Source organism: Sphingomonas sp. PAMC 26605 (genome assembly GCF_000241485.1).
Lineage (GTDB): Bacteria > Pseudomonadota > Alphaproteobacteria > Sphingomonadales > Sphingomonadaceae > Sphingomonas.
Genome location: NZ_JH584241.1, coordinates 2,325,275 through 2,382,945 on the forward strand (window position 1 = coordinate 2,325,275; position 57,671 = coordinate 2,382,945).

The following is a 57,671-nucleotide window of genomic DNA, read 5'->3' on the forward strand; positions in this document are numbered from 1 at the left end:
TTCGTGGTGTTCGGCGCATGCCTCGTGCTGCCGATCCGATCGGTGCGATGATGCGGTTGATCGACGCCCACCAGCATTTCTGGTCGCTCGCCACGCCGGGCACGACCTGGCCGACCGCCGCCGAAGCCGAGATCCATCGCGACTTCGGCCCCGAAGACCTGATCGCCGCAACCGCCGGTCTGCCGCTCGACGGCACCGTGCTCGTCCAATCGCAGCCGAGCGATGCGGATACCGACTGGATGATGGCGCTGGCGGAGCGCACCCCGCTGGTCCGGGCGGTCGTCGGCTGGGTCGAGCTGGCCGACCGGGGTGCGCCCGAGCGCATCCGGGAGGTCGCGCGGCATCCCAAAGTCCGCGGCGTTCGGCCGATGCTGCAATCGATCGCCGATACCGACTGGCTGCTGCAGGATTCGCTGACCCCGGCGCTCGAGGCGGTTCAGGCCTCGGGATTGCGGCTCGACGCGCTCGTCCAGCCGCGGCACCTGCCGATGCTCGCGCGCTTTGCCGAACGCTGGCCCGACCTCCCGATCGTGATCGATCACGCCGCCAAGCCCAAGGCGGCGGATACGATCCTCGACCCATGGCGCGACGATATCGCGCGGCTCGCGGGGCTTGGCCTGCACTGCAAACTGTCGGGCCTGCGCACCGAACAGGCGCCGGGGCAGCCGGCTGCGGACCTGACGCCCTATGTCGAACATCTCGTGCGCAGCTTCGGCGAGCGCTTGATGTGGGGCAGCGATTGGCCGGTGCTGCTGCTGTCGGGCGACGACTGGCGGCAATGGCATGACGATGCGCGGGCGCTCGCCGAGCGGGCCGGGGCCGATGCCGCGCGCCTCTTCGCGGGCGCGGCGACCGAGTTCTACGCTTTGGAGAGTGCGGATGCGTCCTGATCGGCTTGTTCTCGCTGCCGTCTGCGCGATCGCCGGCGTCGCTCCGGCAATGGCGCAACGCGCCGACCCGTCCGACATCCCGGTCTATGTGGCGCCCGTCGTCAGCAAGGAGCAGACCGCGGGCAATATCCATATCTCGAGTCGGCCCGCGCCGGTGCCGGTGGTGCTGGCGGTGTCGCCGCACGGGTCGGACGAGGGCGACGGCACGGCGGCGCACCCGTTCGCAACGCTCACCCGCGCGCAGGCGGCGGTGCGGCGGCTTAACGCCGATCATGACGTGACGGTGCTGCTCGGCGACGGTGTCTACCGGTTGCGCGCGCCGTTGCGCCTGACCGCGGCGGATGGCGGCCAGAACAGCTATACCGTGCGCTGGGAAGCCGCACCCGGCGCGCATCCGGTGCTGTCGGGCGGGACGCCGGTGACGGGCTGGACGCTCGCCGACCGCACGCGCGGCATCTGGAGCGCCGACATTCCGCGCGGGATCGATCCGCGGCAACTCTGGGTCGGCGGCCATATGGCGCCCCGCGCCGCGGTCCGCGCGCCGCGTAGCGCCTTCACCTTCGACAAGACCGGGATCACGATCGTCGATCCGGCGTGGCGCGCGCTCGCGAAGCTGCCCGACCAGAGCCGCATCGAGGTCGAGGCGACCGGCTGGTTCACCGACCGCCATGCGATGGTCGCGCGGATCGACGGCGACCGCATCGTCATGCAGCAGCCGGGCTGGCGCAACAATCTCGTCGGCTACGACACGCTCGCGCGCTCGGTATGGGGCGACAATGCCGGCCTGTTCTTCGTCAACGCGCGCGCCTTCCTGCGCGATCCGGGTCAATGGTATGCCGATCCGGCGGCGGGGAAGCTCTATTACAAGCCGCTCGCGGGCGAGGACATGCAGCGGATCGAGGTCGTGCTGCCGCGCCTCGAATTCCTGCTGTCGATCGCCGGCAGCTATAACGCGCCGATCAAGGACCTGCAGATCCGCGGCCTGAGCTTCCGCCACACGAGCTGGCTGCTGCCATCGGGGCCCGAGGGCTATGCCAGCCAGCAGAGCGGATCGTTCCTCGCTGGCGACTGGAGCGGCTATCCCGACGATCCGATCCGCGATTGCTCGTGGGGCTGCTGGCCATTCGAGGCGATGCGCAACCGCTGGCGTCAGCAGCCGGCGGCGGTGCAGGTCGCAGCCGCGACGCGGGTCGTGTTCGATCATGACGAATTCACCCAGCTCGGCCAGATCGCGCTCGGCATCGGCAACAATCCCGATGCCAATGACAGCGGCGTCGGCCTCGGCACCAGCGCGATCGAGGTGCGCCGCTCGCGCTTCACCGATCTCGCCGGCGGCGCGATCATGGTCGGCGGCGTGCGGCCCGACGCGCATCATCCGTCGCGCCGCGAAATGGGCGTGCGCGACATCGTAATCAGCAACAATCTGGTGCGCACCGTGTCGCAGCATTACCGCGAGCAGGCGGCGATCCTCGTCACCTATGCCAGCGGCGCGGTGGTGTGGCACAACGACGTGTCGGGCGCGCCGTATGACGGGATCGACATCGGCTGGGGCTGGGGCGCGAACGACCCCGGCGGCAACGCGGCCTATTTCACCCCGAGCCGCGGCTATTACAACCAGCCCGGCAATCTGGTGTACGACACGCCGACGACGCTGCGCGACACCGTCGTCGTCGGCAACCGCGTCCACGACGTCAAGCAATGGTTCCCCGATGGCGGCGCGATCTACCATCTTTCGGCCGACCCAGGCGCGCTGATCGCCGAGAATTACATTTACGACGTGCCGGGCGGGATCGCGATGTATCTCGACGAGGGATCGCGCTACGTCACGCTGCGCAACAATGCGATCGGGAATGTCGGCGTGTGGCTCAACCTCAATTCGCAGAACAATCTCGCGCCGCGCCGTACCGCGATGGACAATCTCGCGATCGCCAACTGGCATGATTCGGGGCGGCGGACGGGGGCATGGACGCCGTATCTCAACAATCGCGATGTCGACACGGTGGTCGTCGCGAACGGCGCCTGGCCCGATGCCGCGAAGGATGTCATCGCGCATGCCGGGATCGAACCCGAAAAGCCTTGAGCGACCTGCGCGCCCGACTGTCGCCCCACACCGAAGGAAACCAACCATGCCCCGTCTCGCCGAAAAGCGCGTCCTCGTCACTGGCGCTGCCCAGGGCATCGGCCGCGCCATTGCCGAATTGTTCGTCCGCGAGGGTGCGTCGGTGATCGCGCTCGATCTCAAGGCCGATGCGCTCGCCACGTTGACGGGATGCGAACCGCTCGTCGTCGATCTGCTCGATCCGGCGGCGGTGGCGCATGCCGGAGCGGCGGCGGGGAGGCTCGACGTGCTGGTCAATTGCGCGGGCTATGTCGATTCGGGCGATCTGCTGAGCGTCACCGAGCGCGGGCTCGATTTGTCGTTCGACCTCAACGTCCGCGCGACGATCCGGATGACGCAGGCGGTGCTGCCGGCGATGCTCGCGGCGGGGCGCGGCGCGATCGTCAATATCGCCTCGGTCGCGGGCGCGATGATCGGCGTCCCCAACCGACTGGCTTATTGCGCGTCGAAAGGCGCGGTCGCTGGGCTGACGCGCTCGATCGCACTCGATTATGTCGGCAAGGGCATCCGCTGCAATGCGATCTGCCCCGGCACGGTGCAGTCGCCGTCGCTCGATGAACGGCTCGAGGCGACCGGCGACGCAGCCGCCGCGCGCGCGGCCTTCGTCGCGCGGCAGCCGATGGGGCGGATCGGCACGGCCGAGGAGATCGCGTCGCTCGCGCTCTATCTCGCCAGCGACGAGAGCGTCTATGTCACCGGCAGCGCCATCGCGATCGATGGCGGATGGACGATGGCCTGACCGCATGAGCATCATCGCCGCGATCGACGATTTCCGGGAAGCCGCGCGCCGCAGGCTGCCACGCTTCCTGTTCGACTATGCCGATGGCGGCGCGATGGGCGAGCACACCATGCGCCGCAACGGGGCGGACCTTGCCGACATCGCGCTGCGTCAGCGCGTGTTGCAGGACGTCGCCGAGATCGACCTTTCGACGCAATGGTTCGGCGAGCGCGTGCCGCTGCCGGTCGCGCTCGGGCCGATCGGGATCGGCGGGATGTTCCGCCGCCGCGGCGAAGTCCAGGCGGCGCGTGCGGCGGCGCGGCAGGGCATTCCGTTCACCCTCTCGACCGTGGGGATCTGCCCGCTCGCGGAACTGCGCGCCGGTGCGCCCGATGCGAACCTGTGGTTCCAGCTCTACGTCGTGCGCGACCGCGGCTTCATGCGCGACCTGATCGCCGAGGCGCGCGCGCAAGGGGCGACGACGCTGGTCTTCACCGTCGACATGCCGACCCCGGGAATCCGCCACCGCGACCTCCATTCGGGCATGTCGGGCCCGGGCGGTCCTGTCCGGCGCGCGCTGCAGGCGATGGGCAAGCCGCACTGGGCGTGGGACGTCGGCCTGCGCGGGCGGCCGCACCAGCTCGGCAACCTCGTGCCGGTGCTCGGCGCGGACAGCGGCATGAACGATTACATCGGCTGGCTCGCCGAGAATTTCGATCCCGGCATCCGCTGGAAGGATCTCGACTGGCTGCGCGACGCATGGGACGGCCCGGTCGTCGTCAAGGGGATCCTCGATCCCGAGGATGCGCGCGAGGCGGCGGCCTATGGCGCGCAAGGGCTGGTCGTGTCGAACCACGGCGGGCGCCAGCTCGACGGCGTGCTGTCGACAGCCCGCGCGCTGCCCGCGATCGCCGATGCGGTCGGCGACCGGATGACGATCCTCGCCGATGGCGGCGTGCGCTCGGGTCTCGATGTCATTCGCCTGCTCGCGCTCGGGGCCGACGGCGTGCTGCTCGGCCGCGCCTGGCTGTGGGCGCTCGCCGCCGCGGGCGAGGCCGGGGTTGATCGCATGCTGGCGATGCTCGAGAAGGAAATGCGCGTGACGCTGACGCTCGCCGGCTGCAACCGGGTCGAGGCGCTCGACCGAACCATTCTCGCCGACGATCGGTTCGGCCTTTCCAGAAGGACATCCTGATATGAAGCTTTGCCGATTTGGCGCGCCGGGTGCCGAGCAGCCGGGCGTGGTCGATGCGACCGGCCGTATCCGCGATCTGTCGGGCGTCGTCGCCGACATCGACGCCGGCGTCCTCTCCGGCGAGGGGCTCGCGCGATTGCTCGCGCTCGATGTCGAGGCCTTGCCCTTCGCCCCCGAAGGCGCACGCTATGGCGTGCCGGTCGCGGGAACGCGCAAGTTCATCGCGATCGGGCTGAACTATGCCGATCACGCCGCCGAATCGAACCTGCCTATCCCGTCCGAGCCCGTCGTGTTCAACAAATGGGTCAATTGCCTGCAGGGCGCGAACGACCCGGTAGCCATTCCGCGCGGCTCGACCAAGACCGATTGGGAGGTCGAACTCGGCGTCGTGATCGGTGCGCGCGCCTACAACGTCTCGGAAAGCGACGCGCTGGCCCATGTCGCGGGCTATTGCGTCGTCAACGACGTGTCGGAGCGCGCGTGGCAGCAGGAGCGGGGTCCCACCTGGGACAAGGGCAAGGGGTTCCCGACCTTCGGTCCGGTTGGCCCGTGGCTCGTCACGACCGACGAGATCCGCGATCCGCAGGCGCTCGGGCTGTGGCTCGAGGTCAACGGCAAGCGCGTTCAGAACGGCAATACCGCGACGATGGTCTTCCCGGTGGCCGAGATCGTGGCGTATTGCTCGCAGTTCATGGAGCTCGAACCCGGCGACATCATCACCACCGGCACGCCGCCGGGAGTCGGCTTGGGGCAGAAGCCCGCGCCTTGGTATCTCAAGGTCGGCGACAGCATCCGGCTCGGCATCGATGGCTTGGGGGAACAGCGGCAGGAGTGTGTCGCGACCCGCGGTTAGCCAGATCGAAGGGTGCGGCGTGGGTTTCTCACGCGGCGCCCTTCGCGACATGGCTGGCCATTCCCGCGACCAGCGCAGCGAAGACGATGCGCATGCGATGGGTCGAGCGCAAATCCTCGTGCATCGCGATCCACACGGGCAGGTACGCGACGAACGTCTCGCGCAGCACGGGCACGAGCATAGGGTCGCGCGCGGCGATCGGATCCTGCATCACCCCGATGCCAAACCCCGCCCGCACCGCGGCGAGTTGGGCGAGCTGGTTGTCGGTGCGCAGCGTGAAGCGCGGCAGGTCGGGCCAGACGGCCTCGATCGACCGCAGCGACGCCGAGTCGCGATCGAACCCGATCACCGCGTGATCGCCGAGGTCGGCCGGGCGCTCGATCGGCCGCGATCGCGCGAGATAGTCGCGTCGGGCGTAGAAACCGAGCCCGATCCGTCCCACCGACTTGACGAGCAGCGCCTGCTGCTTGGGTTGCGTCATCCGGACCGCGATGTCGGCATCGCGGCGGAGCAGGTCGGAGGTGGTGTCGGTGAGCAGGAGTTCGAGCGTCAGGCCGGGATGCGCGCGGTGCAGTGTCGCCAATATCGGCGGCAGCACTTCGGCACCGATCACCTCGCTCGCGCTGATGCGCACGACACCGCTGGCCGCGTCGGCCGGGGCCGAGGCGGTGCGGACCAATGCGGCGGCGGCCGCCGCCATCGCCTCGGCATGCGGCGCCAGCGCGCGCGCAAGCTCGGTCGGCTGGAGACCGCGCGCGGAGCGCGTGAAAAGCGCACCCGTTTCGAGCATCGCCTCGAGCTCGGCGATATGCCGGCCCATCGTCGGCTGGGTGAGGCCGAGCGCGCGCGCCGCGCGCGACAGGCTCCCCATGCGCATCACCGCATCGAAGGTGCGCCATAGCTCCCAGCCCGGGCCCGCTGTGTCCATGCGCTTTTGTATAGCAGACCTGCAGCTTTCGGCAATTTTCGTTTAGCGCCGAAGCGTTCATCCCTGCCTCCAGCAGCAAAGAGGTGAGACATGACGAACGCAACACAGACGGCGCTGGTGCTCGGCGCGACGGGTGGCATCGGAAGCGAAATCGCACGGACGTTGCGCGCGCGGGGCTGGGCGGTGCGCGCCCTCCATCGCGACCCGAACCGCGCCGCGCCGGGCAATCCCGATCGGGAGTGGGTCGAGGGAGACGCGATGGACGGTGCGTCGGTGCGCCGCGCGGCGGACGGGGTCGCGGTGATCGTGCATGCGGTCAATCCGCCGGGCTATCGCAACTGGGCGGGGCTGGTCCTGCCGATGCTCGACAGCACGATCGCCGCCGCGGTCGAGAGCGGGGCGCGGATCTTGCTGCCGGGGACGGTGTACAATTACGGCGCCGACGCGGGCGCGGCCGTCGACGAATTAGCGCCGCAGAATCCCGTGACGCGCAAGGGGCGGATTCGCGTCGAGATGGAGCGCCGTTTGCAGGAGGCGAGCCGCCACGGCGCCAAGGCGCTGGTGGTGCGGGCCGGCGACTTTTACGGGCCGCGGTGTGGCAATAGCTGGCTGGCGCAGGGGATGGTGCCGACCGCCGGCCGGGTGAAGCGGATCTTCAATCCGGCGCGCGCCGGGATTGGGCATGCCTGGGCATATCTGCCCGATCTCGCCGAGACGATGGCGCGTTTGCTCGAACGGCCCGAGGCGCTCGCCGACTTCGACAGCTTCAACTTCGGCGGAACCTGGGTCGAAGACAATCGCGCCTTCGCCGAGGCGATCCGCCGCGCCGTGGCGCGCCCGGGGGTACCGATCTATCGTTTTCCGTGGCCGGTAGTGCACGCCGTCGCGCCGTTCAACGAGACCATGCGCGAAATGCAGGAGATGCTCTATCTGTGGCGCCGCCCGCTGCGGCTCGTCGACACCAAGGTCCGGGGCTTGCTCGGCGACGTGCCGGCAACGCCGCTCGACGATGCGGTGCGCGCCACCTTGCAGGGGCTTGGGCGGTCCTGACGGCGCACGGCTAGGCGGGATTCGCGGCCCGGTCCCCGCCTTTGCGGTCCAGCGTCGCAAAGGCCGCGATGCCCGCGGCAACCGCCGAAACGGCGGCTGCGAGCGCCGCGATCCGGAACCCGCCGACGAGCGCGGCGCCCGACGCGGTGATCACCGCGCCGGCCAGCGCGGTCGCGATCAGCCCGCCGGTACGCGCGATCGCGCTGTTGAAGCCCGATGCGGTGCCGGTATGCCGGTCATCGACCGACGAGAGCACCGCCGTGGTGAGCGGCGCGACCGCGCCCGCCATGCCGAGCGCGACGATCGCGATGCCGGGCAGCACGCCGGTCCAGTAGCTCGCGGTCGGATCGATCCGGCTCATCACGACGAACCCCGCGCCGGTGACGATCGGCCCGATGGTGAGCGGCAGGCGCGGCCCGATCCGCTCGGCCAGCCGCCCCGCGAGCCGCGACGCGACGCCGATCACGATCGAGAAGGGCAGCAGCGCGAAGCCCGCCTGGCCCGGCGAATAGCCGCCACCGACGATGAGCAGATAGGGCAGCAGCACCAGCAGCCCGCCGAGCGCGCCGTAGAGCAATAGCGTGAGCAGCGTCAGCCCGACGAACGGCCGCGATGCGAACAGCGCGAGCGGCATCATCGCGCGCTCGCCGGCGCGATGCTCGGCCCACAGGAAGGCGGCGAGCAGCGCAAGCCCGGCGCCGAGCCCGACCCAGCTGCCGGTCGACGCAGCGTGGCGGCTCGACCACAGCGTCAGCGCCCAGGTCAGCGCGCCGAGCGCCGCGGTCGCCAGCAGCGCACCGGTCCAGTCGAGCGGCTGATCGCCGCGCTTGCTCTCCGCGACGAAGCGGCGCGCGACGATGATCGCCGCGAGCGCGACGGGAAGATTGAGATAGAAGATCGCGCGCCAGCCGACCGTCCCGATCAGCCACCCGCCGAGCGGCGGCCCGATCGCGCTGGCGATCGCGCCGGCCGCCGCCCAGGTGCCGATCGCGCGCCCGCGCGCTTCGCCCTCGAACGAACTGCCGAGGATGCCGAGGCTGTTGGGCATCAGGATCGCCGCGCCTACGCCTTGCGCCGCGCGCGCGCCGAGCAGGACGGGCAGGTTGGGCGCGAACGCGCACCCCGCCGAGGCGAGCGCGAAAAGGGTGATGCCGAGCGTCAGCATGCGACGGCGGCCAAAATGGTCGCCCGCCGCGCCGCCGAGCAGCAGCAGCGCCGACAGCGGCAGCAGATAGGCGTTGATGATCCACGGCACCGCCGCGGGATCGCCGCCGAGCTCATGGCCGATCGCGGGCAGCGCCACGTTCGTCACCGAGCCGTCGATAAAGGCGAGGCTCGAGGCGAGCATGGTCGCGGCGATCGTCCAATTGGGATGCGCGACCGATCCGCCGCCTCCGGCATGTGCCTGGCCACGATCGCATTCGGTGGTGAGCGCGGGATTCATGCGACGCGCCCCTGGTGACCGCGGAAACAATCCGCCGTATGATCGTCGACCAGGCCGCATGCCTGCATCCAGGCATAGACGATCACCGGACCGACGAAGCTGAACCCGCGCGCCTTGAGCGCGGCCGACAAGGCTTCGGACTCGGGCGAGCGGGTGCGCGGGGTCACGCCGTCGCCGATGATCGGGCGGCGATCGACGAAGCTCCAGCAGAAATCGGCAAACTCCTCCCCCGCGTCGCGCATGGCGAGAAAGGCGCGCGCATTGCCGATCACCGCCGCGATCTTGGCGCGCGACCGCACGATCCGGGCGTCGCCGACGAGGCGATCGATATCGGACGAGTCGAACCGCGCGACGCGGACGGGGTCGAAACCGGCGAAGACCTCGCGGAACGCGTCGCGCTTGCGCAGGATCGTGACCCAGGCGAGCCCCGCCTGGAACCCGTCGAGCATCAATTTCTCCCACAGCGCGCGTGCGTCATATTCGGGCACGCCCCATTCGGCATCGTGATACGATGCGAGCAGCGGGTCGCCCTGCGCCCAGCTGCACCTTGGTCTGTCGAGGTCGGGCGGCTCGGTTTCCATGCTAGGCACGCCTGTAGCCGCTTCCGCAGCAGCGGCCCATGCCGATTGTGCGGCGCCCGCCCACGAACGATCGATCGCGCCGACCGCAGCGTGCCGCGTCGCGGTGCGCCTGCGTCACGCCGTCGCAGGCGCGCGCATATACAGGAGCAAATGGGCGGCATAGTCGGCCTTTCCGAGCGCGATGCCCTGCGCCCGCAAGATCGAATAGGCCGTTCCGACATGAAAGTAGAATTGCGGCAGCGCCCAGTCGCGCGCGTACTGCTCGGCCGTGAAGTCGAGGATCATTCCGCTCGGCAGCGCATGCGCGATCGGTGCGCCAGGGTCGACCGCATCGTCGGCCGCGGTCACGGCCGCGATGACCGACAGCGTTTCCGCGATGCGGGCCTGCGCGTCGGCGAGCGTGCCGGGCCGTTCCCCGCCATTGCGCCCTTCGTCGATCAGAATTTGCGACAGGGGCGGGAGGTCTCGCTCCGACAGCCGCGATACCCCCTCGAGGGCTTGCCGACACGCGAAGCGAACCTGCGTTGACAGCGGAAACATGTCGGGCGCGAGCCGCGCGGCCATCAACGCGTCCGCCTCGCCGGCCGGCTGTTGCGCCTCGGCCTTGGCGAGCCATTGCGACACCGCTCCGAGCATCTGCACGTAAGTCGGTACGAGAAGATCTGACAGGGTCATAGGAGACGGCTTTCCGTAGCGGATCAGAGCGCCACCCAAGCCCGCGCGCGCACGAGCGTCAAGCGATCCGTGGCGGGCGACCTCAGCCCTTCTCCGGCATAGGTGCCCGCGGCGCGGTCCCTGGCGCGCTCCTAAATGGAAAGACGGGGGCCGGGGGCTCGAGGATTGGCTCCCGACCCCCGAACCCCCCTCAACTCCGCCGCAGCCGCGCCCGCGACAGGCGCCGGTCCTCGAGCGAGTAATACAGCCAGATCTCGCCGTCGCGGCTGGTCACCGAGGCGGCGAACGCGATGTCGCTCGCGGTCCGGTCCGGCACCGGCGGCGGGGTGATCAGCGGCTCGATGCAGCGGTCGATCACGCGGGTCAGCTCGCGGTCGAACGCGACCCAGCCGATCCGCCAGCGCGCATCGTGCGTCGCGCCGTTGTAGAACATCACCGGCAGCTCGGGATCGTCGAGCAGCATCGGCCCGGTCGAGAGGTGCCAATTGTCCCATCCGTCCTCGCGCGGCATGAACGGCGTCGGCTGCTCGTCCCATGGCCCATCGACCTTGGGGCCGATCGCCAGGCCGACACGGCTCGCCTCGTCGGCGGCATATTCGTAGAACAGGCTCCAGCGGCCATCCTTCTCGCGATCGACCGTCGCTTCCTTGGTGTTGCCGAGCGACTTGGTCGAGGCGAGCGCGACGCCGGCCTTGACCAGCGCATCGACACTCGGCCCGGTGGCGTAGAACATCTCGCCATGCGCCATGTCGGGCTCGACGCCGGTATAATAAACGACGTAGCTGCCGTCTTCCATCTTGACCACGGTGGGGTCCTCGACCCCGCCCGAATCCTTTTCACCCGCGGCGCCGGGGAGGATCGAGGGCTGATCGAGCATCGTGAAACGGACGCCGTCATCGCTCCATCCGGCCCAGATGATGCCCGTATCGGTCATCGGCTCGCCCGGCCGCGTGACCGCGCGCACCATGATCCCGAACCGGCCGTCGGGCTCGAGCCAGACGTACGGGCTCATCAGATCGCGCGCCATCACCTGCGGCGGACCCATCAGTTGGATGTCCTGCAGTTCCTGGACGTTGAAATCGACCACGCCCGCCGAGGGATAGAGGAGCACCTTACGGTCGCCGGTCACGCTGTCGGCGGCCAACCGCGAGCGGACGATCGGCACGCCGGGCGTTATCTCGGACTGGTTGGTCGCCGCGGCTTTCGACGACGGCGTCGCGGGCTTGCCCCCGATCATGCGCCGATCGCCTGCATCAGCGATAGGCCGCCGTCGATCACGATCCGCGCGCCGGTGATGTACGACGCCTGGTCCGAAGCGAGGAACACCGCGAGATCGCCGACTTCCTCGGGCCTCCCCGCGCGGTCCATCGGGATGTTGCTTTCGAGCGCCTGGCGATAGGCGGGGTCGGTACTGGCGCGCGCGTTCATCGGCGTCAGGATCATGCCCGGTTCGATCGCGTTGACGCGAATGCCGTTGGGCGCCTCCTCGATCGCGAGCGTCTCGATAAGATTGGTGAGGCCGCCCTTGGCCGCGCAATAATCGGCGCCACCCGCGCGCACCGCATAGGCATGGATCGAGGAAATATGGATGATCGCGCCGGGCGTGTTCGCCGGCCGGTCTCGCACGAAGCGGCGCGAGGTGAGGAACGCGCCGGTCAGGTCGGTGTCGAGCATGCGCTGCCATTGCGGCAGCGTCATCTGCCGCACGGGCACCCCCGCCATGTTGATCCCGGCCGAGTTGACCAGCACAGTAACGAGCCCGAACGCCCGCTCGGCGGCGGCGAATGCGGCCTCGACCGCGGCTTCGTCACCGACGTCGCACTGCACCGCGATCGCATCGCCGCCCGCCGCCTTGACCTTGGCGACGGTGTCGCTGCCGTCGTTATGGGCATCGTGGAACAGCACCACGACTGTGTCGCCGAGCGCGCCGAACGCGATGGCGCACGCCGCACCGATCCCGCTTTCCGCGCCGCTGACCATTACGCACCGTCCGATTGCCATCGCATTGCCTTTTCTAGTCCTGGCCAGTCGTATCGGCGCGCGCTCCGCCGCGCGCAAATTTCATCTTTGTCATGTTGCGAGCGCGGGATTGCTTCCGACTATACCGCGCGAGCTTCGCGCAATCGGCGGATACAGATCGCCCGCACGGCGCTTCGGGCGGGCTGGGACGGTCGATCCGAAGCTGTGCGTGCAGTCGATCCGAAGTATTTCGGCGACATCGACCTATCTCGCGCGAAACGCTCGATCTCGCTGTCAATGAAAATGCGATCGTGGCATGTACAGATCGGTATTGGCGATCGAGTCAGGCTGTATCGGATGGGCGAGATATGGAACCGCGACATCAATCCGCCGCAGCAGCTCATGACCACGAGCGGTCTCGACGCGCTGATCCATAACGAGCGGATCGCGGCGGCCTTCGACACTTATGAACGCCGCGCGAACCACTGGAAGCGCGCCTTCCATGTCGGCGGCGTCATCACTTTGGTCGCGTCGGTCGTCGGCATGGGGCTGGTCGGGTATCAGGCCGTTCTGGCGCCGATCGCGGGGCCGTTGCCGCTGGCGCCGGTGATCGGGTTTTTCGCAGGCGCGGTCGGCATCGCGGCGACGGGTTTTCTGCTGCTCGGGCATCCGCGCGAACGCTGGCTGTCGGCACGGCTCGGCGCCGAGCGACTGCGCTGTTTCAAGTTCCGACTCTTTCTGTTGCTCGCGCATGGCGCCGAGGCGGACACGCTGACGTCGCGGATCCGGCAGGAGACCGATCGCACGCTGGCGCGCTTCGACTTTCAGATGGGCGGCGGCTTCGCGGTGCTCCATTATACGCCGTCCAGCGACGAGAGTGCGGTGCCACCGCTTGCCCCCGGCGCCGCCACTCACCCGGCCTGGCTCGACGCGGCCAAGACGCTGTACGCCGATCTGCGCATCAACGTGCAACTCCAGCATTTCGCCGCCCGGATGGAAGACCGCGATGCCGAGCTGCGGCCGATGCGGCGGTTCGGCGATCTTCTCTTTGCAGCGGGGTTGCTGCTGACGATCGCACAATTGCTGTTCGACGGCGCGCATTGGGCGCTTGGCGGAACCGGCATCTCCGACGCCGCGGCGGCGTCGATGACCTTTCTGTCGCTCCTGCTGTTCACCGCGAGCGCGGCCTTGCTGTTGCTCGAGCGCGGGCGCAACGTCGAAGTCGATCGCGAGCGCTATGCGCGCTACCATGCCGAAATCGCCGCCTATGCCGATGCACTGCCCGCGGCCGATCTGGCGGGCTTCCTCACGTTGATCCACGATATCGAACGGCTCTGCCTTTGCGAATTGCGCGATTTCGTGCGGGACATGCGCGGCAGCAGCTATTTGTCGTGATCCTTTGCCGGACGCGCCTGCGCGGCGCCTGATGGCGCGGGGGGCGGCGGCAAGGCCGAAGGCGACGGTGACGGCGTCGTCTGGAGCGGCAATGCCTTCACTCCGGGCGATGCCGCGCTCTCGACACGATTAACCGGCGCCGCCGCTTGCGGCGCGGCGACGCTGTCATCCCCGAGAAACGCTTGGAGGTCGAGCGGTATCCTGGGGGATTGGGGCGGTTTCGCGGGCTTCCTGCCGGGCGCTATCGGGGCGGCGACGGTCGCAGCGGAGGTCGGTATTGTCGTGGCGGAGATCGGGGCGACGGCGTCGCGCGCGCGTGGATAGCCCTCGCGGCGGACCGCCGGCGCGGTCGGCGTCACCGTCGCGGGGGATCGCGCGCGCATTCGCATCGCGGTTCGCTCGGGGGCGGTGACGATGCTCCATCCCGCATAGCCGAGCGAGACCGCGCCGCCGACCAGCAAAAGCCCCCCGATCACCGGCCGCACGCGCCGCGGACGCGACGCGGGGTTGCTGCATTCGACGACAATGATGGTGCAATTGTCCTGATCGGGCGATGCCTGCGCCTCGACCGCGGCGAGCAGCGCTTTTGCCTGCCGCTCGGGGTCGAGCCGCGACGTTTCCAGCAGGGTCTGCAGGATCGTCGCGGGGGTGAGCGTCAGCAGCCCGTCGCTCGCCAGGAGGATCCGCGTTTCGCCCGCCTGCGGATAGCGGCGCTCGTCGATCAACGCGATCGGCCCGCCGGTCAGCGCCGAGCGCAACAGGTGCCGTTGCGGGCTTTCGCCGTCCAGCGCCGCTGCGCCCTCGATCAGCGGCGCCATCGAATGATCGGCATTGAGCCGCTCGAGCGCGCTCGGACCGACCCGGAGCAACAGGCTGTCGCCGACGCTGATCATCCACAGGCTATCGTCGTCGAAGATCGCCGCGACCAGCGTGCAGCCCATGCCGCGATAGCGCGGCTCCTGCTCGACCTGCGTGGCGATCGCGTCATTGGCGATGTCGAGCGATGCCCGCAGCGTCTCGGCGAAGGTCGGCCAGCGTCCGCTCTCGGCAGCGCGCAGAAACGCGCCGATCGCGACGCGGGCGGCGATCGCGCCGCCGACATGCCCGCCCATGCCATCGACCAGCACCGCGAGCTTCGCGCTGTGGCCATTCGAGAGCAGGGCGAGGCCTGCGGAAAAGGCGTCTTGCTGCTCGTCGCGCGCGCCGGTGATGGCATCGCCGCCGAGCCGCACGCGGAAGTGCGTCATCGCCCGACGATCAAGCGGTCGGGGTCGTCGGCCAGGCCCAGTCGCTGCCGCAGAGCGCAACGAAGCGGAGCTTGGTCGCGCCGACCGCGAGCTCGGCGCGATCGGCGAGATCGAGCGGGCTCAGCAACGGCGCCCCCGCGACATAGACGAGGTTGGTGCCGCGCCCCGGGACAAGATGGAAGCGCCGATGCGTGCCGTCATAGGCAATGCGAAAATGATCGTCCTGCGAGATTTGTTCGTCGCCGAAATCGAGCACGACGCGGTTGGATGCGCCGCGCCCGACGATGTTCATGCCGTAGCCGAGCTCGATCGACCGACCCAGGCCCGGCCCCTCGGTCACGACGAGCCATCCGGTCACCGGCCCGCGCGCGCCGACGCTCGCCGCGTCGGCATCCTGCTCCGCTATCAGGGGCGCGGCGAGTCGTGTCCCGCTGCCGCCGACCGGTCCGGCGAGCGTCGTCCCGCTGCGCGCCGGCTTGCCCGGCTCGCCGATCAATGTCGTTCCCATCGCATCCTCCTCAATCGATCGAGACTTGCAGGACGATATCGGCCAGTCCGACGGTATCGCCCTTCATCAATGTCGTCGGGACCTGTACCGCCAGCTTGCGGCTGCCGATCGTCGTACCGTTCAGCGACTTGTTGTCCTCGATCGTGAAATGCTGCCCGTCATAGCCGAGCCGCGCGTGCAGCCGCGATACGCGGTGATCGGCGCGGTTGTCGGGGATGCGCACATCGGCATTGCTGCCGACGCCCAGCATTACCGGCTTGGCGGCAAGATCGGCCGCCCAGAAGCTCAGCTCGATCGGCTCGCCCGCCGGGCCGCGCCCGTTGAGGCGGAGCGTCTGGCCTTCGAGCTTGCGCGTGCCGGTATCGCCGGCAACTGCGGTCGCCACCGGGGCGACCGCCTCGGTCGCCGGGCGGCTGGCGGCGCGCTGCGATCCCGGGGCGACGTCGGCGACCACATCCGCCACCGGTTCGTCGCGTCGCGTCATCGTGTAGATGCCGAACACCACCGCCACCGTTCCGAGCAAAGCGAGCGCCACCAGGAACATGGTCGAATGCAGCAATGCGCCGAGACCGCCGCTGCCGGGGATGATCGCCCCGGGTGTCGGTGTCGGCGCGGGCGCGGTGGCGTGCGCGCCAGGCGCCGTGTCCGACGCCGCCGCGTCCGGAGCTCCCTCACAGCCGGTGGCCGCAGCGAATTTGACGCCATATTGATTGGCCGCCTTGACGACTTCGTCGAACTTGAGCGCGTTCATCACGCGCGCCTCGGTCTCGATCCGCAGCAGCCAGCGCGGCACCACCTTGCCGCCGCTCTTGACGTTCATGCCGACCAGTCTGCCACAAGTGTCGAGCAACGGGCCGCCCTCGAATCCTGGCAACATCGGCGCATCGTGTTCGAGCTGGTTGACCGGCGCGCGCGCCTCGGTGCTGATCGGCCCCTGGAGTTCGCGCGACAGGCTGCCGCGCACGGCCGAGGCGTTCGCCGCCATCTTTTCCTCGCTGTCGTCGGCCTGGCGATTATAGCCGAGCGCGAACACGACCTGCCCGATCTGCGGCGCGGCGTGCGCGATCGGGATCGGCGCCAGCGGCAGGTTCTTGACCTCGAGAAAGGTGAGGTTGCGGTCGGCATCCGAATTGAGCACGGTCGCGGGATAATCGGTGCCGGTCTTGGGATCGCGCACGAAGATCTGCTTGGCGCCGTCGATCACCGCGAGCGAGGTGACCACCACCGCCGCGCCGGCGCGATTGTCCTTGTCGATCGCCTGGATGACCCAGCCGGTCGAGGATTGCCCGGTCGCATCGCCGCGGATCCGCACGGTGCTGTCGATCGCGCCGTCGAGGTGCGTGTCGTCGCCCGGCTGCCCCGCGGCGGGTGCCATCGCGAGGAGTGCGGCGCCCATTGCCGCAATCCCGAGACGCAAGATGTTCCAGCTCTTCATCGATGCCCCCTTTGAAATCCCGATCGCGGCGCGATCACGCGACGTTCTTCGCCCCCGAACACGCGCTTTGATGGTCCGACTTGCCGAGCGCGGTCGCCTGAATGTTCTTGCACCGCGTCGGCGCGGCGAACGCGACCTGGCGGATCGGCGCGCTCGGCGCGGTCGCGACTTGCAGCGGAACCGGGGCCGGCTTGGTGCGGCCGCCGTTGCCGCGCGTCCCGACACGCGGCGCGACCTTGGCCTTGGGCTTTGCCTTGGCGATCTGCACCGGCGCGGCGCGTGGCAGATTGAGCTGCGGTGAGAGCTGCGCGGTCCGGACATAGCCGATCACCAGGTCGCTCGCGTCCGCCTGCGGCTCGCTGAGATACGTCCATTCCCCGTCGTTCGTCGTGCCATAGGCGCGCACGATCTCGTTCGTCGCGAAGTCGCCGATGACGTTGTCGCCGTCGGTCAGCGACGGGCTCGAGCGCAGCGAAACCGGCGCGGTGACGCGCATCTTGACGATCGCGACGCGGATGTTGGCGGGATCGAAGGCGACGCCGCCGGCGACGCCGACCTGGTGATCGATCGGCTTGTAGCTCGTGTCGAGCGTCTTGAGCATGATCGGCTGCCCGGATTCGGGCGCGGTCCAGCTGTCGGTCGCCAGATCGTCGCGCTCGGCATAGTCCGACGCGACGTAGCTGGTCAGCTTCTTGCTGTCCTGCCCCTTGAGCGCGGCACCGAGCGCCCAGCCGGTAACACAGCCTGCCGCCGCGCCGCCGAGGATCGCGCCGGTGCTGCCTCTGCCGAGCAACCACCCGGCGACCGCGCCGACCGCAGCGCCGCCGAGGCACGCCGCGACCTTGTTGCTCGTGTCGCTTTTCGGCCGCGCGGCGCGCTCGGCGTCGCGCCTGGCCTTATCCGCGGCCTTTGCCGCCTCCTTTTCGGCTTTAAGCCGTGCCTTGCGGGCGCTCGGCGTCTCCTCGACGACCGCGGGCGCTGGCGGCGGCGGCTGGAGCGCCGCCTGACGCGCGGCGGCCTCGGCTGCGGATTGCGCATTGGCCTCCGCCGCGGTCATCGGCTTGCCCGATTGGGCGCTCGCCGGCACCCCGGCGCTGGTCAGGGCAAGGCTGAGCACGATCGTCGAAACGGTCCGAAATACCCTATCCCTGCGCATGTCCGCCCCCCTGGTTTCGCCTGTTCATTGCAATCGCCCGAGCGTCAGCACGAGATCGTTCGCCCCCTGGGTGGCGAGCCCGAGCAGGAAGCCGGTTCCGTCCGGGCGCAGCGCGATGCCGCTACCGCTGCCGCCCGCGCCGGCCGGCGTCGCGTCGAGATCGTCCCACACCAGCGTCCCGTCGGCCGCGATCTGGCTGATCCGCCGATGCCGCGGGTCGCCCGCCCAGCCTGCGAGGTACAGCGCCGGGCTGTGCTCGCCGAGCGTCGCGAAGCCGCGCCCCGACGATGGCGCGCCGGAATAGTCCCATCGCCGCCAGATCTTCTTGCCCTGGCGATCGAGCCGCATCAGCAGCAGTCGATGCGCCGCGCCGTCGCTGCTGGTGCGGCCGGTGACGAAGATGTCGCCGCCCGCCTCGATCAGATCCCAGCCCTGCGCGACGCCGAGGCCCGTTTCGGCGACGCGCCACTGTTCCTGGCCCGTCGCGGCGACTTCGGCGACCCACAGGCTGGCGCCTTCGCGCGCGGCGCCGCCGATCGTGCGGGTTTCTAGGCGCTGGCCGAGCACGATGATCGCGCCGTCGCCGAGCTGCACGATGCGCTGGACCGAATCGCCCTGCCGATCGAGCAGCGTCACATCGCTCTGCAGCGCCCCCGCGGGATCGAGGAAGAGCAGCTTCGCGCTCCCCGAACTCTCCGGCCCTTCGAGCCCGGCGATCACGCCGTCCGCGTGGTTCATGATCGAGCTGATTGACCCCGCTTGATACGATCGCAGCCAAAGCTGCCGCCAGTCGCGGTCGAGCCGGACCAGCGCGGCTTGCCCATCGACTTCGCCGCCGACCAGCGCGCCGCCGTCGGCCATCGGCAGAATCGCATGCGCGCGCGAGCTCGGCCGGTCGAGCACGAAGCTGCCGCGCGCGCCGCCATCGTCGCCGATGCGCAGCGCGAGCATGTGCTCGGTGCCGTCCTGCAAGCGGTGCGCGGCGACGAGCGCGGCGTCGGCGGTCGCCACGATCGCGCCATAGGGCTCGTTGTAGAGCGGCGCGATCACCTTGCTCCATCCCGCCTTGAGCGGTCGCGCGCTCGCATTGACCGCGGTGTCGCGCGTCCACAGCACCGCCGACGCGCCCCCGGCGAGCACGAGCCCGGCGCCCGCGATCAGGATCGCGCGCCGGTTCACCCGCCGCCCGGTCGCATCGACCACGACGGGGATGTCCTTCGCCTCCGCGAGCGACGGCATCATCTTCAGCCAGGCGTCGATCGTCTGCGGGCGATCGTCCGCCTTGAGCGCGAGGCCGGCGTCGATCGCGGCGAGCACGTCGGCGGGAAGCTTACCGTGCAGCGCGGTCGCGATCGGTTCGAGCGCATCCCCTGCCGAGCGCGCGGCGGAGGAGGGGGGTATCCGCGCGGTCAACAGGAAATAGCCGGTCGCCGCGAGCGCATAGATGTCGGACGCAGCGTTCTGCTCGCGCTCGCGCGAATATTGCTCGAGCGGCGAATAGCCGTCGGTCACCAGCGCGCTGAACCCCGCCTTGCGCTGCGTCGCCAGATCGCGCGCCGCGCCGAAGTCGATCAGCACCGGCGTCTCGCCCTTGATGACGATATTGGCGGGTTTGATGTCGCGGTGCAGGATGCCGAGCGCATGGATCGCCGCGACCCCGTCGAGGATCTGGCGAAACACCGAAAGGAACACCGCGGGGTCGAGCGGCCCGTCGCGTTCGACCAGCGTCTCGAGGTTGATCCCGTCGAGCAGTTCCATGACGATATAGGCGGTGCCGTTGACGCCGGTGACGAGCCGGACCACGCGGACGATGTTGGGGTGGTTGAACTGCGCCAGCGTGCGCGCCTCGTCGGTGAAGCGATCGAGCCCCCAGGCAAAGGTCGGCGTGGCCTCGGCATTGCGCGAGATCACCGCGCCCGTCGCATCGCGCCGCGCATAGTCGACCGGCATATATTCCTTGATCGCGACGCTGCGCGCGAGCGCGACGTCGTGCGCGCGATAGGTCACGCCGAAGCTGCCCGACCCGAGCACCGTATCGATGCGATAGTCGGCGACCATCCCGCCGGGCTCGAGCGTGTCGACCATCTCGCTCACATCGCGTTGTCCGACGGTTCGCTCGCATCGTCGCCGGGCGGCGTCGCGGTGGCCGCGGACATCGTGTCGGTGTTGATCGTGTCGGTCGTATCATTGTCGGCGGCGAGCGCGGCGTTGAGCTGCGCCGCCTCGATCGCGTTCTGGATGTCTTGCGCGTGCTGGAGCGCGGCCTGGACCGGATCGGGATATCCGATCTTGGCGCCGCCGCTCTGCACGACCGACACGGCATTCGCGGCGAGTGTGGCTTCGGCAGGCGCAGTCGATTGCGGTTGTGGCAGGCCGCGTTGCACCGCCACCGCCAGCACAGCGACCAACGCGATCGCCGCGCCCGACATCCAGAGCGATCGCGCCGCCTGCGTCGGCGCGCGACCCCGCACGAGGACCGCGTCGATGTGCCGCCGATACACCGCCGACCCCGCCGTCGCGGTGATCAGCGCCGCGAGGAGCCAGCTGGCGACGAGCCCCGCCAGCGCGCCTTCCGCCGAGGCGAGCGCCTGCGCGCCGAGCGCGATGATCACCGCGACGAAGGCGACCAGCACGAGGCCCAACCCGATCATCCCGCGATAGAATGGCCAGATCGGGCCGCCCAGAAAGGCTTCCCACGTCCAGACGAGCCCGGTCCGGCGTTCGTCCATTCGTTTCCACTGCGTGATATACTCGCGCGCGCCCGGCCCGATCGCGCGCGCGATCGCGGCCCAATCGGTCCCGCTATGCTGCTGCGCGCGTGGCTTGCCTTTCGCGACCTTTGCCACGACGGCATCGACGAAGCGATCAAGCCCTTCGCCGCGGCGCGCGCCAAAGGCATCGACGCGGTGGACGATGCTGAGGAACAGCCGCAATCCCCGGTCGAATTCGATATCCTCGATCCGCAGCGGAAAGATCGGGATCTTGTAATTGAACGCCTGCTCGGCTTCGGCCTTGACGAAATGCGAGGTGTTGGTGTGGCGCGACAAGATGATGGCGAAGACGGTCGACTGTTCGATCGCATCCATCACCCGCACCGCGTAATCCTCTCCGACCACGATATCGCGCGGTGCGATCCAGCATCCGACGCCGAGGCGTTCGATTCGGCGGCAGACATCGTTCGCGACATCGGCATCCTTCGCGCAATGGCTGATGAAGACGCGGTGGCGCATGATCGCTAGCCGGTTCGAAAAATCATACCGGGTGCGAGTGTTTCTCTAAGACGAGATCGCGCATGTGTCCGCAATGTCGAGGCCCCCTCCGAATCGCTATAGAAGAGACTAAAGCAAATCTTCGGTATTTCTACCGTATTTCGCGAATGGGATGTCGGGCATCCGGTAAACTATTTGATATATTGATCGATGAATACTAATTAATATCTTTGTAATAATGATTATGTATATGAACGCGACCCGCGCACTCCGTCGGAGTGTCAGGCCGGAAAGGCAACGGCATGGCCAGGATTGTGATCGCCGACCCGCCCACACGGCATCGGGTGCGGGAAACCGGGCGTGCGCATGCTGGGTGAGATCGTGCGACCCGGCATGGTCGGCGACAGGATTTGCCGATCGAGCACGGTCTCGTTCATCAGCCCGGGCCGGCGCGACCCGCCGCCGGCATCAGCCGCCGAGCGATCGGCTGCCGATGACGGGCAGGGTCGCCGCGCGGCGCGTCATGCGGTCGTGTGCGACCGCGTGCGGCCCAGCGCTTCCTGCCATCCCTCGAGCAGGCCGGTGCGCTGTTGCTGGTTCATCGCGGGTGTGAAGATGCGATCTTCCTTCCATGCCGCGGCGATGTCGGCCGGGCCGTTCCAGACGCCGACCGCCATGCCGGCGAGGAAGGCGGCGCCCGCCGCCGTCGTCTCGATATTGGCGGGACGCACGACATCGGTGTCGAGCACGTCGGCGAGGAACTGGCAGAACCAGTCGTTCGCCGCCATCCCGCCATCGACGCGGATTTGCCGCGCGTCGCGCGCGCCGTCGGCGACCATCGCGTTCATCAGATCGGCGGTCTGATAGGCGACTGACTCGAGCGCGGCGCGCGCGATGTGCGAGCCCGTCGCGGCAAAGGTCAGCCCGGTGATCGACGCACGCGCGGCGGGGTCCCAATGCGGCGCGCCGAGCCCGACGAACGCCGGGACCATGTAGACGCCGTCATTCCCGTCGAGTTTGGTCGCCATGTCGTCGGTGTCGGCGGCGCGGTTGATCAGCCCGAGCCCGTCGCGCAGCCACTTCACCGCCGCGCCGGCGACGAAGATCGAGCCTTCGAGCGCATAGGTGATCTCGCCGTTCAGCTGATAGGCAATCGTCGTCAGCATCCCGTTTTTGCTGGTCACCGCCTCGGTGCCGGTGTTGAGCAGCACGAAGCAGCCGGTGCCATAGGTCGATTTGGCGTCGCCGCGCTCGAAACACGCCTGGCCGACGACGGCGGCCTGCTGGTCGCCCGCCATGCCGCCGATCGGCACGCTGCGGCCGAGCAATTCGGGCGCGGTCTCGCCGAAGATCGTGCTGTTGTCCTTGACCTCGGGCAGCAGGCTTTCGGGGATGTCGAGCAGCTTGAGCAGATCGGCGTCCCACGCGCCCTTGTGGATGTCGAACAGCAAGGTGCGCGAGGCGTTGCTCGCGTCGGTGGCGTGGACCTTGCCGCCGGTCAGCCGCCACAGCAGGAAGCTGTCGATCGTGCCGAAGGCGAGCTCGCCGCGCTCGGCGCGGGCGCGCACGCCGTCGACCTCGTCGAGGATCCATTTGAGCTTGGTGCCCGAGAAATACGGGTCGAGGATCAGCCCGGTGCGCGCGCGCACGAGCGGCTCGTTGCCGTCGGCCTTGAGCTGCGCGCACAAGGCGGCGGTGCGGCGGTCCTGCCAGACGATCGCGTTGTGGACCGGCTCGCCGGTCTTGCGGTCCCACACCACCACCGTCTCGCGCTGGTTGGTGATGCCGATCCCGGCGATCGTTCCGCCATCGGCCTCGGCCGCGGCCTGCATCGTCGCGAGCGTGTCGCGCCAGATGTCCTCGGCATCATGCTCGACCCAGCCGGCTTGCGGATAATGCTGCTCGAACTCGCGCCGCACGGTCTGCCGCGGCACGCCGTCGGTGCCGAAGGTCATGCTGCGGGTCGAGGTGGTGCCCTGGTCGATCGCCAGGATGATGGTGTCGCTCACGCTTGCTCTCCTAGATTATTGCGGACCCGCCGCGGGCCGGTTGCGCGGCAGGAAGGGGCGGATCAGCAGATGCTGCGCGCCGCCGCCGATCACCGCGCCGATGAACGGCCCCGCGATCGGCACCCACCAGTAATTGCCGGGGCCGGGGAAGGCGGATTTGTCCCATCCCATCAGCCAGGCGAAGAAACGCGGGCCGAGATCGCGCGCCGGGTTGATCGCCCAGGCCTCGAGATAGCCCGCCGAGGCGCCGATCACCGCAACGAGCAGCCCGATCACGATCGCGCCGAAATTGGCCTGCGGCGCCATGGTGTTGAATTCGTCGGTGATCGCGAAGATGCCGAAGATCAGCAGTGCGGTGAGGATGATCTCGTCGATGAAGCCCTTCATCGGCGTGATCGCGAGGCCGGGAGCGGTGAAGAACACCCCCGCGGCGCCGCCCTCGGCGCGGGTGAGGTGCTGCGTCAGGTTGAAGTGATCGATGACGGTGTAATACAGCGCATAGACGATCGCAGCGCCGACGAACGCCCCGACCAGTTGCGCGGCCCAATAGGGCAGCACCTTCTTCCACGAAAAGCCGCGATACAAAGCGAGCGCCAGCGTGACGCCGGGATTGGCGTGCGTGCCCGACACCGCGCCGGTCATGTAGATCGACAGCGAGACCGCCATGCCCCAGGTGATGCAGACGCCCCAATAGGCGGTCTTGTACGGGCTCGGATCGTAGAGCGTGTACATCGCGGCGACCGACAGGCCGAAAGTCATCACGATGCCGATCGCGACCGCTTCGGAGATCAACTCGCCGAGAAAGGCCTTTTGCGACGGGGTCATTGGCGGTCCAAGCGCAACGGAAGCGCGACAGGCCGGCGCTGGGAGCTCGACTGTTCGGCGTTTTCGACTGGCATCATGACGCTCTCCGCGGGTGCAGCGACGGTATGCCCGCACATCTGGACTTTTCCCCCGAGTGTCTAGGGCAACGCGATTCCCCTGTCGCTGCTTATCGCACCCGCAGCCTTGGAGTGCAGCGCGACCGGTCGAAACGCGCGGCGAAGCGAGGGCTCGGTCGAAATACGCGCAGCCCGCCTCGCGGTGGAACCGTAACGCTGGCGTTCCGTTCAACAGGCCTCAAGGGAGATGCGACGATGACCACCACGCACGTGCACAGCGAGACCTCTGGCTGGGTCTGGGTCCTGGCGTTCGGGATCGGCGAGATCCTGCTCGCGATCCTCGCTTTCGCCTGGCCGGTCTCGGCGTCGATCACCGCTTCGATTCTCGCCGGCCTGTTCGTCACCGCCTCGGGCATCCTGGCGCTGATCGCCGCCTCGCGGCATCGCGGCGAGCGGCGGATGTACGATTTGCTGTTCGGCGTGCTGTCGCTGCTGGTCGGCCTGTACCTGCTGTTCGCGCCGGCGAGCGGGGCGATCTCGCTGACCTTCCTGATCGCGATCTGGCTCGGGGCGCGGGGCCTGCTCGAACTCTATTGGGGCTTCGCGCGGGTGCGGCGCGGACGCGGCTGGCTGATCGCGATGGGCGTCGTCAACGTCGTGCTGATGCTGTGGATCGTGTCGTCGCTGCCCGTGTCGGGGCTGATCCTGCCGGGGACGCTGCTTGCGATCAGCCTGCTGATCGGCGGCATCGGCGCGATCGCCTCGGCGATCGCGATGCGCGACGGGCAGCCGGCGGCGACTTTGGTCTGACACGATGGCGTTCGCGGCGCAGCCGGTCGATGAAACGGGTACGCTCACCCGCGACGGCGCAGCGTTCATCCTGCAGCGCGATCGCGGCGGGTGGTACACGCTGCATCTCCAGCGCGTGCCGGTCGATCACGTCGAGAAGCGCGTCCGCCTGATCGGGACGCTGATCGCGGAGGGCGTGGTCAGCGTCGAGGGCGTCAGCGCCCTCTAAATCTCGCGCTTCGAGGATCGATTTGGGTCTGGTCGTCGGTTCGGGCGTTGATGCGTGGACAGACGAGGAGAGAGAATGATGTCCGACGATCGTAGCCAGCCCGCCGCGGATGCGACCGATGTCGCGGTCGAGCAGATCATTCCGCCCGAACAGCCGCCGATGGACGATGCCGCCGGCGGCCCCGCCGCGCCGCGCGAGAGCGATCGGCCCGAATCCGCAGCGAGCGGGGATGGCGAGTCCGACGCCGAAGATATCGACGCGGTTTCGACCGATGATCTCACGGTGCAAGGCGGCAGCTAGCGCCTGGCCGGAGGGCGCGCGGCAGACGGCGAGCGTGGGCCGCCGCCGCTGACTTCGATCAGCGCGCCCAGCCTGGCTCCGCGGGAACGAGCGTTTCGAGAAACGCCGCCGCGCTCGACCGATACGCCTCGCGCACCGCAGGGGTCATCCGGTCCCAATTGGCATACATCGTCGTCATCCGGCGATTGCGCCGGAAGCGGCGCTCGTGCCGCACGAGGAAATCCCAATAGAGCGCGTTGAACGGGCAGGCGTCGGGGCCGGTCTTCTGCTTGACGTCGTAGCGGCAGCGCCGGCAATGGTCCGACATGCGGTTGATATAGGCGCCGCCGCCGGCATAGGGCTTGGTCGCGAGCCGCCCGCCATCGGCATGCTGGCTCATGCCGATCACGTTGGGCAGTTCGACCCATTCATACGCATCGGCATAGACGACGAGGAACCAGTCGGCGACGTCCTGCGGCCGCACGCCCGCGAGCATCGCGAAATTGCCGAGCACCATCAGCCGCTGGATGTGATGCGCATAGCCATTGTCGTGCGTGTTGCGGACCGCTTCGGCGAGGCACAGCATCTCGGTCTTGCCGGTCCAGTAGAAATCGGGGAGGGGGCGCGTCGCGTCGAGCGCGTTGGCGCTCGCGGCGTCGGGCATTTCTAGCCAGTAATAGCCGCGGACATATTCGCGCCAGCCGATCACCTGGCGGATGAAGCCTTCGGCGGCGTTGAGCGGCACGGTGCCCGCGGCGTACGCGTCGGCAGCGGCCTGCGCGACGTCTAGCGCGGTAAGCAGCCCGAGGTTGAGCGCGGGGCTCAGCCAGCTGTGGTAGAGCCAGTCCTGCCCCGTCACGAGCGCGTCCTGATAGGTGCCGAAATCGGGGAGCGCGGTGCGGACGAAATGGGCGAGCGCCTCGCGCGCCTGCGCCGCGGTGACGGGCAGGCCGAACTGGTCTAGCCGCCCGAAATGGCCCGCAAAGCGAGCGGCGACCAGCTCCATCACCGCGGTTGTGCAGGCATCGGGCGCGAAGTGCAGCGGTTGCGGATAGTTTAACCCACCGCGCGGCGGGGCGCGATTGTCGGCGTCGAAATTCCATTGCCCGCCTTCGGGCTTGCCCTCGGCGGTCATCAGCAGGCCGGTCTTGCGGCGCATGTCGCGGTAGAAATATTCCATCACCAGATCGTTGCGCGATTGCGCCCAGGTCTGGAATTCGAGGATGCCGCAGACGAAGCGATCGTCCGGGCGGATATCGACGGCGAGGCCGAAGCGCTCGGCCCAGCCGTCGATCATCGTCTTCACGCGCCATTCGCCCGATTCGACGATCCGGATCGAAATGGGGCGATGCCGCTCGACCGCACGCGCGACTTCGCCGGTGAAGCTGCCGCTATTGGCCGGATCGTCAAGCTCGACATAATCGACCGTCCATCCGTCGGCGCGCAGTTCGTCGGCGAAGTGTCGCATCGCCGACAGGATCAGCGCGATCTTGCGCTTGTGATGGCGGACATAGGTCGTCTCGTCGGCGACCTCCATCAACAGCACGACCGCGTCGTCCTTCGCGACGGATTGGAGCGAAGCGAGACCATGCGAGAGCTGATCGCCGAGGATCGGAATGAGAATCGTCATATGCCCGCCTCAACGCCTCGCGCGACCAGCGGATGCATCGCCCAGCGGGTCAGTCGGCCCCTACATATTCGGCATCGCTGACCTGTTCCAGCCAGTCCACGACCTTGCCGTCGAGCGCCTCTGCGATCGCGATATGGCTCATCGCGCAATCGGGGGAAGCGCCGTGCCAGTGCCGCTCGCCGGGTTCGAAGAACACGCTGTCGCCCGGGCGAACGTGCTCGACCGAACCGCCCTCACGCTGCACCCGGCCGAGCCCGCTCAGGATCAGGATCGTCTGGCCGAGCGGATGCGTGTGCCAAGCGGTGCGCGCGCCGGGCTCGAAGGTGACGGTCGCGCCGCTCAAGCCGCCGCTGCCCTTGAACGGCGCGTCGATCCGCACGTGTCCGGTGAAATAGTCGGCCGGGCCGGCGGCCGAGGCGGTGTCGCCGCTGCGGGTGATCTGCATGGTGGTACGCTCCAAAGGGTTCGCGGAGAATAGGCCGCCCTGCGACGCGCCGATAGGGCGTGTGCCGCTTATTGAACGAACACCATCGCGAGCACCGCCGCGGCCATCACGACGGTCGCGATCCAGCCGAGCGCGTAGAGCCGCGGGCCGATCGTGAACTTGCCCATCGTCCGGCGGCGCCGCGCGACGAGCATCATCGCCGCCATGATCGGCACGGCGACGACGCCATTGATCACCGCGCTCCAGAACAGCGCCTTGATCGGATCGATCGACGACCAGTCGATCGCGATGCCGAGCAAGGTCGCGAGCCCGACCACGCCGTAGAAGCCGACCGCCTCCCACGGCTTGTGTTCGAGCCCGCATTTCCACCCGCGGCTTTCGCCGATCGCATAGGCGGCCGAACCGGCGAGCACCGGTACCGCGAGCAACCCCGTGCCGATGATGCCGAGCGCGAACAGCAGGAAGGCGAACTTGCCGGCGACCGGCTTCAGCGCGGCGGCGGCATCGGCGGCCGAGCCGATCGTGGTGTGGCCGCCCGCATGCAGCGTCGCGGCGGTGCCGATGATGATCGCGAGCGCGACGATATTGGAGATCGCCATGCCGGCGAGCGTGTCGATCCGCATCCGGCGAAATTCGCGACGCGCCTGCCACGGCGCATCGACGAGCGGCGCGGCGTCGTCGGATTGCGCGACTTCCTCGACCTCCTGCGCGCTCTGCCAGAAGAAGAGATAGGGGCTGATCGTCGTGCCGAAGATCGCGACGACGGTGACGACCGCGCTGCGTCCCTCGATCCGCGGCACGACCAGCCCGGTCGCGGCGGCGGCCCAGTCGATCTTCACCATGAACACCAAGGTGACATAGGCGAGCAGGCTGAGCGTGATCCACTTGAGGAAACTGGCGTAGCGCCGATAGGGAATGAACAGCTGGAGCAGCAGCGACAGCAAGGCGAAGCCGATCGTCAGCAGATGGCCGTTGGTGCCAACCACCAATTGCCCGGCATTGCCCATCGCCGCGATGTCGGCGCCGATATTGATGGTGTTGGCGGCAAACAGCAGCATGACCAGCCCGGTGACCAGCCAGCGCGGGAACAGGTCGCCCATGTTCTTCGCGAGGCCGCAGCCGGTGACGCGGCCGATATGCGCGCTGACCAATTGCACCGCCGACATCAGCGGATAGGTGAGCAGCATCGTCCAGAGCAGGCCGAAGCCGAATTGCGCGCCGGCCTGCGAATAGGTCGCGATGCCGCTCGGATCGTCGTCGGCGGCGCCCGTCACGAGACCCGGGCCGAGCTGCTGGAACAGCGCGATCGAGCGCAGGCGTCGTTTGAGGTTCATCGTTCCGCTCGTTCTCAGTCGTTACGGACGCAACCGTGGCAGCGGCGGCGGGCGAGGTAAAGTCGCGCCGCCGCCGTGCGTCGGTTAGTTGCCGGTCGAGACATTGCCCTTGAAGTCGAGCCCGACATGGACCGAGCGGCCGCCCTTGCGCGCGGTGCCGCGCCATACGCCGGCCTGGTCCTTGGTCAGCGCCGAGACGCCGGTAAAGCCCGACTTCGCGATATGCGCGCGCGCCTGCGCCTGGGTGAACGAATTGGCGCCGCTTTGCGCGCTTCCGTCATTGACGGTGTGCGCGTCCTTGATCGCAATGTTGTTCTTGGCCGGCGCGGTCTGCGCGAGCGCGGGGGCTGCGAGCAGCGCCGCGCCGAGCAGAAAAGGGGTCGAGATACGCATGATGTGTTCCTTCGTGTTCGGTTCAGACGCGGTCGTAGCGGGCGCGTTCGGCAGCGATTTCGGTTTCCGAATAGGCCGGCGCGGTGTCGTCGAAGCGGTTCCAGCCCTGCGACCGGTACGCCTCGCGGCGCTCGCCGAGGTTGACCGTGCGGTCGTCGCTGAGGATCTGGCGCGCGGTCGCTTCGAGCGGCGCGTCGACCTTGGCGGTGACGAGCGTGCCGCCGCGGCGGATGCCCTCGGCATAGACGTGCGCGTCTTCCTCGGGGACGCCGGCATGCGTCAGCGCGCCGACGATACCGCCGGCGGCCGCGCCGACCAATGCACCACCGGCTGCACCCGCTGCGGTCGCGGCGAGCCAGCCGGCCGCGACCACCGGGCCGATCCCGGGAATGGCGAGCAGGCCGAGCCCGGCGAGCAGGCCGCCGACGCCACCAACTGCGGCGCCGATACCGGCGCCTGCGCCCGCATCCTCGGCAGCGGGGTCGGCGACATCACCAGCGGGATTGCGCTTGTCATGGCCGACGATGCTGATGTCGCGATGCGCGACGCCGGCGGCTTCGAGATCCTGCACCGCGCGGCGTGCGTCGTCGTAATTGTCGAACAGGCCTGTGAGGGTCTGGGTCATGATACGCTCCTGTGTCCGGCCGTGGATCGGCCGGGTGTGTGGGGGGAAGGTCGGGGAAGGTTCAGCGCGTCGTGCCGCGCACGACGAGATGATAGAGCACCAGCACGACGATCGCGCCGATGACGGCGACGACGAGGCTGTAGACGTTGAGGCCGGTGACACCGGCGGCGCCGAACTGGTTGAACAGGAAGCCGCCGACGACCGCGCCGACGACGCCGAGCACGATGTCGAGCAGCACTCCTTCACCCGATTTGTTGACGATCTTGCTGCCGATGAAGCCGGCGACGAGACCCAGGATGATCCAGGCAAGAATGGACATGCGAATTCTCCTCTCACACCGGACGACTGTCCGGGACGCTTAGGAAATTAGGCATGCGCGCGGGGGCGCCAAAGATGCGCGGGCACCCGATCGATAGGTGCATCGGCACCCATTTCGACGATTAGTTCGACGTATCGAGTCCCAATTGATGCCCGCGATCGCGCGCCCAGATGATCGCCTCGGCGCGGCTGTGCGCGCCGATCTTGGCATAGAGGCGCGCGACATGGTTGCGGACGGTGGTGCGTTTCAGCGCTAGCGCCGATGCTATTGCATCGTCGGCCTTGCCCTGGGTGATCAGCGCCAGCACCTCGCGCTCGCGCGGCGTCAGCTCGACTGCGCGGGTCGAGGATTTCGTCTCGCTGGTGCCGCGGCGCAGGTCGGCGAGGCGGTCCATGATCTTCTGGCTGAGCCAGCTCGAATCCTGCATCGCGCTTTCGATCGCGGCGATCAAATCGAGCTCGGTGCGCTTGCGCTCGCTAATGTCCTGGAACGCCGCGAGGATGCAGTATTGGCCATTGATCGACACCGTCTCGGCCGAGGCGAGACAGGTGACGAGCGCGCCGGTACGCGTCTTGATCTGTACCTCATAGCCGCGGAACGACCCGCTTTCGGCGACCTTCTTCTCGATCTCGCGCCGCGTCGCGCTGCTTTCGAACAGTTCGATCTCGGCCGGCTTGCGCCCGACCACGCTGTCATGGCCCCATTCGGTCAGCGCGAGAAAGGCGTGGTTGACGTTGAGCATGCGGTGCCCGTCGAGGCTGGTCAGCACCATCGGTACCGGCGCGAAGCGGAATGCGGTGGCGAACCGCTCCTCGCTCTGGCGCAGCGCCAGTTCGGCGCGGCGGCGCGGCTCGAGATCGGCAAAGGTGAAGATCATGCACGGCTCGTTATTGGGCATCTCGGCCGGATGCCCGGCGAGCAGGACGAGCTTGCCGTCGCCGCTCGGCAGCGGAAGGTCGGCCTCCATCTGCGGGATGCAGTCGCCCTTTGCCAGTCGCGCGGTTGCCTTGTCCTTCTCGGCGGCTTGGGCGAGGATGTCGAACTCGTACATCGAGCGCCCGACGATCTGGTCGCGCTCCCATCCCGAAAGCTCGAGAAAGCCCTCGTTGACGCGGACGTAGCGCAGATCGGCGAGCCGCACGATCAGCGCGGGCGCGGGGTTGGCGTTGAACATGCTCTCGAAGCGTTCCTCGGCCTCGAAGGCTTCGGTGGCGTCGCCGATGATCAGCACGAGGCAATCGGGCTTGCCGTCGCGATCGAGCACGAAGCCGCGCTCGCGGTGCACCCAATCGGGCTCGCTCTGGTGCGTGCGGCGGACATCGACGATCACGTCTTCGAAGGATTCGCCGCGGCACAGCCGGGCCATCGGATAGGCGGTGGCGGGGAGCTTATGGCCGTCGCGGAGGCGCAGCTCGAAACGCTGTTGATAGGCCTGTATCGTGTCGCCGAGCTCGGCGGTCCGCGTGCAGCCGTGCATCGCTAACGCGGCGGCGTTCGCCCAGACGATGCGCTCGTCGGGCTCGATCAGGATGACGCCGTCGCTCAGGCCTTCGACGATGCGGTGGAGCTGCTGCCGATCGGGCTGGTCCTGTTTCGCCGCTGCGGCCATCGCATTTGCCTCGTCCTTCGGTTGCGGAGCCCCGACAACGCGACCGCCGCCGAAAAGTCCAAATCGCGTCACGATATCGGCCGCTGTGCCGAATGGCGGGCCCTATCGTGCGGGCGGAGGCCATCGGCGCCGCCTGCGCCGGCATAGTCGAGGTGGCGCGGGAAAAGGGCCCGGATTTAACCGCCCAATTTCCCGAAGACCGCTTCATAGCCGGCGCGGTCGCCTGCGCTGAGCAGCGTGGCCTGTTCGATCCATCGGTCGCGCGTCATGCGGCCCTTGAAGACGCCGAGCCTGGCATCGAGCGCGGCGGCGTCGTCGGGTGTCAGCGCGGCGATCTGCTCGACGCGCGTGATGCCCTGCTCCGCGAGCGTTGCAGCGAGCTTGGGCCCCAGCCCCTTGATCTGCGTGAGGTCGGTCGCGATCGGCGCGGCGGCAACAGAAGAAGGAGCGGGGACAGGGGCGGGAGCCGGAGCCGGAGCGGGAGCCGGAGCCGGAGCCGGAGCCGGAGCCGGAGCGGAGATAGGTGGAGCAGCGGGGACGGGAGCCTGCGGCGGAACCTCGACTGCAGCTGGAGCTGGTGCTCGAGCGGGGGCGGGTGCCTCGGCGGGGGTAGGTGCGCCTCCGCGATCCTCTTTCGCCGGCACGTCGGCCGAAACCGCCGGCGTCCCGTCGATCGAGGCGGTCCCCGGCTCGGCGGTCGCGCCATGTTCCTCGGCGACCGCGAAATTTTCCTCGACCTGTTTTTCCGCATTCTTGCGGCGGCGGTGGAGCAGCGTGCCGTACCACAGGATCGCCACCGCGGCGGCGGCGAGCACAATCATCAGGATGACGTGCGAGATGGTGATCGGCACCATCACGTCGATCGCCTGGTTGGGATTCTCGGGGCCGGAAGACATACGCTACTCCTGAATTCGGCAAAGGCTAGCGCAAGACATCAGCCCGCGTCGCGCGCAATTTCGCGCCAGCCGATGTCGCGGCGGCAGAAACCGCTCGGGAAGACGATCTGGTCGACCGCATGATAGGCGGCGGCTTGCGCTTCGGCGACGGTAGCGCCGAGCGCCGTCACCGCGAGCACGCGCCCGCCCGAGGCGACGAGCTGCCCGCTGTCGAGCCGCGTTCCGGCCTGGAAGACGAGGGCGCCGGTTTCCTCGGCTTCGGCAATGTCGTCGATCGGCCCGCCGGTCACAGGGGTGCCGGGATAGCCCGTGGCGGCGAGCACGACGGTGAGGGCGGTCTGCTCGACCCACTTTGCCGGACCGCGCTCGCCGAGCGTGCCGTTCGCCACCGCGAGCAGGATTTCGAGCAAATCCTCGTCGAGCCGCGCCATCAGCACCTGGCATTCGGGGTCGCCGAAGCGCGCGTTGTATTCGATAAGCTTGGGGCCGTCCGCGGTCAGCATCAGCCCGGCATAGAGCACGCCCGAAAACGGCGTCCCCGCGGCGGCCAGGGCTGCGACGGTCGGCTTGACGATCTCTTCGATCGCGCGGGCCTCGAGTTCGGGCGTCAGCACGCGCGCCGGGCTGTACGCGCCCATCCCGCCGGTGTTGGGGCCGATATCGCCTTCGCCGACGCGCTTGTGGTCCTGCGCGGAGCCGAAGCTGAGAATGTCCTTGCCGTCGGTCAGCACGAACAGGCTGGCTTCCTCGCCCTCGAGGAATTCCTCGATCACGGCTTCGCCGCCGCGCGCTCCGAACAGATCGGCGAGCGCGCCTTCGGCTTCCTCGCGCGTCATCGCGACGGTCACGCCTTTGCCCGCCGCGAGGCCATCGGCCTTGACCACGACGGGGACGCCGAAACGATCGAGCGCATGGCGCGCTTCGGCGCGACTGGTGGCGTGGACATAGCCCGCGGTCGGAATGCCGGCGCTATCGCACAACGCCTTGGTGAACGCCTTCGAGCCTTCGAGCTGCGCCGCCGCCTTGTTCGGTCCGAACACCGCGACACCAGCAGCGCGGAGGCTATCGCCGAGACCATCGACCAGCGGCGCCTCGGGGCCGATCACCACCAGCTCGACCGCGTTCTCGGCGCAGAACGCCACCACCGCAGCATGATCGGTCAGCTCTAGCGATACGATCTGCGCATGCGCCGCAATGCCCGGATTGCCGGGTGCGGCGAACAGTGTACGCAGGCGCGGCGATTGCGCGAGCTTCCAGCCCAGCGCATGTTCGCGACCACCCGAGCCGATCAACAGGACATTCAATGGCGGACCCTTTTCTAGAGATTGCGCGGCGCGAGGGGATGGGCGCCGGATTGGGCGGCCTCGTAGCCGAGCCCGCTCCCGGCGACAACGCCGCGCCGATGAGTGTCGGGGAACTCGCCGGAAAGCTCAAGCGCGTCGTCGAGACCGAGTTCGGCTTCGTCCGCCTGCGCGGCGAGATCTCGGGCTACAAGCGCGTCGCGTCGGGGCACGCCTATCTCAGCCTCAAGGACGACAGCGCGGTCATCGACGGCGTGATCTGGAAGGGCAATGTCGCGCAACTCGGCTTCACCCCGCAAGACGGCGCCGAGGTGATCGCCACCGGCAAGATCACGACCTATCCCGGCCGCTCGAAATACCAGATCGTCATCGACCGGATGGAGCTGGCGGGCGAGGGCGCGCTGATGGCGCTGCTCGAGAAATTGAAGGTCAAGCTGGCGGGGGAGGGGCTGTTCGCATCCTCGGCCAAGAAGCCGTTGCCCTTCGTGCCCGCGCGGATCGGCGTCGTCACCTCGCCGACCGGCGCGGTGATCCGCGACATCCTCCACCGGCTCGAGGATCGCTGTCCGACGCATGTGCTCGTCTGGCCGGTCAAGGTGCAGGGCGCGGGGGCGGCGGAGGAGGTCGCACGTGCGATCGCCGGGTTCGATGCGATGTCGCCCGAGACGCGCCCCGACCTCGTCATCGTCGCGCGCGGCGGCGGGTCGATCGAGGATCTGTGGGCGTTCAACGAGGAAGTCGTCGTCCGCGCGATCGCCAAATGCAGCATCCCGCTGATCTCGGCGGTCGGCCACGAGACCGACACCACGCTCGCCGATTTCGCTGCCGACCTGCGCGCGCCGACGCCGACCGCCGCCGCCGAGATGGCGGTGCCGGTGCTTGCAGACCTCCGCCTGACGCTCGCCAGCTATGGTACCCGCACCGAGAAATGCGCGCGGCGCTACGCCGAGCGCGGGCGCGAGCGGCTCGATGCCTTGGTCCGCGTGCTGCCGCGCCGCGACGCGCTGCTCGGGCCGCAGCGGCAGAAGGCCGACGATCTCGGCGCGCGGCTCGATCGCGGGCTCGAGCGCCGTGTCGTCGTCGCGCGCGGGCAGCTCGATCGCTCGGCGGGCGCTTTACGGTTGTCGACGCTCGACCGCCAGCTCGAGCGTGGCCGCGACCGGCTGAGCGCGACGTGGCGGCTGGTCGAATCGCTCGGACCCAACGCGATCCTCGACCGCGGCTATGCCTTCGTCTCGGCCAGACCTTCCGGCGCCGTCGTCGGGTCGGCGAGCGCCGCGCGCAGCGCCGGCACCGTCACGCTCCACTTCCGCGACGGCGAGGTCGACGCCAAGGTTGAGCGCGGCGGCACCAAGGCATATGGTGCGCCACCGCCCGAACAACCCACTCTCCTCTAGAATGAGCCGCGCCATGTTGATGTCCAATACCGATCGTCCCGCGCGGCTGCACTTCATGGCTAACGGCTTTCGCGTGCTCGCACCGGGTGACCATGTCGTCTGTGCCGTGAGCGGCGCGCGGATCGCACTCGACGATCTGCGCTATTGGAGCGTCGCCAAGCAGGAGGCCTATGCGACCGCCGCGATCGCGACCGAAGCGATGACGCCCGCGTGAAGGCCCGGGGGGGCATTTCGACCATCCCGCGCCGCACCGTCGGCCTTGCCCTGATGATCATGCTGGGCAGCTGTACGACGCCCGAGCGCCCCGCCCCCCCGCGGTCCACCGTGCAACAGGTCACCGCGCCGCCGGTGCGCCGTCCCGCGACGCAACAGCCGCAGCGTGGACCATCGCCCGTCAGTTTCAGCTATTCGGGATCGATGATCCAGGGCGGCATCGTCATCGGCATCGCGCCGGCGGGCACCAGCCTGTTGCGTTTCAACGGGGCAACGCTCCCGATTGCGCCCGATGGCCGCTTTCTGATCGGCTTCGACCGCGACGCCGGCCCGAGCGCGAGCCTTGCCGCGACGCTCGACGACGGGCGCGTGGTACGCGACACGCTGACGATCGCGCCGCGCGCGTGGGACATTTCGCGCCTGGCGACGCTCCCCAAGCTCCCGCTGCCGCAGCCCGACTTTGATCGCCTGCGCCCCGCCGAGCTCGCGCAGATCAATGCCGCGCGCCGCATACAGACCGATTCGCAAGGCTGGCGGCAGACCTTCCTGTGGCCGACCACCGGGCGCATCTCGACGCTGTTCGGCTCGCAGCGGATCTACAAGAACGGTGAGGCCGGATCGTACCATTCGGGACTCGATGTCGCCAAGCCGCAGGGTTCGGTGATCCTCGCACCCGCCGATGGGGTGGTGATTCTGGCCGCGGATCACCCTTTCACGCTCGAGGGCAATCTGCTGATGATCGATCACGGCAACGGCCTCAACACCGCCTTCCTGCACCTTTCGCGGATCGACGTACGCGTCGGCGAGCGCGTCCGCCGCGGGCAACCCGTGGCGCTATCGGGGATGACGGGACGCGCCACCGGACCGCATCTGCATTGGAGCCTCAAGTGGCGCGAGGCCAAGATCGATCCCCTGCTGGCGGCGGGGCCGATGCCGCGTTCCGAATGATCGGGACGCGATGACGCTGCGAATGAACCGTCAAAGCGGTATCATTTGAAATAGTGTTGCATTGCAGCGACACTCGGAAAAGTTCCATCCTGGCCTCTTTACAATATTGCGAGGCCGTCACAGTCTCCAGGCATCGCGACGGGTCGGGGGGTCCGAGGCCGTCGCTAAACAACAGTGCCACTGGCACTTCTGGGGAATCTTACTTGATGCAGTCCTTGCAAGCCCGCGCTGTCGCGCGTCTTCGTTCCACCGCCGCTCCCTTCGCTTTGCTCGTTGCGCTTTCGGCCGGTCCGGCCTTTGCGCAGACCACCCCGGATCAGCCTGCCGCGCCCCTGCCAGCCGATTCGACGCCGACTCAGGCCGCCGATGAGGGCAAGGACATCGTCGTCACCGGCTCGATCTTCCGTCGCACCAATTCCGAGACGCCTTCGCCGGTCACCGTGCTGACCACCGAGACGCTCGCACGCGCGGGCATCACCAACATCAACGACGCGGTCCGCTCGATCTCGGCCGATGGCGCGGGCTCGATCTCGACCGGCTTCACCAACGGCTTCTCGGCCGGCGGCGCGGCGGTCTCGCTGCGCGGCCTCGGCGTTTCGTCGACGCTGGTGCTGATCGACGGGCTGCGCTCGACCAACTTCCCGCTCAACGACGACGGCCACAACGCCTATGTCGACCTCAACTCGATCCCGTTCAGCGCGGTCGAGCGCGTCGAAGTGCTCAAGGACGGTGCATCGTCGAGCTATGGCGCCGACGCGATCGGCGGCGTCGTCAACATCATCATGAAGAAGCACTTCACCGGCGTCGCGGGCACGGTCGAGGGCGGCCTGACCGAGCGGGGCGACGGCGCGCGCTATCGCGCGAACCTCACGGCAGGCTATGGCGACTATGATGCCAAGGGCTGGAACTTCTACGTCAACGGCGAATATCAGAAGGACCAGGCGATCGGCGCGACGACGCGCGGTTTCCCGTACAACACCAACGATCTGAGCTCGATCGGCGGTCTTGACAATAACACCGGCGACAGCTCGCTGACGACCCAGTCGACCAACGCCGTCGTCCGTCGCGCGCCACAGACCGATCTCAATAATCCGTTCGCCGGCGGCGTCGCGTCGGGTACCTACACGTTGCTCGGCGGTACCGCACAGTGCACACGCGGCACCTTCACCGTCGCGGGCGCCGCAGGCGGCACCGGCTGCGCGCATGATTATGGCCAGGAATACGGCACGCGCTATAACGACATCCAGCCGGCGCAGGAGCGCTATAGCTTCACCGGCCGGTTGAGCGTCCGCCTCAGCGATGCGATCGAAGGCTATGCCACCGGCAGCTATTCGCACAGCCAGGTCACCATCGGCCGCCAGCCGAACGGCATCCGCCAGACGCAGCCTTATGGTGCCTCGCCGACCCAGTCGTCGAGCAACCCGGGCATCGTCCTGCCGGTGTATATCTGCGCGAGCGGCGTGAACTGCGTGACCGCGGCCGACCGCCGTCTCAACCCGAACAACCCGTATGCCGCCGCTGGCGCGCTTGATCCGGCCAACAACGCGGCGCGCATCTATTACGCGTTCGGCGACATCCCCTCCTATTCGATCCGCAGCAACGAAGTGATCCGCGGCGCGGTCGGCTTCAACGGCGACATCGCCGGCGATTATCACTGGAAGGTCGATGCGGTCGGCGCGCGCGACAATTTCTCGCTCGCGAACTACGGCGTGCTCGACATTGCCGGGCTGAAGCAGGCGATCAACACCGGGGCGTACAACTTCGTCGACCCGTCGCAGAACACGCAGGCCGTCCGCAACACGATCGCACCGAGCTATACGACGCCGTCGCACACCTCGTTGATCTCGGTCGATGCCTCGGTCGCCAAGGATCTGTTCGCGCTGCCGGGTGGCAATCTGCAGGTCGCCGTCGGCGGCCAGTTCCGCCACGAAACAGAAGTCAACAACAGCAACAACCCCGGCCTGACCAAATACGCCAACACCTCGGCCGCCTTCGGTACGCATGACGTCTATGCCGGCTATTTCGAAGTCAACGCGCCGATCCTCGACACGCTCGAGGTCAACGGTTCGGGTCGCTACGATCATTATTCGGAAGGCTTCAGCCACTTCTCGCCCAAGATCGGCGCCAAGTGGACGCCGATCAAGCAGCTCGCGATCCGCGGTACCTATTCGAACGGGTTCCGTGCACCGACCTTCGCCGAGAACAACCCGGCGTCGAGCTATGCCGGCTTCGTGACGGTGACGCCGCCGGCAAGCTTCCAGCTGGCGCATGGTGGCCTTATCACCGGTGGCAACACGAACCCCTATGCCCAGGCCTACAGCCTCGGTTCGGGCGCGACCGGCAATCCCAACCTGAAGCCTGAGAAGTCGCGCAGCTTCACCGCCGGCATCGTCGCCGAGCCGATCCGCAACGTCAGCTTCACGGTCGACTATTACAACATCAAGAAGACCGACGTGATCGTGACGGGTCCGGATGCAGGCATCGCGCGTGCGAACTATTTCGCGGGCACCCCGCTGCCCGCGGGCTACACCGTCTCGGCGGTCGATGCGCCCGATCCGCTGTTCCCCAACGCACTGCCGCGCGTGCTGATCATCAACGTGCCGTTCGTCAACGCCGGTTCGATCAAGAGCTCGGGCCTCGACTTCGGCGCGAATGTGACCGTGCCGATCGCCGATGGCGTCAAGTTCAGCAGCCGGCTCGATTTCACCTATGTGATCCAGTACGACCTCGATCCGGGCAACGGCAGCAAGATCCAGAAGTATGCCGGTACGCTTGGACCTTACGAACTGTCCTCGGGCGCAGGCACGCCGCGCGCGCGCGGCAACTGGCAGAACACGCTCGACTTCGGTCGCTTCGCCCTGACCGCGACGACCTATTACGTGTCGCGGATCAAGGAAGTCGCGGCTGACGAAGGCGACGACATCTCGTGCGCCGGCGGCAACCTCTACGGCACCGGGCAGAAGTTCTGCTACATCCGCCGCTTCATCTATGCCGACGTCAACGCCGCCTTCAAGGTGAATGACGACTTCACGTTCAGCGTGTTCGTCGGCAACATCACCGGCGAGAAGGCACCGCTGGCACCGGCATCCTATTCGGGGGCGAACTATTTGCCGACCTGGCACATGGCCGGGATCGTCGGTCGCAGCTTCCGCGCCGGGGCGACCTTCAAGTTCTGATCTGACCCGAAATCTGCAAGGGGCGGTTTTCGCACGAAAATCGCCCCTTTTAGGGCCGGATCGGAATTATCTAGCGATTACAGGCTGTTGCCTTTCGGTGACAGTCCGTAACCAAACCGACTTACGCGACCGCAACTCGCCTTTACAGTGGTTCAGCGTCGCTTCATCCACTGCACATGTCTCGGGGGGCCGGGCACATGTTCGGTTACGAGACTTGCCATCTACGCCACATCGCGAGCAATCGCGGTGGGTGCGTCCTAGCAAGGATCCATGTGTGTTGACCCATTCTTCGTCTCTCGTCCGCAAGACCCGCTTGCTTACCGGCAGTGCGTCGGCAGTGATGCTGCTCGCGCTTGCGGTTCCGGCTTATGCGCAGGATCAGGCGCCAGCCGCGCCCGCGCCCGCGCCGGCGCCCGCCGCGCCCGAGCAGGCCGCGCCTGCTGCCACCGCCCCGGCCGCACAGGCGGCCCCTGCCGAGCAAGGCGGCCAGGACATCGTCGTCACGGGCTCGCTGTTCCGCCGCGCCAATACCGAGACGCCGTCGCCCGTCACCGTGCTGAGCGCGCAGACGCTGGCGCGCGCCGGCATCACCAACGTTTCGGACGCGATCCGCTCGATCTCGGCTGACAGCTCGGGCTCGATCCCGACCTCGTTCACCAACGGTTTCGGCGCCGGCTCGTCGGCGGTGTCGTTGCGCGGTCTGACCGTCAACTCGACGCTGACGGTGATCGATGGCCTGCGCACCGCGCAATACCCGCTCGCCGACGATGGCCAGCGTGCGTTCGTCGATCTCAACACGATCCCCGACGCGATCGTTGACCGCGTCGAGGTGCTCAAGGACGGCGCGTCGTCGACCTATGGCGCGGATGCGATCGGCGGCGTGGTCAACATCATCACGAAGAAGGAATTCACCGGGATCGCCGGCCTCGTCGAAGGCGGCGTGACGCAGCGCGGCGACGGCGGCGAGCAGCGCGCGCAGCTGACGCTCGGCACCGGGTCGCTGAAGGAGAAGGGCTTCAACGTCTATATCAGCGGCGAATACGAGCATGACGACGCGATCTATAATCGCGACCGTGGGTTCCCGTACAACACTGCCGACCTGACCTCGATCGGCGGCGACAACAACAACCCGGGTTCCACCGTCCCAGGCACGACGACGGTCGCGATCGTCGCACCGACGACTTCGTCGGACCCCAAGAACATCCTTTCGGGCAGCGGCATCACCACCGGCCCGTGGCAGTTCCTCAGCCCCAATGGCTGCGTCGGTCTGGTGCGCCAGGTTTCGAACGGTTCGGGCGTTTCGTGCGAACAGAATACCGCCGCTGATTACGGCCAGATCCAGCCGCAGCAGACGCGTTTTGGCGTCAATGCGCGCGGTACCGTCCAGATCAACGACAAGACGACCGCCTATCTCTCGGTCGGCTACAATCAGAACAACGTCGTCACGAGCGGCGTCCCGCGCGGCATCCGCTCGTCCAATCCGATCTTCGCGCAGAACATCGTGCTTCCCGCGTTGCTCAGCAACGGTCAGCTCAACCCGTACGATCCCTATGCAGCGCAGGGTCAGCCGGCGGCGATCCGCTATCTGTTCGGCGATGTCCCCTTCGGCTCGACCTATAACAGCCATGTCATTCGCGGCGCGGCCGGGGTCGCTGGCGAGTTCGGCGATGGCTGGCGCTATTCGGCAGACGTGACCGCGGTCCATTCATGGCTGGATATTTCGCAGCGCGGCTACATCAACGTTGCGGGCCTGACCGCTGCGGTCAACGACGGGACGTACAACTTCGCCAATCCGTCGGCCAACACTGCGGCGATCCGCGCGCAGATCTCGCCGGTGGTGACCGCGAGCCCGTCGAGCGATCTCGACATGGTGCAGGGCGTCATCTCGAAGGATCTGTTCCAGCTGCCAGGCGGCCCGCTTCAGGTCGGCGTCGGTGGCTCGATCCGCTACGAAGCCGTCAACAATCCGACCGAGAATCCCGGCAATGGCACGTTCGGCCTGAACGCAGTCACCGCGGTCGGCCATCACACCGTGTCGTCGGCCTATTTCGAAGTCGGCGCGCCGATCCTGAAGAGCCTCGAGGTCAACGTCTCGGGCCGCTTCGATCATTATCAGGAAGGCTATGACCGCTTCTCGCCGAAGGTCGGCGCGAAGTTCACGCCGTTCAAGCAGCTCGCGATCCGCGGGACCTATTCGAAGGGCTTCCGTGCACCGAGCTTCTCGGAAACCGCGGGTTCGGTCGTCGGCTTCACCTCGGCCAGGCTGCCATGCTCGGCACAGGTGACGCATGGCGCGGTCCTGTCGGCCGATGGCGCAACCTGCTCGGGTGGCAGCGCGTACAACCAGTCCTATTCGATCGGCTTCAACACTGCGGCGACGCCGACGATCAAGCCTGAACTGTCGCGCAGCTTCACCGGCGGCGCGATCTTCCAGCCGGTGCGCTGGCTGAGCTTCACGGTCGATTACTACAACATCAAGAAGACGCAGGTCATCACCGGCGGCCCGCTGTCGAACGTCGCGATCAACAACTATTATTCGGGTCAGGCGCTGCCGGCCGGCTATACGATCACGCAGGACGCGGTCGATCCGAACTTCCCGAATGCGATCCGGCGCGTGCTGTTCGTCAACGCGCCGTATGCCAACGCGGCGGCGCTCAAGACATCGGGTATCGATTTCGGTGCCGAGCTGCGGTTGCCGGTGGCCTCGGGTGTGCGCCTCATCAGCCGCGCCGACGTGACCGACATCCTCGAATACAAGTTCGATTCGGGCGATGGCACGGGCTTCCAGGATTATGTCGGCACGCAGGCGCCGTATGTCACTTCGTCGGGCGCAGGCACGCCGCGGTGGCGCGGAAGCTGGCAGAACACGGTCGAGGCGGGGCCATACTCGCTCACCGCGACGGCCTATTACACCTCGGGGTATAAGGCGGTCGCCTATGACCAGTTCGGCACGACCAATTGCAACGGCGGCAGCACCTATGGCGGCACCGACCCGAACTTCAACTGCCGGGTTAAGTCGTTCATCGACGTCGATCTCGTCGGCAATGTCGAGGTCAACAAGAAGTTCTCGTTCTACTTCAACGTGATCAATCTGCTCGACGCAAAGGCGCCGCTCAACGCGGGCAACTATGCGGCCACCAACTACAACCCGACCTACACCCAGATCGGTGCGGTCGGTCGCTCGATCCGGTTCGGCGCACGCTTCAAATACTGATCTGAAGCACGTTCTGATCGACCAGAAGGGGCGGCTCCTGCGAAGGAGCCGCCCTTTTCGTGTCACTCGACCGCGAGCTCGAGCTTGCCGTCGCCTTCGTCGACCCGCACCGTCGCGCCGTCCTTCACGCTGCCGCGCAGGATCAGATCGGCGAGCGGGTCCTGCAGATAGCGCTGCACCGCGCGCTTCAACGGCCGCGCGCCGTACACCGGGTCATAGCCGACCCGGCCCAACCACACGCGCGCGGCATCGGTGAGTTCGAGCGCGACCTTGCGCTCCGCCAGCAGCGTCGCGATCCGCTTGACCTGGATATCGACGATCGGCGCCATCTCCGCCTGGCCGAGCCGGTGGAACAGCACGATCTCGTCGAGCCGGTTGAGGAACTCGGGGCGGAAGTGGCCGCGGACGATCTCCATCACCTGCGGTTCGACGCTCGCGACATCCTCGCCTTCGCCCAAAGTCGTCAGCACCTGGCTGCCGAGGTTCGAGGTCAGCACGATGATCGTGTTGGTGAAGTCGACCGTGCGGCCCTGGCCATCGGTCAGCCTTCCGTCGTCGAGCACCTGCAGCAGGATGTTGAAGACATCGCCATGCGCCTTCTCGACCTCGTCGAACAGGACCACCTGATACGGTCGCCGACGAACCGCTTCGGTGAGCACGCCGCCCTCCTCATACCCGACATAGCCCGGAGGCGCGCCGATCAGCCGGGCGACCGCATGCTTTTCCATGAACTCGCTCATGTCGATGCGCACCATCGCGGTCGGATCGTCGAACAGGAATTCGGCGAGCGCCTTGGTCAGTTCGGTCTTGCCGACGCCCGTCGGCCCGAGGAAGAGGAACGAGCCGAGCGGCCGGTTCGGGTCCTGCAGGCCCGCACGCGCACGCCGGACCGCGGTCGATACGGCGCGGATCGCGTTCTGCTGGCCGATGACGCGCTTGCCGATCGTCGCTTCCATCTGGAGCAGCTTGTCGCGTTCACCCTCGAGCATCCGCTCGACCGGAATGCCGGTCCAGCGTGCGACGACGCCCGCGATGTCCTCGGCCGTGACTTCCTCGCGCAGCATCGCGCCCTTGGTCGCGCCCGCCGCGGCATCGAGCTGGCGCTGGAGGTCGGGAATGCGCCCGTAGGACAGCTCGCCCGCCTTGGCGAGATCGCCGGCCCTTTGCGCCTGTTCGAGCTCGAGCCGCGCGGCGTCGATCTGCTCCTTGAGCTTGGCCTCGGCCGAGATCTTGTCCTTCTCGCCTTGCCAGCGCGTCGTCAGTTCGCTCGATTGCTGCTCGAGATTGGCAAGTTCGCCGTCGAGCTTGACCAGCCGGTCGCGCGACGCCTCGTCGCTCTCGCGCTTCAACGCCTCGCGTTCGATCTTGAGCTGGATGATCCGCCGGTCGAGGATTTCGATCTCCTCGGGCTTGCTCTCCACCTCCATGCGGATGCGCGAGGCGGCCTCGTCCATCAAATCGATCGCCTTGTCGGGGAGGAAGCGGTCGGTGATGTAGCGGTTGGACAAGGTCGCCGCCGCGACGATCGCCGCATCGGTGATGCGGACGCCGTGGTGGAGCTCGTATTTCTCCTTCAGCCCGCGCAGGATCGAGATCGTGTCGGGCACGGTCGGCTCGCCGACGAACACCGGCTGGAAGCGGCGCTGGAGCGCTGCATCCTTCTCGACATATTTGCGATACTCATCGAGCGTGGTCGCGCCGACGCAGTGGAGCTCACCGCGTGCGAGCGCTGGCTTGAGCAGATTGCCCGCATCCATCGCGCCTTCGGATTTCCCCGCGCCGATCAGCTGGTGCATCTCGTCGATGAACAGGACGATGTCGCCCTCGGCGGCCTTCACCTCGTCGAGCACGCCCTTGAGGCGCTCCTCGAACTCGCCGCGATATTTCGCGCCGGCGATGAGCGAGCCCATGTCGAGCGACATCAGCTTGCGGTCCTTGAGCGTATCGGGAACGTCGCCATTGGCAATGCGCAGCGCGAGCCCCTCGGCGATCGCGGTCTTGCCGACGCCGGGTTCGCCAATCAGCACCGGATTGTTCTTGGTGCGACGCGCGAGGATCTGGATCGTGCGGCGGATTTCCTCGTCGCGGCCGATGACGGGATCGAGCTTGCCGTCGCGCGCCGCCTGGGTGAGGTCGCGCGCGAACTTCTTGAGCGCGTCGAACTTGTCCTCGGCGCCCGCGCTGTCGGCGACGCGGCCGTTGCGCACCTGCTCGATCGCTGCGTTGAGCGCCTCGGGCGTCACGCCCGCGGTTTTGAGCGCCTTGCCCGCTGCTGTGTTGAGCGACAGCGCGAGCGCGACAAGCAGCCGCTCGACCGTGACGAAGCTGTCGCCCGATTTGGTAGCGATCTGCTCCGCCTGGTCGAGCACGCGCACCGTGTCGTTATCGAGCCCGGGCGTCGCTTGCGCGCCGCTGCCCGACACGGCTGGGATCTTCGACAAGGCGAGATCGGTCTCGCTCACGGCGCGCTTCGGGTCGCCGCCTGCGGCGCTGATCAGCCCCGCCGCCATGCCCTGCTCGTCCTCGAGCAGCGCCTTCAGGATATGGTCTGGCGCGATCCGCTGATGGCTCATGCGGATCGCGACCGTCTGCGCCGATTGCAGAAAGCCCTTGGCGCGATCGGTGAATTTTTCGATGTTCATGACAACCCCTTGCCTGTGTGCCTGCGATATAGTGTTGCGAAAATACCACACAAGGCTGCACGCACGATGTTAACCTCGACGGGTGTAGCGTCACGGGGAATCGGTAGTGATGCGGGGTATCGGGTGGCGACGAACTATGATGCTGTGCGCTGGACGGTCGATGCGCCGATGCCGGGCTCGCTGGCGGACCCGACGCGCGCGATCCTCGGACCGGTGCGCGACGCGCTGCTGTTCTGGGGGGCGCCGCTCTTCGCTTTCCTTGCGGTCGAGCTGTGGCTCGGGGGCTGGGCGCTGGCGGCGCCGCATGACACCGCCGCGATTGCGCTCAAGGGCATGTTCGCGGTAATCGCCGTCACGACCTGGGCGCACCTGATCGCGGTGGTGCCGCGCGCTTATGGCAATCGCACCGTGTTCGCGGCGCATCGCGGCAAGCTGACGGTCGCGCCGATCGCTTTGATCGCCACGCTGTTCCTCTCGCCACTCGCGCTGGTCGCGGCGGGCGTGCTGGCAGTGTTTTGGGACATCTATCATTCGGCGATGCAGAATTTCGGCTTTGCGCGGATCTACGACATGAAGGCGGGCAATCCGCCGGAGGTGCTGCGCCGGACCGATCTGCGGCTCAACACCTTGCTCTATGTCGGCCCGCTGGCAGCCGGAGCGGCGCTGGCGACGCACCTGCAGAGCTTCGCCAAGTTCGACAAGACCGCGCTTTCCACGCTGGCGAGCCTGCCGGGCGTGCTCGCGGGCTATAACGACGGCATCCGGGCCGTTGCCGTGCTGGCCTATGCGGTCGTGCTCGGCTGGGCGATCGTCGATTATCGCCGCGCGATGCGGGCGGGGTACCGGTTGCCGGCGCACAAGCTGGCGACCCTGGTCGCGACGGGCACGGTGTCGATCATCGCCTGGGGCTTCACCCCGCCGATCGTCGCGCTGGCGGTGATCAATCTCTACCACGCGGTGCAATATTTCGCGCTGGTCTGGGTCAAGGAAGGCGGCCGGATGACGCACGCCGCGGGCGGGCGCCAGAGCCGCGCGATGCTGTATTTCTGGGGCGGCAGTATCCTGTTCGGCCTGGCCTATGCGGCTGCGATGACAGGGAGCGTGCGGGTCTTTCTCGCGCCGTTCATCGCCTGCTCGTTGCTCCATTTCTGGTACGACAGCTTCATTTGGTCGGTCGCGCGCAAGCACGTCTAGCATAATCCCGCCGAGGCTGCTTTATTCGCGGCCGAGAGGGGATCCGAATGCGGACCATGAAAAGCGCGGCGGCATTGCTTGCCGCGATGATGCTTGTCGTCGCGGTCGGGCTGGCAGTGTGGGAGCCGTTCGCCGCGGTGCGCGTCGCACCGCCGCCGGCGCAGCATTATGACAGCGTGATCGCGCGCGATCGTTTCGGCGTGCCGCATATCTTTGGCAAGACCGATCCCGATGTCGCCTATGGCGTCGCTTATGCGCATGCCGAGGACGATTTCGCGACGCTGCAGGAAGCCGTCGCGATGGCGCGCGGGCGATTGGGCGCGATGACCGGGGCGGACGGCGCGAAGGTCGATTACACGCTCGCGCTGCTCGGCGCGCGCGAGACCGCGCAGCGCGATTATGGCAAGCAGCCGGCCGATGTGCGGGCGCTGCTCGACGCCTATGCCAGCGGGCTCAACACCTATGCACGGCGGCATCCGGGCGAGGTGCGGCTCGCGCGGTTGTTCCCCGCCAATGGCGAGGACATCGCGACGGGCTTCGTACTGCGCACGCCGTTCTTCTTCGGGCTCGACCAGACGCTCGGCGCACTGACGGGCGACAAGCCGCTCCCGGCGGAAACCGCGGGCGCCACGCCCGACAGCCCCGATCCGACTGCGCTCCCCGCGACCGGCGAGGCGATGCCCAACGGATCGAACGCCTTCGTCGTCGCACCGAAACGCTCGGCCGACGGCTTCACGCGCGTGATCTCGAATTCGCACCAGCCGTGGAGCGGGCCGGTCGCGTGGTACGAACTCAGCGTGCAATCGGGCAGTGGCTGGCATTTCTCGGGCGCGACTTTTCCCGGCGTGCCGTTCCCGGTGCTCGGGCATAACGAGCATCTGGGGTGGACCAACACCGTCAACCGGCCCGATCTGACCGACGTCTACAAGCTGGTGCGCAACGCCGCGGGCACGGACTATCGCTTCGACGGCAAATGGCTCCCGCTCGAGGCGCGGCGCGTATGGCTCAAGGTGCGGTTCGGGCCATTCGTGCTGCCGATCCCGAAGATGGTCTATCGCGCGGTGCAGGGGCCGGTGATTGTCAACAAGAGCGGCGCCTTCGCGATCCGCTATGCCGGGGCCGACCAGCTCCGCATGGTCGAGGAATATTACCGCCTGACGCGCGCGCGCGATTTCGGCGAGTGGCAGAAGGCGCTGGCGATCCAGGGCGTGCCCGCGACCAACTTCCTGTATGGCGATGCGACCGGGAACATCGCGTATTTCTACAATGCGAGCTTCCCCAACCGGAAGCCCGGGTTCGATTACCGCCACGTCCTGCGTGGTGATACGTCGCGGGATCTCGCGCCGGGAACGGTGCCGTTCGCGGCAGTCCCGCGCAACGTGAACCCCGCCTCGGGCTATCTCGCCAACGCCAACAACACGCCGTTCCAGGCGGCGGGCGCGGGGTCCGAGCTCAAGCCCGGCGACTATTCCGCGCTGCTCGGGATCGAGACCGACACGACCAATCGCGGGACGCGCGCGGTCGAGCTGCTTGGCGCAGACCCGTCGATATCGGCGGACGATCTGTTGCGGATCAAGTTCGACACCGGGGTCAGCCGGTTGAGCTGGGCGGCGAAATGGTATGGCGACATCGCGCGCATCGATCCCAAGGGGGATGCGCAACTGGCGAAGGCGCTCGCCTTGCTGCGCGGCTGGAACTGGGATTTCGACGGGCATCACAAGGGGCAGGCGCTCGCCGCGATCCTGTTGCGGACCGGGCAGAAATGGCATTATCAACGCCGGCCCGAACTCGACCCGCGCGATGCGCTGGCGAAGGCGGGGGCGTATCTGCAGACGCATTTCGGCAGCCTCGACCCGCCGCTCGGCACGCTGCTGCGGTTGCGCCACGGCAGCGTCGATCTGCCGCTCGACGGCGCGCCCGACGTGCTGCGCGCGGCCTCGACGTGGGACGAGGCCGACGACGGGCGGCTCGTCGTCAAGCATGGCGACAGCTTCGTGATGGTGATGGCGTGGGACAAGGCCGGGCGTGTCGCGTCGCAGTCGATCCAGCCGTACGGGGCGGCGACGACGCGGCCCGATTCGCCGCATTATGCCGACCAGGCGCCGTTGTTCGCGGCGCACCGGTTCAAGCCGGTGCTGTTCTGGCGCGAGGATTTGCGACGCAACGTCGAGCGGGTCTACCGGCCCTGACTTCGCTCTACTTACTCCCCTCCCCGAAAGGGAGGGGGCGGGGGTGGGTCGGCCTAGGGCGGCGGCCGAACGTCACAACGGGCCTACCCACCCCCAGCCCCTCCCTTTCAGAGAGGGGAGGAAGAGGCCGGCCGACCGCCTCAAACGAAGGCCGAGGAAGCGATTGCTACCGTCCGAGCGCTGCTATAGCCTCCCACCACAGTCCTGTATTAAGACGCTATTTCCGGGGGATCTCCATGACCGTCAAGCTGCTCGCGCTCGCTGGTGTAGCGCTCGCAACCCTTGCCACGCCGGCGCTCGCGCAGACCGCGCCCAAGCCGGTTCCGGTGGCGGACCTCGTCCGCCAGGTCGACATCCCCTATAGCGAATTCCGCCTGCCCAATGGTCTCCGCGTTATCGTCAACACCGATCGCAAGGCGCCCGTCGTCGCGGTGTCGGTGTGGTACAATGTCGGCTCGAAGTTCGAGCCCAAGGGCAAGACCGGCTTCGCGCATCTGTTCGAGCATCTGATGTTCAACGGCAGCGAAAACGCGCCGAAGGACTATTTCACCTACACCAAGGAAATCGGCGCGACCGATCTCAACGGCACGACCTATTTCGATCGCACCAATTATTTCGAGACGGTGCCGGTGGCAGCACTCGACCGCGCGCTGTTCCTCGAGAGCGACCGGATGGGCTATCTGCTCGGCGCGATCACGCCGGCGGTGGTCGATGAGCAGCGCGGCGTCGTCCAGAACGAGAAGCGCCAGGGCGACAACCAGCCCTACGGCCTCGTCCAGTACAAGCAGACCGAGACGCTCTTCCCCGCGACGCACCCCTATGGCCACACCACGATCGGCGCGATGGCCGATCTCGATTCGGCGAGTGTCGAGGACGTCAAGAACTGGTTCCGCGGGCATTACGGCCCGAACAATGCGGTGCTCGTGCTGTCGGGCGATGTCGATGCCGCGACCGCCAAGACTCTCGTCACCAAATATTTCGGCGCGATCCCCAGGGGGCCCGAGAGCGTCGTCCCCGTCGCCACGGTGCCGACGCTCGCCGCGCCCAAGAGCGAGGTGATGAAGGATCGCGTCGCCAATACGCGGATCTATCGGATGTGGGCAGTGCCCGGCCTCAACGACCCGGACTCGGTCGCGCTCGACGTGGCGGCGGGCGCGCTCGGCGGCCTGTCGAGCAGCCGGCTCGACAATGCGCTGGTGCGCAAGGAAAAGCTCGCGGTGCGCGTTTCGGCGAACAATGAAAGCTTCGCGCAGGTCGGTATGTTCGTCGTCAGCGCCGATGTGCGGCCCGGCGTCGATCCCGCGCTCGTCGCCAAGCGGCTCGACGAGATCATCGCCGAGCTGATCGCCAACGGCCCCACCGCCGACGAAGTCCAGCGCGTCGCGACGCGCGATGCCGCGGCGCGGATCGCCGGGCTCGAATCGACCGGCGGTTTTGGCGGCAAGGCGGTCGCGCTCGCCGAGGGCGCGCTCTATTCGAACGATCCGAGCTTCTACAAGAAGCAGCTCGCGCTGCTCGCCGCCGAGACGCCCGCCGTCGTCAAGGCGGCGAGCGCGAAATGGCTGACGCGCCCGGTCTATGCGCTGACCGTCGTCCCCGGTGCGCGCGAGGCCTATGTCGAGGCGACCCCGCCGGCGAAGGTCGCTGCCGCGCCCGAGGCGCCGTTCAAGGGCACGCGTGGGAGCCTGCCGCCGGTCGGCACGCTGTCGAGCCTGGTCTTCCCCAAGGTCGAGCATGCCAAGCTCAGGAACGGCATCGAGCTCGTCTACGCCTATCGCAACGCGGTGCCGATCACCCAGGCGTCGATCAGCTTCGACGCGGGCGTCGCGGCCGACGTTCCTGGCAAGCTCGGCACGCAAGCGCTGACGCTCGACATGCTCGACGAAGGCACGCTGACACGCGATTCGATCGCAATCGCCGAGGCCAAGGAACGGCTCGGCGCGAGCATCACCAGCGGCTCGGCGCCCGATCGTACGATCGTCGGCCTGTTCACGCCGAGCGCCAATCTCGCGGCCTCGACCGAGCTGTTGGCCGATATCGTGCGGCATCCGAAGTTCGATCCGGCCGAAGTGGCGCGGCTCAAGAACCAGCAATTGTCGCGCATCTCGGCCGAGCTGACGAGCCCGCAGGGCCTCGCCTCGCGCGTCTATCCCAAGCTCGTCTACGGCGCGGACTACCCTTACGCCAAGGGGCTCGGCAGCGGGGATCCCAAGGCGGTCGCGGCGCTGACGCGCGACGATCTGGTCGCCTTCCAGCAGGCCTGGATCCGGCCCGACAAGGCCAAGATCTTCGTCGTCAGCGATCGTCCGCTCGCCGAGGTCAAGGCGGCGTTCGACGCGCGCTTCGGCGACTGGACGCCGACCGGCGCGGCGGGCGTCAAGGATTTCGGCGTCAAACCGGCGCCTTCGACGCCCCGGATCGTGCTGATCGACCGGCCCGACTCACCGCAGTCGTTCATCTTCGCGGGTGGCCCGACCGCGCTGGTCGGCACCGACAACCTGCTCGCGGTCAATACCGCCAACGATTCGCTCGGCGGCGATTTCCTGTCGCGCGTGAACTTGGATCTACGCGAGGCGCGGCACTGGTCGTACGGCGTCAATGGCGGTTTCCGCCGCGCGCAATTCGCCACGCCCTATCTGCTTGGTACCGGCGTCCAGGCCGACAAGACGGGCGAGTCGATCAAATCGCTGCGAGGCGATTTCAGCGACTTTCTGACGAGCAAGGGGATCACGCCCGAGGAGTTTGAGCGCACCATTACCGATGCGGTGAGCTCGCTGCCGGGCAATTTCGAGACATCGGGCGCGGTGCTCGACGCACTGCAGGAGAACGACCTGTATCGCCGCCCCGACGATTATTACGCGACGCTGCCGCAAAAATATCGGGCGTTCACCCCGGGCCAGCTTGACGCTGCGGCACGCGCGGCGCTCGACCCGAAACGCTTCGTGTGGATCGTCGTTGGGGATGCGAGCAAGGTCCGTGGCCAGCTTGACAGCATCGGCCTGCCGGTCGAGGTGATTCCGGCGGCGTCCGTGGCGGATGTGCGCTAGAAATTATTGTCAGGAGACACATCATGGCTGCAGTTGATGGGACGTGGGATACGGTCGTCAAGTCGCCGCTCGGCGACCAGAAGGCGACGCTGACGGTCAAGACCGACGGCAACAGCTGGACCGGTTCGCAGAACGGCGCGATGGGTTCGGTCGAGATCACCGACGGCACGGTCGAGGGTGACACGATCAGCTGGAAGATGTCGATCGTCGTGCCGATGCCGATGACGCTCGATTGCAAGGCGACCGCCGAGGGCGACACGCTCACCGGCACCGTCGGCGCGGGCGCGTTCGGCAGCTTCCCGATGACGGGCACGCGCGCGGCGTAACGCCGTTCGTTTTGAGCGTTGAAAAACGGCCCGCGCTTCGATCGGAGCGCGGGCCGTTTTTGTATGGCGCGGGGCTCACCCAGGCCTTGTGCCGGGGCCCACCGTGCCGCACACTTCGCGCGTCGGGGCTGCGATCCGGTCGGCTCCGGCAGGATGCGAACCTACGATCACCCCACTCCCGTCACCCTCGCGAAAGCAAGGGTCCCGCTTCTTCTTCGGGCGGCGGGCCAGGCAGCGGGATCCCCGCTTTCGCGGGGATGACGGTGAGGGGCATCATGCGTGTGGCCGGGGCGAAGAGCTGGGGGTGGGGCATGAAGGCACATTGGTTGTTGGGCGCGGCATTGGCGGTCCTGCCGCTCGCCGCACACGCGCAAAGTTATGACGAGCGCCCCGCCAAGCTCGTGCCGCCGAGCGAAGGCTTCAACTACGAGCGGCGCATCGTCGAGATCGCGATGCGCGACGGGGTCAAGCTCCACACCGTCATCCTGATTCCCAAGGGCGCGCACGACGCCGGCATCGTGATGACGCGCACGCCGTACAGCGCCGACGGGATGACCGGAAAGGGCGGCAACAATGCCGATCTCGCGACGAGCCTCACCGGCTACGACAACGCCACCGACGTGATCGTCGACGGCGGCTATATCCGGGTCGTCCAGGACGTGCGCGGGAAGTACGGGTCGCAGGGCATCTACATGATGAACCCGCCGCTGCACGACACCGCCCTCAACCCGACGCATACCGACGATTCGACCGACACCTACGACACGATCGACTGGCTGGTGAAGCATCTGCCCGAATCGAACCGCAAGGTCGGGATCCTCGGCATATCGTACGACGGCTTCCTGTCGCTGATGCCGCTGATCAACCCGCATCCCGCGCTCGTCGTCGCGGTGCCCGAGAACCCGATGGTCGATGGCTGGCGCGGCGACGACTGGTTCCACAATGGCGCGTTCCGCGTCGGGATCGACTATATCTGGGAGCAGATCGCGACGCGCGACAATACGTCGCCTTATGCGCGAACGACCTATGACGAGTATGACGCGGTGATGCGCGCCGGCTCTACGGGTGCGCTCGCCACGGCGCACGGGCTCGACCAGATCGGCTTCTGGCGCAAGATCGCCGCGCACCCGGCGTATGACAGCTTCTGGCAGGCGCAGGCGATGGACCAGGTGCTCAGCCGCCAGCCACTGAAAGTGCCGGTGATGCTCGTCCATGGCCTGTGGGACCAGGAGGATATCTACGGCGCGACCGCAGTGTATCGTGCGCTGAAACCGAAGGATAGCGCCGGGAACATGGTCTATCTGACGATGGGCCCGTGGTATCACGGCCAGCAGATCGACGACGGCAAGGCGCTCGGCGATATCCAATGGGACCAGGACACCGCCAAATGGTGGCGTCGCAACGTGCTCGCTCCGTTCCTCGCGCATTATCTCAAGGGCACGCCGATGGACGTCGCGCCCGTCACCGCGTTCCAGAGCGGCACCAACCAGTGGCAGCGGCTGCCCGCCTGGTCGGCGACGCCGGCGATGACCAAGCTGTTCCTCCAGCCGGGCGATGCGGTCGGCTTCACGCCGTCGACCGGCCCCGTGCAAACCGCGGATTACGTGTCCGATCCGGCGCATCCGGTGACCAACGTGCCACGCCCGGTGCGGCCGGTGAGTTACGAGGACAATCACTGGAAGGCGTGGCTCGTCGGCGACCAGCGAATCGTCTCGAGCCGCCCCGACGTGCTAACGTTTACCGGTCCGGTCCTCACCCATCCGGTTACGATCGCTGGGCAACCCGTCGTGCATCTCACCGCCGCGACGAGCGGGACCGACAGCGACTGGGTGGTCAAGCTGATCGACGTCTATCCCGATCAGGTGGCGAGCGACCCGAAGATGGGCGGCTATCAGCTCGCGATCGGCATGGACATTTTCCGTGGACGCTACCGCGAAGGTCTCGACCATGCCGTTGCGCTCAAGCCCGGCGTGCCGCTGGCGTATAGCTGGGCGCTGCCGCAGGCGAACCATGTGTTCCTGCCGGGGCATCGGATCATGGTGCAGGTCCAGTCGAGCTGGTTCCCGCTGTATGACCGCAACCCGCAGAGCTTCGTGCCGAACATCTTCTACGCCAAGCCTGCCGATTACATAAAGGCGACGCAGCAGGTCACGGTGAGCGGGCCCGACCAGAGCTATATCGCGCTGCCGGTCGTCCCCTAAATCCTCCCTCGCGAAGCGGGGGAGGATTGAGGACTACCGCCCGAGCCGCGTGACATGTCCCATCTTGCGCCCGGGCCGGCTCGCGCCCTTGCCGTAGAGGTGCAGGTGCGCGCCTGGCTCCGCCAGGATCTCGGCCCAGCGATCGGCGTCGTCGCCGATCAGATTCTCCATCGCGACCGTCGGCGCGGTCAGCGCGGTGTCGCCGAGCGGCAGCCCGCAGATCGCACGGATATGGTTCTCGAACTGCGAGCAGACCGCGCCCTCGATCGTCCAATGCCCCGAATTGTGGACCCGCGGTGCCATCTCGTTGAACACCGGGCCCTCGGCCGAGGCGAAGAATTCGCACGCCAGCACGCCGACATAATCGAGCCAGTCGGCAATCCGCCCGGCGAGCGCCGCCGCCTCGCCCCACTGCGCGGCGATCTCGGGCGGGGCGGGGAGGGTGGAGGTGGCGAGAATGCCGTCTACGTGCTGGTTCCACGGTGGCGGATAGCTCACCATCTGCCCGTCGGCGCGGCGCACCAGCAGGATCGAGAATTCGTGGCTGAAGCGCACGAAGCCTTCGAGGATCGCGGGGCGCTGGCCGATCGCGTCCCAGGCCGCGTCGATCTGGTCGGTTGCGGTGATGCGGACCTGGCCCTTGCCGTCATAGCCCATGCGCAGCGTCTTGAGGATCGCGGGCGTGCCGATCTCCGCGAGCGCCGTTTCGAGCTCGGCGCGGGTCTCGACCTTGGCCCAGGGCGCGGTGCGGCCGCCGATCTCGGCAACGAACGCCTTTTCGACCGCACGATCCTGCGCGATGCCAAGCGCGGCAGGCGCGGGGTGGACGGGCACCTTTTCCGCGAGATAGGTCACCGGCGCGAGCGCGATATTCTCGAACTCATAGGTGACGACGTCGGCGGCGGCGGCGAATTCGTCGAGCACGATGTGGCTGTGATAATCGGCGCGGATGTAGCTGGAAGCGGTCTGCGCGGCGACGGCTTCCTCGTCGGGCGCGAGGATGCGCGTGTGATAGCCGAGCTGCGCCGCGGCGACCGCAAGCATCCGCCCGAGCTGTCCGCCGCCAAGGATGCCGATGGTCGAGCCGGGGGGGAGGGGAGGGACCGAGAACCACCCTTCGAGCATCATTCCGGATCGACAGCCACGCCGTCGGTCTGCGCCGCACGCCAGGCCTGCAGCCGCGCGCTCAACGCCTCGTCCGACAGGGCAAGAATCGCTGCCGCCAGCAACGCCGCATTCTTCGCCCCCGCCTTGCCGATCGCGAGCGTCCCGACCGGGATGCCGGCAGGCATCTGGACGATCGAATAGAGGCTGTCCAAGCCCTTCATCGTCTTGCTCTCGACCGGCACGCCGAGCACCGGCAGATGCGTCATCGCCGCCGCCATCCCTGGCAGATGCGCCGCGCCACCCGCGCCGGCGATCACCACCTGCAATCCGCGCCCGGCGGCCCCCGTCGCGTAATCGTAGAGCCGTTGCGGCGTACGATGCGCCGAGACGACCTTGGTCTCGTGCGCGATCCCGAGCTCGGCGAGCAGATCGGCGGCGTGGTGCATCGTCTCCCAATCGGAGGTGCTGCCCATGATGATGCCGACAAGGGGGGACGCGCTCTGTGCCATCTGCTCGGACTAGCGAGCAGTATGCCACAGGGCAACCGTTCCCGCCGTCATATCGCAAGCGGAACTTGTTTGGCGCGGCGCGGGTTACCGGGGTCCTGGACAGCTATTGCGGATACACGCCATGACCCGTTTTTCTACCATCTCGTCCGTCGCGCTCGCGACGGTGCTTGCTTTCGCCGCGCCCGCCTTCGCCGAGGGCAAGCATGACCGCGCCGAACAGGCGATCGCCGAGGCGCGCGCCAAGATCGAGGCATCGGCGCAGATCGGCGCGACCGCCGAGACGCCGCGCCTCCAGGCCGACGCCCAGGCGCAGCTGCGCGCCGCCGAGGAGCATCTCGCGTCGGGCAAGAAGGCCGAGGCGATCGAGGACGCGCACCGTGCCTCGCAGCTCGCCGACACCGCGATCGGCCAGGCGCAGCGCGCGCGCACCGACGCTGCGCGTGCGGCGACTTCGAACGCCCGCAACGCCGCGCAGGACGCGCAGGCCGACGCCGCTGCCGCCAACGCCCGCGCCAATGCCGCCGAGCAGGCTGCCGCATCGGCCGCTGCCGACGCCGCTGCTGCGCGCTCGGCCCCGCCGGTCGTCGTCCAGGCGCCCGCGCCGACTACGACGGTGACGACCGAGACGACCAAGACCGCGGCTCCGGTCGCGCATGCAGCGACGCCGAAGCGCGTCGTGCGCAAGGCGACGACGCATCGCGCCACGCCGGCGCGGGTCAGCGAGAAGACGACGACGACAGTGACGACGGGCCAGTAAGCCGCAAATCCTCCCCCGGGAACCGGGGGAGGGGGACCGTGAGCATTCAGCGAACGGTGGAGGGGGGGCAACGGGCGCTACGCCCTCTGTCGACCCTTCCACCACCCGCCTGAAGAAGGCGGGCGCCCCCCCCGTTCCGTGGAAGCGCTAAGTGCTTAGCGCTCGCTCAGATAATAGCGATCGGTCGCCGCCAGCGTCTCGTCGAGCTCGTAGACGATCGGCTGCCCGGTCGGGATTTCCAGTGTGGTGATCTCGTCATCGGGAATCCCCGAAAGATGCTTGACCAAGGCGCGCAGCGAATTGCCGTGCGCCGAAATGACGACGCGCTGCCCGTCGCGCAGCGCGGGCGCAATGCGCCCCTCCCAATAGGGCAGGACGCGCGCGATCGTGTCCTTGAGGCTCTCGGTGTCGGGAATGGCGATCCCGGCATAGCGGCGGTCCTGCGACAGGTCGTATTCGCTCCCGGCCTCCAGCGGCGGCGGCGGGATGTCGAAGCTGCGACGCCAGATATGGACCTGCGCGTCGCCGTGCTTGGCGGCGGTCTCGGCCTTGTCGAGCCCGGTCAGCCCGCCATAATGCCGCTCGTTGAGCCGCCAGTCCTTCTCGACCGGCAGCCAGAGCCGCCGCATTTCCTCGAGCGCGAGATTGAG

General features: G+C 67.8%; 49 protein-coding genes (2 of these 49 running past the window's edge). 22 read left to right on the forward strand and 27 right to left on the reverse strand.

Features of this window, described 5'->3' with window-relative positions:
- The 6 genes in view from RH90_RS10865 to RH90_RS10890 are tightly spaced (at most 46 nt apart) and all read left to right on the forward strand, a layout consistent with a single transcriptional unit that may run on beyond the window.
- Positions 1–51, forward strand: the end of a protein-coding gene (locus RH90_RS10865; protein WP_010185665.1) for an MFS transporter. 1,233 nt of this gene lie to the left of the window's left edge; the window shows 51 of its 1,284 coding nt (coding positions 1,234–1,284); the start codon falls outside the window, past its left edge; its stop codon occupies positions 49–51.
- Positions 48–890 (forward strand): amidohydrolase family protein, encoded by an 843-nt coding sequence (locus tag RH90_RS10870; RefSeq protein ID WP_232280342.1) that lies wholly within the window; start codon positions 48–50, stop codon positions 888–890. The genes RH90_RS10865 and RH90_RS10870 overlap by 4 nt, the downstream gene beginning before the upstream one ends.
- Positions 880–2,970: a right-handed parallel beta-helix repeat-containing protein gene (locus RH90_RS10875; protein ID WP_010185667.1), complete on the forward strand. Its 2,091-nt coding sequence runs from the start codon at positions 880–882 to the stop codon at positions 2,968–2,970. The genes RH90_RS10870 and RH90_RS10875 overlap by 11 nt, the downstream gene beginning before the upstream one ends.
- Before the next feature lie 46 nt (positions 2,971–3,016).
- Positions 3,017–3,748: an SDR family oxidoreductase gene (locus RH90_RS10880; RefSeq protein WP_010185669.1), complete on the forward strand. Its 732-nt coding sequence runs from the start codon at positions 3,017–3,019 to the stop codon at positions 3,746–3,748.
- 4 nt (positions 3,749–3,752) lie between these two features.
- On the forward strand, positions 3,753–4,922 hold the full coding sequence (gene lldD / locus RH90_RS10885; RefSeq protein WP_010185670.1) for an FMN-dependent L-lactate dehydrogenase LldD: 1,170 nt from the start codon (positions 3,753–3,755) through the stop codon (positions 4,920–4,922).
- 1 nt (position 4,923) lies between these two features.
- Positions 4,924–5,775: a fumarylacetoacetate hydrolase family protein gene (locus tag RH90_RS10890; protein WP_010185672.1), complete on the forward strand. Its 852-nt coding sequence runs from the start codon at positions 4,924–4,926 to the stop codon at positions 5,773–5,775.
- A 28-nt stretch (positions 5,776–5,803) separates the two neighbouring features.
- Here RH90_RS10890 and RH90_RS10895 read toward each other — a convergent pair whose 3' ends face one another.
- Positions 5,804–6,703 carry a LysR family transcriptional regulator gene (locus RH90_RS10895; RefSeq protein WP_010185673.1) on the reverse strand — a complete coding sequence of 300 codons (900 nt, stop codon included), beginning with the start codon at positions 6,701–6,703 and terminating at the stop codon, positions 5,804–5,806.
- 90 nt (positions 6,704–6,793) lie between these two features.
- On the opposite strand from RH90_RS10895, the gene RH90_RS10900 reads away from it, so the two are divergent.
- Positions 6,794–7,753 (forward strand): NAD-dependent epimerase/dehydratase family protein, encoded by a 960-nt coding sequence (locus RH90_RS10900; protein ID WP_010185674.1) that lies wholly within the window; start codon positions 6,794–6,796, stop codon positions 7,751–7,753.
- 10 nt (positions 7,754–7,763) lie between these two features.
- On the opposite strand, the gene RH90_RS10905 is transcribed toward RH90_RS10900, so the two are convergent.
- From RH90_RS10905 to RH90_RS10925, 5 genes are all read right to left on the reverse strand, one after another.
- The gene (locus RH90_RS10905) at positions 7,764–9,197 is read right to left on the reverse strand and encodes an MFS transporter (protein ID WP_010185675.1); all 1,434 of its coding nucleotides are present in this window, start codon (positions 9,195–9,197) and stop codon (positions 7,764–7,766) included.
- Positions 9,194–9,778, reverse strand: coding sequence for a DNA-3-methyladenine glycosylase I (locus RH90_RS10910; RefSeq protein WP_010185676.1), 585 nt, complete (start codon positions 9,776–9,778; stop codon positions 9,194–9,196). The genes RH90_RS10905 and RH90_RS10910 overlap by 4 nt, the downstream gene beginning before the upstream one ends.
- A 114-nt stretch (positions 9,779–9,892) precedes the next feature.
- Positions 9,893–10,453, reverse strand: a complete 561-nt coding sequence (locus tag RH90_RS10915) for a DUF1993 domain-containing protein (RefSeq protein ID WP_010185678.1) — start codon at positions 10,451–10,453, stop codon at positions 9,893–9,895.
- A 190-nt stretch (positions 10,454–10,643) separates the two neighbouring features.
- Positions 10,644–11,690: a glycosidase gene (locus RH90_RS10920; protein ID WP_010185679.1), complete on the reverse strand. Its 1,047-nt coding sequence runs from the start codon at positions 11,688–11,690 to the stop codon at positions 10,644–10,646.
- Complete coding sequence (locus RH90_RS10925; protein ID WP_010185681.1) at positions 11,687–12,454, reverse strand: SDR family oxidoreductase; 768 nt, start codon at positions 12,452–12,454, stop codon at positions 11,687–11,689. The genes RH90_RS10920 and RH90_RS10925 overlap by 4 nt, the downstream gene beginning before the upstream one ends.
- Positions 12,455–12,769: 315 nt before the next feature.
- Between RH90_RS10925 and RH90_RS10930 the strand changes: the two genes are divergently transcribed.
- Entirely contained in the window at positions 12,770–13,807 is a 1,038-nt protein-coding gene (locus RH90_RS10930; RefSeq protein ID WP_037492736.1) for a hypothetical protein, read from the forward strand.
- Here the strand turns inward: RH90_RS10930 and RH90_RS22090 are convergent.
- The 8 genes from RH90_RS22090 to RH90_RS10970 form a co-directional block, all read right to left on the reverse strand.
- Positions 13,795–15,054, reverse strand: coding sequence for a PP2C family protein-serine/threonine phosphatase (locus tag RH90_RS22090; RefSeq protein WP_010185684.1), 1,260 nt, complete (start codon positions 15,052–15,054; stop codon positions 13,795–13,797). The genes RH90_RS10930 and RH90_RS22090 overlap by 13 nt on opposite strands.
- 10 nt (positions 15,055–15,064) lie before the next feature.
- Positions 15,065–15,562, reverse strand: coding sequence for an FHA domain-containing protein (locus tag RH90_RS10940; RefSeq protein WP_010185685.1), 498 nt, complete (start codon positions 15,560–15,562; stop codon positions 15,065–15,067).
- 10 nt (positions 15,563–15,572) lie between these two features.
- A complete protein-coding gene (locus tag RH90_RS10945) occupies positions 15,573–16,997 on the reverse strand; it encodes a trypsin-like peptidase domain-containing protein (RefSeq protein ID WP_010185686.1) in 1,425 nt (474 codons plus the stop codon).
- Between the two features lie 34 nt (positions 16,998–17,031).
- Entirely contained in the window at positions 17,032–18,153 is a 1,122-nt protein-coding gene (locus tag RH90_RS23950) for a hypothetical protein (RefSeq protein ID WP_198283404.1), read from the reverse strand.
- Between the two features lie 24 nt (positions 18,154–18,177).
- The gene (locus RH90_RS10955; protein WP_010185688.1) at positions 18,178–20,238 is read right to left on the reverse strand and encodes a serine/threonine-protein kinase; all 2,061 of its coding nucleotides are present in this window, start codon (positions 20,236–20,238) and stop codon (positions 18,178–18,180) included.
- A 5-nt stretch (positions 20,239–20,243) separates the two neighbouring features.
- Complete coding sequence (locus RH90_RS10960) at positions 20,244–21,383, reverse strand: TIR domain-containing protein (RefSeq protein ID WP_010185689.1); 1,140 nt, start codon at positions 21,381–21,383, stop codon at positions 20,244–20,246.
- A 500-nt stretch (positions 21,384–21,883) separates the two neighbouring features.
- Complete coding sequence (glpK, locus tag RH90_RS10965) at positions 21,884–23,371, reverse strand: glycerol kinase GlpK (RefSeq protein WP_010185690.1); 1,488 nt, start codon at positions 23,369–23,371, stop codon at positions 21,884–21,886.
- Between the two features lie 15 nt (positions 23,372–23,386).
- Positions 23,387–24,196, reverse strand: coding sequence for an MIP/aquaporin family protein (locus RH90_RS10970; RefSeq protein WP_010185691.1), 810 nt, complete (start codon positions 24,194–24,196; stop codon positions 23,387–23,389).
- A 311-nt stretch (positions 24,197–24,507) separates the two neighbouring features.
- Here RH90_RS10970 and RH90_RS10975 point away from each other — a divergent pair, with 311 nt between their 5' ends.
- The 3 genes from RH90_RS10975 (at position 24,508) to RH90_RS10985 (ending at position 25,570) form a co-directional block, all read left to right on the forward strand.
- Positions 24,508–25,062, forward strand: a complete 555-nt coding sequence (locus tag RH90_RS10975) for an HdeD family acid-resistance protein (protein WP_010185692.1) — start codon at positions 24,508–24,510, stop codon at positions 25,060–25,062.
- Positions 25,063–25,066: 4 nt separating this feature from the next.
- A complete protein-coding gene (locus tag RH90_RS10980; RefSeq protein WP_010185693.1) occupies positions 25,067–25,270 on the forward strand; it encodes a DUF5818 domain-containing protein in 204 nt (67 codons plus the stop codon).
- Between the two features lie 78 nt (positions 25,271–25,348).
- Positions 25,349–25,570: a hypothetical protein gene (locus RH90_RS10985; RefSeq protein ID WP_232280343.1), complete on the forward strand. Its 222-nt coding sequence runs from the start codon at positions 25,349–25,351 to the stop codon at positions 25,568–25,570.
- 58 nt (positions 25,571–25,628) lie between these two features.
- Here the strand turns inward: RH90_RS10985 and RH90_RS10990 are convergent, their stop codons facing one another.
- From RH90_RS10990 to purD, 9 genes are all read right to left on the reverse strand, one after another.
- Positions 25,629–27,179 carry a cryptochrome/photolyase family protein gene (locus RH90_RS10990; protein ID WP_010185695.1) on the reverse strand — a complete coding sequence of 517 codons (1,551 nt, stop codon included), beginning with the start codon at positions 27,177–27,179 and terminating at the stop codon, positions 25,629–25,631.
- Positions 27,180–27,228: 49 nt separating this feature from the next.
- A complete protein-coding gene (locus RH90_RS10995; RefSeq protein WP_010185696.1) occupies positions 27,229–27,624 on the reverse strand; it encodes a (R)-mandelonitrile lyase in 396 nt (131 codons plus the stop codon).
- A gap of 68 nt (positions 27,625–27,692) precedes the next feature.
- Positions 27,693–28,958, reverse strand: coding sequence for an NRAMP family divalent metal transporter (locus RH90_RS11000; protein ID WP_010185698.1), 1,266 nt, complete (start codon positions 28,956–28,958; stop codon positions 27,693–27,695).
- 84 nt (positions 28,959–29,042) lie between these two features.
- Complete coding sequence (locus RH90_RS11005; RefSeq protein WP_010185700.1) at positions 29,043–29,351, reverse strand: hypothetical protein; 309 nt, start codon at positions 29,349–29,351, stop codon at positions 29,043–29,045.
- Between the two features lie 22 nt (positions 29,352–29,373).
- Positions 29,374–29,976 (reverse strand): general stress protein, encoded by a 603-nt coding sequence (locus RH90_RS11010; RefSeq protein ID WP_010185701.1) that lies wholly within the window; start codon positions 29,974–29,976, stop codon positions 29,374–29,376.
- Positions 29,977–30,037: 61 nt separating this feature from the next.
- The gene (locus tag RH90_RS11015; protein WP_010185702.1) at positions 30,038–30,295 is read right to left on the reverse strand and encodes a GlsB/YeaQ/YmgE family stress response membrane protein; all 258 of its coding nucleotides are present in this window, start codon (positions 30,293–30,295) and stop codon (positions 30,038–30,040) included.
- Between the two features lie 121 nt (positions 30,296–30,416).
- Complete coding sequence (locus tag RH90_RS11020; protein ID WP_010185703.1) at positions 30,417–31,904, reverse strand: PAS domain S-box protein; 1,488 nt, start codon at positions 31,902–31,904, stop codon at positions 30,417–30,419.
- A gap of 176 nt (positions 31,905–32,080) precedes the next feature.
- Positions 32,081–32,800 carry a helix-hairpin-helix domain-containing protein gene (locus RH90_RS11025; protein ID WP_010185704.1) on the reverse strand — a complete coding sequence of 240 codons (720 nt, stop codon included), beginning with the start codon at positions 32,798–32,800 and terminating at the stop codon, positions 32,081–32,083.
- Positions 32,801–32,838: 38 nt separating this feature from the next.
- Positions 32,839–34,104 carry a phosphoribosylamine--glycine ligase gene (gene purD / locus RH90_RS11030; RefSeq protein ID WP_010185705.1) on the reverse strand — a complete coding sequence of 422 codons (1,266 nt, stop codon included), beginning with the start codon at positions 34,102–34,104 and terminating at the stop codon, positions 32,839–32,841.
- Between purD and xseA the strand changes: the two genes are divergently transcribed.
- The 5 genes from xseA to RH90_RS11055 all read left to right on the forward strand — a co-directional run bounded on the left by xseA (position 34,104) and on the right by RH90_RS11055 (position 43,049).
- Positions 34,104–35,498, forward strand: coding sequence for an exodeoxyribonuclease VII large subunit (gene xseA / locus RH90_RS11035; protein ID WP_081476930.1), 1,395 nt, complete (start codon positions 34,104–34,106; stop codon positions 35,496–35,498). The two genes, purD and xseA, sit on opposite strands and share 1 nt — an antisense overlap.
- Before the next feature lie 13 nt (positions 35,499–35,511).
- A complete protein-coding gene (locus RH90_RS11040) occupies positions 35,512–35,712 on the forward strand; it encodes a DUF2093 domain-containing protein (protein ID WP_010185708.1) in 201 nt (66 codons plus the stop codon).
- Positions 35,709–36,659: a M23 family metallopeptidase gene (locus tag RH90_RS11045; RefSeq protein ID WP_010185709.1), complete on the forward strand. Its 951-nt coding sequence runs from the start codon at positions 35,709–35,711 to the stop codon at positions 36,657–36,659. Before RH90_RS11040 ends, RH90_RS11045 begins: the two co-directional genes overlap by 4 nt.
- Before the next feature lie 206 nt (positions 36,660–36,865).
- Positions 36,866–39,835, forward strand: a complete 2,970-nt coding sequence (locus RH90_RS11050; RefSeq protein ID WP_010185710.1) for a TonB-dependent receptor plug domain-containing protein — start codon at positions 36,866–36,868, stop codon at positions 39,833–39,835.
- 274 nt (positions 39,836–40,109) lie between these two features.
- Entirely contained in the window at positions 40,110–43,049 is a 2,940-nt protein-coding gene (locus RH90_RS11055; RefSeq protein ID WP_232280344.1) for a TonB-dependent receptor domain-containing protein, read from the forward strand.
- Positions 43,050–43,111: 62 nt separating this feature from the next.
- Here the strand turns inward: RH90_RS11055 and clpB are convergent, their stop codons facing one another.
- Positions 43,112–45,691 carry an ATP-dependent chaperone ClpB gene (gene clpB, locus RH90_RS11060; RefSeq protein ID WP_010185712.1) on the reverse strand — a complete coding sequence of 860 codons (2,580 nt, stop codon included), beginning with the start codon at positions 45,689–45,691 and terminating at the stop codon, positions 43,112–43,114.
- 123 nt (positions 45,692–45,814) lie between these two features.
- Between clpB and RH90_RS11065 the strand changes: the two genes are divergently transcribed.
- The 5 genes from RH90_RS11065 to RH90_RS11085 all read left to right on the forward strand — a co-directional run bounded on the left by RH90_RS11065 (position 45,815) and on the right by RH90_RS11085 (position 54,648).
- Positions 45,815–46,885, forward strand: a complete 1,071-nt coding sequence (locus RH90_RS11065) for a hypothetical protein (protein WP_010185713.1) — start codon at positions 45,815–45,817, stop codon at positions 46,883–46,885.
- A 47-nt stretch (positions 46,886–46,932) separates the two neighbouring features.
- Complete coding sequence (locus tag RH90_RS11070; RefSeq protein WP_010185714.1) at positions 46,933–49,074, forward strand: penicillin acylase family protein; 2,142 nt, start codon at positions 46,933–46,935, stop codon at positions 49,072–49,074.
- Positions 49,075–49,310: 236 nt separating this feature from the next.
- Entirely contained in the window at positions 49,311–52,121 is a 2,811-nt protein-coding gene (locus RH90_RS11075; RefSeq protein WP_010185715.1) for a M16 family metallopeptidase, read from the forward strand.
- A gap of 23 nt (positions 52,122–52,144) precedes the next feature.
- Entirely contained in the window at positions 52,145–52,447 is a 303-nt protein-coding gene (locus RH90_RS11080; protein ID WP_010185716.1) for a hypothetical protein, read from the forward strand.
- A gap of 311 nt (positions 52,448–52,758) precedes the next feature.
- Positions 52,759–54,648, forward strand: coding sequence for a CocE/NonD family hydrolase (locus RH90_RS11085; RefSeq protein WP_010185717.1), 1,890 nt, complete (start codon positions 52,759–52,761; stop codon positions 54,646–54,648).
- Between the two features lie 33 nt (positions 54,649–54,681).
- On the opposite strand, the gene RH90_RS11090 is transcribed toward RH90_RS11085, so the two are convergent.
- Both RH90_RS11090 and purE read right to left on the reverse strand, forming a co-directional pair.
- Positions 54,682–55,773, reverse strand: a complete 1,092-nt coding sequence (locus RH90_RS11090; protein WP_010185719.1) for a 5-(carboxyamino)imidazole ribonucleotide synthase — start codon at positions 55,771–55,773, stop codon at positions 54,682–54,684.
- Positions 55,773–56,228 (reverse strand): 5-(carboxyamino)imidazole ribonucleotide mutase, encoded by a 456-nt coding sequence (purE, locus tag RH90_RS11095; RefSeq protein ID WP_010185721.1) that lies wholly within the window; start codon positions 56,226–56,228, stop codon positions 55,773–55,775. The genes RH90_RS11090 and purE overlap by 1 nt, the downstream gene beginning before the upstream one ends.
- A gap of 157 nt (positions 56,229–56,385) precedes the next feature.
- Here purE and RH90_RS11100 point away from each other — a divergent pair, with 157 nt between their 5' ends.
- Positions 56,386–57,021 carry a hypothetical protein gene (locus RH90_RS11100; protein ID WP_010185722.1) on the forward strand — a complete coding sequence of 212 codons (636 nt, stop codon included), beginning with the start codon at positions 56,386–56,388 and terminating at the stop codon, positions 57,019–57,021.
- A gap of 155 nt (positions 57,022–57,176) precedes the next feature.
- Here the strand turns inward: RH90_RS11100 and gpmA are convergent, their stop codons facing one another.
- Positions 57,177–57,671, reverse strand: partial view of a 2,3-diphosphoglycerate-dependent phosphoglycerate mutase gene (gene gpmA, locus RH90_RS11105; RefSeq protein WP_010185723.1) — the 3' portion only. 192 nt of this gene lie beyond the right edge of the window; only the last 495 of its 687 coding nucleotides appear in the window; the start codon falls outside the window, past its right edge — the gene reads right to left on this strand; the stop codon is at positions 57,177–57,179.

Excerpts from the sequence above, each read along its gene's own strand:
- RH90_RS10870 (WP_232280342.1), top strand. The coding sequence starts at position 48 with ATGATGCGGTTGATCGACGCCCACCAGCATTTCTGGTCGCTCGCCACG.
- RH90_RS10875 (WP_010185667.1), top strand. The coding sequence starts at position 880 with ATGCGTCCTGATCGGCTTGTTCTCGCTGCCGTCTGCGCGATCGCCGGC.
- RH90_RS10880 (WP_010185669.1), top strand. The coding sequence starts at position 3,017 with ATGCCCCGTCTCGCCGAAAAGCGCGTCCTCGTCACTGGCGCTGCCCAG.
- lldD (WP_010185670.1), top strand. The coding sequence starts at position 3,753 with ATGAGCATCATCGCCGCGATCGACGATTTCCGGGAAGCCGCGCGCCGC.
- RH90_RS10890 (WP_010185672.1), top strand. The coding sequence starts at position 4,924 with ATGAAGCTTTGCCGATTTGGCGCGCCGGGTGCCGAGCAGCCGGGCGTG.
- RH90_RS10895 (WP_010185673.1), bottom strand. The coding sequence starts at position 6,703 with ATGGACACAGCGGGCCCGGGCTGGGAGCTATGGCGCACCTTCGATGCG.
- RH90_RS10900 (WP_010185674.1), top strand. The coding sequence starts at position 6,794 with ATGACGAACGCAACACAGACGGCGCTGGTGCTCGGCGCGACGGGTGGC.
- RH90_RS10905 (WP_010185675.1), bottom strand. The coding sequence starts at position 9,197 with ATGAATCCCGCGCTCACCACCGAATGCGATCGTGGCCAGGCACATGCC.
- RH90_RS10910 (WP_010185676.1), bottom strand. The coding sequence starts at position 9,778 with ATGGAAACCGAGCCGCCCGACCTCGACAGACCAAGGTGCAGCTGGGCG.
- RH90_RS10915 (WP_010185678.1), bottom strand. The coding sequence starts at position 10,453 with ATGACCCTGTCAGATCTTCTCGTACCGACTTACGTGCAGATGCTCGGA.
- RH90_RS10920 (WP_010185679.1), bottom strand. The coding sequence starts at position 11,690 with ATGATCGGGGGCAAGCCCGCGACGCCGTCGTCGAAAGCCGCGGCGACC.
- RH90_RS10925 (WP_010185681.1), bottom strand. The coding sequence starts at position 12,454 with ATGGCAATCGGACGGTGCGTAATGGTCAGCGGCGCGGAAAGCGGGATC.
- RH90_RS10930 (WP_037492736.1), top strand. The coding sequence starts at position 12,770 with ATGGGCGAGATATGGAACCGCGACATCAATCCGCCGCAGCAGCTCATG.
- RH90_RS22090 (WP_010185684.1), bottom strand. The coding sequence starts at position 15,054 with ATGACGCACTTCCGCGTGCGGCTCGGCGGCGATGCCATCACCGGCGCG.
- RH90_RS10940 (WP_010185685.1), bottom strand. The coding sequence starts at position 15,562 with ATGGGAACGACATTGATCGGCGAGCCGGGCAAGCCGGCGCGCAGCGGG.
- RH90_RS10945 (WP_010185686.1), bottom strand. The coding sequence starts at position 16,997 with ATGAAGAGCTGGAACATCTTGCGTCTCGGGATTGCGGCAATGGGCGCC.
- RH90_RS23950 (WP_198283404.1), bottom strand. The coding sequence starts at position 18,153 with ATGCGCAGGGATAGGGTATTTCGGACCGTTTCGACGATCGTGCTCAGC.
- RH90_RS10955 (WP_010185688.1), bottom strand. The coding sequence starts at position 20,238 with ATGGTCGACACGCTCGAGCCCGGCGGGATGGTCGCCGACTATCGCATC.
- RH90_RS10960 (WP_010185689.1), bottom strand. The coding sequence starts at position 21,383 with ATGCGCCACCGCGTCTTCATCAGCCATTGCGCGAAGGATGCCGATGTC.
- RH90_RS10970 (WP_010185691.1), bottom strand. The coding sequence starts at position 24,196 with ATGACCCCGTCGCAAAAGGCCTTTCTCGGCGAGTTGATCTCCGAAGCG.
- RH90_RS10975 (WP_010185692.1), top strand. The coding sequence starts at position 24,508 with ATGACCACCACGCACGTGCACAGCGAGACCTCTGGCTGGGTCTGGGTC.
- RH90_RS10980 (WP_010185693.1), top strand. The coding sequence starts at position 25,067 with ATGGCGTTCGCGGCGCAGCCGGTCGATGAAACGGGTACGCTCACCCGC.
- RH90_RS10985 (WP_232280343.1), top strand. The coding sequence starts at position 25,349 with ATGTCCGACGATCGTAGCCAGCCCGCCGCGGATGCGACCGATGTCGCG.
- RH90_RS10990 (WP_010185695.1), bottom strand. The coding sequence starts at position 27,179 with ATGACGATTCTCATTCCGATCCTCGGCGATCAGCTCTCGCATGGTCTC.
- RH90_RS10995 (WP_010185696.1), bottom strand. The coding sequence starts at position 27,624 with ATGCAGATCACCCGCAGCGGCGACACCGCCTCGGCCGCCGGCCCGGCC.
- RH90_RS11000 (WP_010185698.1), bottom strand. The coding sequence starts at position 28,958 with ATGAACCTCAAACGACGCCTGCGCTCGATCGCGCTGTTCCAGCAGCTC.
- RH90_RS11005 (WP_010185700.1), bottom strand. The coding sequence starts at position 29,351 with ATGCGTATCTCGACCCCTTTTCTGCTCGGCGCGGCGCTGCTCGCAGCC.
- RH90_RS11010 (WP_010185701.1), bottom strand. The coding sequence starts at position 29,976 with ATGACCCAGACCCTCACAGGCCTGTTCGACAATTACGACGACGCACGC.
- RH90_RS11015 (WP_010185702.1), bottom strand. The coding sequence starts at position 30,295 with ATGTCCATTCTTGCCTGGATCATCCTGGGTCTCGTCGCCGGCTTCATC.
- RH90_RS11020 (WP_010185703.1), bottom strand. The coding sequence starts at position 31,904 with ATGGCCGCAGCGGCGAAACAGGACCAGCCCGATCGGCAGCAGCTCCAC.
- RH90_RS11025 (WP_010185704.1), bottom strand. The coding sequence starts at position 32,800 with ATGTCTTCCGGCCCCGAGAATCCCAACCAGGCGATCGACGTGATGGTG.
- xseA (WP_081476930.1), top strand. The coding sequence starts at position 34,104 with ATGGCGGACCCTTTTCTAGAGATTGCGCGGCGCGAGGGGATGGGCGCC.
- RH90_RS11040 (WP_010185708.1), top strand. The coding sequence starts at position 35,512 with ATGTTGATGTCCAATACCGATCGTCCCGCGCGGCTGCACTTCATGGCT.
- RH90_RS11050 (WP_010185710.1), top strand. The coding sequence starts at position 36,866 with ATGCAGTCCTTGCAAGCCCGCGCTGTCGCGCGTCTTCGTTCCACCGCC.
- clpB (WP_010185712.1), bottom strand. The coding sequence starts at position 45,691 with ATGAACATCGAAAAATTCACCGATCGCGCCAAGGGCTTTCTGCAATCG.
- RH90_RS11070 (WP_010185714.1), top strand. The coding sequence starts at position 46,933 with ATGCGGACCATGAAAAGCGCGGCGGCATTGCTTGCCGCGATGATGCTT.
- RH90_RS11075 (WP_010185715.1), top strand. The coding sequence starts at position 49,311 with ATGACCGTCAAGCTGCTCGCGCTCGCTGGTGTAGCGCTCGCAACCCTT.
- RH90_RS11080 (WP_010185716.1), top strand. The coding sequence starts at position 52,145 with ATGGCTGCAGTTGATGGGACGTGGGATACGGTCGTCAAGTCGCCGCTC.
- RH90_RS11085 (WP_010185717.1), top strand. The coding sequence starts at position 52,759 with ATGAAGGCACATTGGTTGTTGGGCGCGGCATTGGCGGTCCTGCCGCTC.
- RH90_RS11090 (WP_010185719.1), bottom strand. The coding sequence starts at position 55,773 with ATGCTCGAAGGGTGGTTCTCGGTCCCTCCCCTCCCCCCCGGCTCGACC.
- purE (WP_010185721.1), bottom strand. The coding sequence starts at position 56,228 with ATGGGCAGCACCTCCGATTGGGAGACGATGCACCACGCCGCCGATCTG.
- RH90_RS11100 (WP_010185722.1), top strand. The coding sequence starts at position 56,386 with ATGACCCGTTTTTCTACCATCTCGTCCGTCGCGCTCGCGACGGTGCTT.